The 57,671-nt window shown below is 68.4% G+C and carries 43 protein-coding genes (1 of these 43 running past the window's edge); 26 read left to right on the top strand and 17 right to left on the bottom strand.

Annotation, left to right across the window (positions count from 1 at the left end):
• The coding region (locus BKH28_RS07940) for an LppM family (lipo)protein (RefSeq protein ID WP_075418297.1) at positions 1–869 on the bottom strand (869 nt) is incomplete at its 3' end.
• Between the two features lie 128 nt (positions 870–997).
• Here BKH28_RS07940 and BKH28_RS07945 point away from each other — a divergent pair.
• Complete coding sequence (locus BKH28_RS07945; protein WP_075418298.1) at positions 998–2,284, top strand: adenylosuccinate synthase; 1,287 nt, start codon at positions 998–1,000, stop codon at positions 2,282–2,284.
• Between the two features lie 143 nt (positions 2,285–2,427).
• Here BKH28_RS07945 and BKH28_RS07950 read toward each other — a convergent pair whose 3' ends face one another.
• The 4 genes from BKH28_RS07950 to BKH28_RS07965 all read right to left on the bottom strand — a co-directional run bounded on the left by BKH28_RS07950 (position 2,428) and on the right by BKH28_RS07965 (position 6,561).
• Positions 2,428–3,309: a hypothetical protein gene (locus tag BKH28_RS07950; RefSeq protein ID WP_081380097.1), complete on the bottom strand. Its 882-nt coding sequence runs from the start codon at positions 3,307–3,309 to the stop codon at positions 2,428–2,430.
• A 400-nt stretch (positions 3,310–3,709) separates the two neighbouring features.
• Positions 3,710–4,567: a hypothetical protein gene (locus BKH28_RS07955; protein ID WP_075418377.1), complete on the bottom strand. Its 858-nt coding sequence runs from the start codon at positions 4,565–4,567 to the stop codon at positions 3,710–3,712.
• A 76-nt stretch (positions 4,568–4,643) separates the two neighbouring features.
• Positions 4,644–5,678, bottom strand: a complete 1,035-nt coding sequence (locus BKH28_RS07960; RefSeq protein WP_075418300.1) for an LppM family (lipo)protein — start codon at positions 5,676–5,678, stop codon at positions 4,644–4,646.
• Between the two features lie 37 nt (positions 5,679–5,715).
• Positions 5,716–6,561, bottom strand: coding sequence for an LppM family (lipo)protein (locus tag BKH28_RS07965; RefSeq protein WP_081380091.1), 846 nt, complete (start codon positions 6,559–6,561; stop codon positions 5,716–5,718).
• Positions 6,562–6,804: 243 nt separating this feature from the next.
• Here BKH28_RS07965 and BKH28_RS07970 point away from each other — a divergent pair, with 243 nt between their 5' ends.
• The 3 genes from BKH28_RS07970 (at position 6,805) to BKH28_RS07980 (ending at position 11,422) form a co-directional block, all read left to right on the top strand.
• Positions 6,805–8,652 carry a phosphoenolpyruvate carboxykinase (GTP) gene (locus BKH28_RS07970; RefSeq protein ID WP_075418301.1) on the top strand — a complete coding sequence of 616 codons (1,848 nt, stop codon included), beginning with the start codon at positions 6,805–6,807 and terminating at the stop codon, positions 8,650–8,652.
• A gap of 416 nt (positions 8,653–9,068) precedes the next feature.
• Positions 9,069–10,133: a hypothetical protein gene (locus BKH28_RS07975; protein ID WP_256695544.1), complete on the top strand. Its 1,065-nt coding sequence runs from the start codon at positions 9,069–9,071 to the stop codon at positions 10,131–10,133.
• Between the two features lie 167 nt (positions 10,134–10,300).
• Complete coding sequence (locus BKH28_RS07980) at positions 10,301–11,422, top strand: hypothetical protein (RefSeq protein WP_256695545.1); 1,122 nt, start codon at positions 10,301–10,303, stop codon at positions 11,420–11,422.
• Here BKH28_RS07980 and BKH28_RS07985 read toward each other — a convergent pair.
• Complete coding sequence (locus tag BKH28_RS07985; RefSeq protein WP_256695546.1) at positions 11,410–11,901, bottom strand: hypothetical protein; 492 nt, start codon at positions 11,899–11,901, stop codon at positions 11,410–11,412. The genes BKH28_RS07980 and BKH28_RS07985 overlap by 13 nt on opposite strands.
• A 319-nt stretch (positions 11,902–12,220) precedes the next feature.
• Here BKH28_RS07985 and BKH28_RS07990 point away from each other — a divergent pair, with 319 nt between their 5' ends.
• Positions 12,221–13,048 (top strand): helix-turn-helix domain-containing protein, encoded by an 828-nt coding sequence (locus tag BKH28_RS07990; protein WP_075418305.1) that lies wholly within the window; start codon positions 12,221–12,223, stop codon positions 13,046–13,048.
• A 126-nt stretch (positions 13,049–13,174) separates the two neighbouring features.
• The gene (locus BKH28_RS07995; protein ID WP_075418306.1) at positions 13,175–13,954 is read left to right on the top strand and encodes a VOC family protein; all 780 of its coding nucleotides are present in this window, start codon (positions 13,175–13,177) and stop codon (positions 13,952–13,954) included.
• 123 nt (positions 13,955–14,077) lie between these two features.
• On the opposite strand, the gene BKH28_RS08000 is transcribed toward BKH28_RS07995, so the two are convergent.
• Both BKH28_RS08000 and BKH28_RS08005 read right to left on the bottom strand, forming a co-directional pair.
• The gene (locus BKH28_RS08000; RefSeq protein ID WP_075418307.1) at positions 14,078–16,381 is read right to left on the bottom strand and encodes a TerD family protein; all 2,304 of its coding nucleotides are present in this window, start codon (positions 16,379–16,381) and stop codon (positions 14,078–14,080) included.
• 90 nt (positions 16,382–16,471) lie between these two features.
• A complete protein-coding gene (locus BKH28_RS08005) occupies positions 16,472–17,797 on the bottom strand; it encodes a hypothetical protein (protein ID WP_256695547.1) in 1,326 nt (441 codons plus the stop codon).
• Between the two features lie 279 nt (positions 17,798–18,076).
• Between BKH28_RS08005 and purD the strand changes: the two genes are divergently transcribed.
• The 6 genes from purD (at position 18,077) to purQ (ending at position 24,162) form a co-directional block, all read left to right on the top strand.
• Positions 18,077–19,366, top strand: coding sequence for a phosphoribosylamine--glycine ligase (gene purD / locus BKH28_RS08010; protein WP_075418308.1), 1,290 nt, complete (start codon positions 18,077–18,079; stop codon positions 19,364–19,366).
• A 430-nt stretch (positions 19,367–19,796) separates the two neighbouring features.
• On the top strand, positions 19,797–20,747 hold the full coding sequence (locus BKH28_RS08015) for a phosphoribosylaminoimidazolesuccinocarboxamide synthase (protein WP_075418309.1): 951 nt from the start codon (positions 19,797–19,799) through the stop codon (positions 20,745–20,747).
• Positions 20,744–21,433 (top strand): hypothetical protein, encoded by a 690-nt coding sequence (locus BKH28_RS08020; protein ID WP_075418310.1) that lies wholly within the window; start codon positions 20,744–20,746, stop codon positions 21,431–21,433. The genes BKH28_RS08015 and BKH28_RS08020 overlap by 4 nt, the downstream gene beginning before the upstream one ends.
• Positions 21,430–23,091: a hypothetical protein gene (locus tag BKH28_RS13555; RefSeq protein WP_075418311.1), complete on the top strand. Its 1,662-nt coding sequence runs from the start codon at positions 21,430–21,432 to the stop codon at positions 23,089–23,091. Before BKH28_RS08020 ends, BKH28_RS13555 begins: the two co-directional genes overlap by 4 nt.
• A gap of 90 nt (positions 23,092–23,181) precedes the next feature.
• Positions 23,182–23,436, top strand: a complete 255-nt coding sequence (gene purS, locus BKH28_RS08030) for a phosphoribosylformylglycinamidine synthase subunit PurS (RefSeq protein ID WP_003787688.1) — start codon at positions 23,182–23,184, stop codon at positions 23,434–23,436.
• A gap of 3 nt (positions 23,437–23,439) precedes the next feature.
• Complete coding sequence (purQ, locus tag BKH28_RS08035) at positions 23,440–24,162, top strand: phosphoribosylformylglycinamidine synthase subunit PurQ (protein ID WP_075418312.1); 723 nt, start codon at positions 23,440–23,442, stop codon at positions 24,160–24,162.
• Between the two features lie 506 nt (positions 24,163–24,668).
• On the opposite strand, the gene BKH28_RS08040 is transcribed toward purQ, so the two are convergent.
• The 5 genes from BKH28_RS08040 to BKH28_RS08060 form a co-directional block, all read right to left on the bottom strand.
• Complete coding sequence (locus BKH28_RS08040) at positions 24,669–25,328, bottom strand: DUF2461 domain-containing protein (protein ID WP_075418313.1); 660 nt, start codon at positions 25,326–25,328, stop codon at positions 24,669–24,671.
• Positions 25,325–25,696 (bottom strand): TfoX/Sxy family protein, encoded by a 372-nt coding sequence (locus BKH28_RS08045; protein ID WP_075418314.1) that lies wholly within the window; start codon positions 25,694–25,696, stop codon positions 25,325–25,327. Before BKH28_RS08045 ends, BKH28_RS08040 begins: the two co-directional genes overlap by 4 nt.
• 26 nt (positions 25,697–25,722) lie before the next feature.
• Positions 25,723–26,157 (bottom strand): SRPBCC family protein, encoded by a 435-nt coding sequence (locus BKH28_RS08050; protein ID WP_075418315.1) that lies wholly within the window; start codon positions 26,155–26,157, stop codon positions 25,723–25,725.
• Complete coding sequence (locus BKH28_RS08055) at positions 26,150–26,485, bottom strand: ArsR/SmtB family transcription factor (protein WP_075418316.1); 336 nt, start codon at positions 26,483–26,485, stop codon at positions 26,150–26,152. Before BKH28_RS08055 ends, BKH28_RS08050 begins: the two co-directional genes overlap by 8 nt.
• 783 nt (positions 26,486–27,268) lie before the next feature.
• The gene (locus BKH28_RS08060; RefSeq protein ID WP_075418317.1) at positions 27,269–28,681 is read right to left on the bottom strand and encodes a glycosyltransferase; all 1,413 of its coding nucleotides are present in this window, start codon (positions 28,679–28,681) and stop codon (positions 27,269–27,271) included.
• A 210-nt stretch (positions 28,682–28,891) separates the two neighbouring features.
• On the opposite strand from BKH28_RS08060, the gene purL reads away from it, so the two are divergent.
• Positions 28,892–31,252 (top strand): phosphoribosylformylglycinamidine synthase subunit PurL, encoded by a 2,361-nt coding sequence (purL, locus tag BKH28_RS08065; RefSeq protein WP_075418318.1) that lies wholly within the window; start codon positions 28,892–28,894, stop codon positions 31,250–31,252.
• A gap of 168 nt (positions 31,253–31,420) precedes the next feature.
• On the opposite strand, the gene BKH28_RS08070 is transcribed toward purL, so the two are convergent.
• Positions 31,421–31,945: a hypothetical protein gene (locus BKH28_RS08070; RefSeq protein WP_143224103.1), complete on the bottom strand. Its 525-nt coding sequence runs from the start codon at positions 31,943–31,945 to the stop codon at positions 31,421–31,423.
• A gap of 55 nt (positions 31,946–32,000) precedes the next feature.
• On the opposite strand from BKH28_RS08070, the gene BKH28_RS08075 reads away from it, so the two are divergent.
• Positions 32,001–32,393: a VOC family protein gene (locus BKH28_RS08075; RefSeq protein ID WP_075418319.1), complete on the top strand. Its 393-nt coding sequence runs from the start codon at positions 32,001–32,003 to the stop codon at positions 32,391–32,393.
• A gap of 260 nt (positions 32,394–32,653) precedes the next feature.
• Here the strand turns inward: BKH28_RS08075 and BKH28_RS08080 are convergent, their stop codons facing one another.
• The gene (locus BKH28_RS08080) at positions 32,654–32,848 is read right to left on the bottom strand and encodes a hypothetical protein (protein WP_075418320.1); all 195 of its coding nucleotides are present in this window, start codon (positions 32,846–32,848) and stop codon (positions 32,654–32,656) included.
• A 642-nt stretch (positions 32,849–33,490) separates the two neighbouring features.
• On the opposite strand from BKH28_RS08080, the gene BKH28_RS08085 reads away from it, so the two are divergent.
• Together BKH28_RS08085 and BKH28_RS08090 are read left to right on the top strand one after the other, a co-directional pair.
• Positions 33,491–37,381 (top strand): WD40 repeat domain-containing protein, encoded by a 3,891-nt coding sequence (locus tag BKH28_RS08085; RefSeq protein WP_075418321.1) that lies wholly within the window; start codon positions 33,491–33,493, stop codon positions 37,379–37,381.
• Positions 37,382–37,577: 196 nt separating this feature from the next.
• The gene (locus tag BKH28_RS08090) at positions 37,578–38,315 is read left to right on the top strand and encodes a CDP-alcohol phosphatidyltransferase family protein (RefSeq protein WP_075418322.1); all 738 of its coding nucleotides are present in this window, start codon (positions 37,578–37,580) and stop codon (positions 38,313–38,315) included.
• On the opposite strand, the gene BKH28_RS08095 is transcribed toward BKH28_RS08090, so the two are convergent.
• Positions 38,312–39,313, bottom strand: a complete 1,002-nt coding sequence (locus tag BKH28_RS08095; RefSeq protein WP_075418323.1) for a hypothetical protein — start codon at positions 39,311–39,313, stop codon at positions 38,312–38,314. The two genes, BKH28_RS08090 and BKH28_RS08095, sit on opposite strands and share 4 nt — an antisense overlap.
• 152 nt (positions 39,314–39,465) lie before the next feature.
• Here BKH28_RS08095 and BKH28_RS08100 point away from each other — a divergent pair, with 152 nt between their 5' ends.
• Complete coding sequence (locus BKH28_RS08100; protein WP_075418324.1) at positions 39,466–40,479, top strand: TIGR01777 family oxidoreductase; 1,014 nt, start codon at positions 39,466–39,468, stop codon at positions 40,477–40,479.
• Positions 40,480–40,518: 39 nt separating this feature from the next.
• On the opposite strand, the gene BKH28_RS08105 is transcribed toward BKH28_RS08100, so the two are convergent.
• Positions 40,519–41,352 (bottom strand): class I SAM-dependent methyltransferase, encoded by an 834-nt coding sequence (locus BKH28_RS08105; protein WP_075418325.1) that lies wholly within the window; start codon positions 41,350–41,352, stop codon positions 40,519–40,521.
• A 185-nt stretch (positions 41,353–41,537) separates the two neighbouring features.
• On the opposite strand from BKH28_RS08105, the gene gdhA reads away from it, so the two are divergent.
• From gdhA to BKH28_RS08150, 9 genes are all read left to right on the top strand, one after another.
• A complete protein-coding gene (gene gdhA / locus BKH28_RS08110; protein ID WP_075418326.1) occupies positions 41,538–42,875 on the top strand; it encodes an NADP-specific glutamate dehydrogenase in 1,338 nt (445 codons plus the stop codon).
• A 428-nt stretch (positions 42,876–43,303) separates the two neighbouring features.
• The gene (locus BKH28_RS08115) at positions 43,304–45,739 is read left to right on the top strand and encodes a bifunctional metallophosphatase/5'-nucleotidase (protein WP_256695548.1); all 2,436 of its coding nucleotides are present in this window, start codon (positions 43,304–43,306) and stop codon (positions 45,737–45,739) included.
• A 501-nt stretch (positions 45,740–46,240) separates the two neighbouring features.
• Positions 46,241–48,400: a 5'-nucleotidase C-terminal domain-containing protein gene (locus BKH28_RS08120; RefSeq protein ID WP_256695549.1), complete on the top strand. Its 2,160-nt coding sequence runs from the start codon at positions 46,241–46,243 to the stop codon at positions 48,398–48,400.
• Positions 48,401–48,618: 218 nt separating this feature from the next.
• Positions 48,619–51,027 carry a bifunctional metallophosphatase/5'-nucleotidase gene (locus BKH28_RS08125; RefSeq protein ID WP_075418329.1) on the top strand — a complete coding sequence of 803 codons (2,409 nt, stop codon included), beginning with the start codon at positions 48,619–48,621 and terminating at the stop codon, positions 51,025–51,027.
• Between the two features lie 357 nt (positions 51,028–51,384).
• Positions 51,385–52,149, top strand: coding sequence for a DeoR/GlpR family DNA-binding transcription regulator (locus BKH28_RS08130; RefSeq protein ID WP_075418381.1), 765 nt, complete (start codon positions 51,385–51,387; stop codon positions 52,147–52,149).
• Positions 52,146–53,156, top strand: coding sequence for a 1-phosphofructokinase family hexose kinase (locus BKH28_RS08135; RefSeq protein ID WP_075418330.1), 1,011 nt, complete (start codon positions 52,146–52,148; stop codon positions 53,154–53,156). The genes BKH28_RS08130 and BKH28_RS08135 overlap by 4 nt, the downstream gene beginning before the upstream one ends.
• 235 nt (positions 53,157–53,391) lie before the next feature.
• Entirely contained in the window at positions 53,392–55,554 is a 2,163-nt protein-coding gene (locus tag BKH28_RS08140) for a PTS fructose transporter subunit IIABC (RefSeq protein ID WP_075418331.1), read from the top strand.
• A gap of 674 nt (positions 55,555–56,228) precedes the next feature.
• Positions 56,229–56,672: a sterol carrier family protein gene (locus BKH28_RS08145; protein WP_075418332.1), complete on the top strand. Its 444-nt coding sequence runs from the start codon at positions 56,229–56,231 to the stop codon at positions 56,670–56,672.
• Between the two features lie 467 nt (positions 56,673–57,139).
• On the top strand, positions 57,140–57,671 hold the 5' end (the start) of the coding sequence (locus tag BKH28_RS08150) for an RNB domain-containing ribonuclease (protein ID WP_075418333.1). The gene runs 1,157 nt beyond the window's last position; only the first 532 of its 1,689 coding nucleotides appear in the window; the start codon lies at positions 57,140–57,142; the stop codon falls past the right edge of the window.

Here is a 57,671-nt window from a genome sequence, read left to right on the forward strand (position 1 = left end):
TGGCCCGGTTGGTTGTTGTACGGCTGCTGGTAGGGCTGGGTGGCGGGTTCTGTGTAGGCCGGCTGGTAGGGCTGGTGCATCGGTTGACCCGGTTGACCGAAAAGGGCCTGGTTGGGGTCGTAGCCCTGAGCGGGAGCTGCGTAAGGAACGAACTGGCCCTGGTTCTTCTTCCTCTGATTCATGACAACCGCGGCCACGATACCGCCCACGATGACCACGGCGAGCACGCCGACAAGTACCCAGACCCACATGGGAATGGAGCCGCTCTCCCCTTCGGAGTCCTGCGTGCTGCCGGCCGATGCGCTGGAGGCCTTCCCCTTGACCTCATGGGGATCCATGTTGTCGAAAGTGACCTTGTTGCCGTTAACCTCACCGCCGTCGGCCTCGGTGACCTTGCCAGGGAAAGTGACGGACTGGGAAAGCTTCACCTGATCGGACTGTGGTGAGGAGGATGGCTCGGTCGAGTCGCCGACCTTGACGATGTACTCATCACCCGTGTGCGTGATCTGGCCATTGCTGTTCTTGATATTGTCGCTGCCCTCGATGGTGCAGGTTCGGGAGTCTCCGTTGTTCCTGAATGTGGCTGTCGCTTTGCTGCCGAGCTTGTTGCCGTTGAATGAGTCCCCGTCGCAGTCGCTCTCGGTCAGGAATCCGACGCTGGTGTTGTCGGTCACGACCACCTTCACCGTGTAGGTGTCGTCCTCTTCGACGATGATCTTGGCAGCGACCTCAAACAGGGCTGACGAGTCCGTGCCTGTCGGAAGGCCGTACGCAGGCGCGCCGCCCAGGGCGGCGGATACGGTCAGGACGAAGAAGGCCACTAGCGCAGAGCGCAGTGCGGAGAAACGGCGGACGGCGACATCAGGCATGTACCCCACCGTATCGTCTCTTCGTCCGGTTGGTAGGGGAACGATGGCGGGGACCTCTCCACCCGGCTCCGGTACGCTAGAGGACGGCGTGTCCACCGGCACGCCGTCACTGAAGCCAGGGAGCAGCCATGCCAGCCGTTGTCGTCGTCGGGACCCAGTGGGGGGACGAGGGAAAGGGCAAGGCGACTGACCAGCTCGGTCAGGACGTCGACTACGTCGTTAAGTTCAACGGCGGCAACAACGCCGGACACACCGTCGTCATCGACGGCGAGAAGTTCGCCTTCCACCTCCTGCCGGCCGGCGTGCTCACTCCCGGGGTCACCCCCATCATCGGTAATGGCGTTGTCGTCGACCTGGAGGTCCTCTTCAACGAGATCGCTGAGATCACCTCCCGTGGCAAGGACGCCTCCAGCCTCCTCATCAGCGCCAACGCCCACATCATCCCCTCCTACAACCGGGTTCTGGACCGCACCACCGAGCGCTTCCTCGGCTCGCGGCAGCTGGGCACCACGGGCCGAGGGATCGGCCCCACCTACGCGGACAAGATGAACCGCGTGGGCATCCGCGTCCAAGACCTCTTCGACGAGTCGATCCTGCGTCAGAAGGTCCACTCCGCCCTGGACCAGAAGAACAGCCTCTTCCTCAAGGTCTTCAACCGGGCCGCCATCGATGCCGACGCAGTCGCCGACGAGCTGCTCTCCTACGCCGATCGGGTCCGCCCCATGGTCGTCGACTGTTCGCTGCTGCTCAACAACGCCCTCGATGAGGGCAAGACCGTCCTGTTCGAGGCCGGCCAGGCCACGATGCTCGACATCGACCACGGCACCTACCCCTTCGTCACCTCCTCGAATCCCACTGCCGGCGGCGCCTGCACCGGTACCGGCGTGGGCCCCACCCGGATCGACTCGGTCGTCGGCGTCGTCAAGGCCTACACGACTCGTGTGGGGGAGGGGCCCTTCCCCACCGAGCTGCTTGATGACATGGGTGAGCGCCTTCGCACCGAGGGCGGCGAGTTCGGGGTCACCACCGGCAGGCCGCGCCGCTGCGGCTGGCACGACGCCGTCGTCACCCGGTACGCGGCACGTGTCAACGGGCTCACCGACCTGGTGATGACCAAGCTCGACGTCCTCACCGGGCACGAGACCATTCCGGTGTGCATCGCCTATGACATCGACGGCGCCATCACCCAGGAGATGCCGCTGACCCAGTCCGACTTCCACCACGCAGTCCCCGTCTACGAGGAGCTGCCCGGATGGAGCGAGGACATCAGTGAGATCCGCAACTTCGCCGACCTGCCTCAGGCGGCCCAGGACTACGTGCTGCGCATCGAGGAGCTGGCCCGCTGCCGCATCTCCGCGATCGGTGTCGGGCCGGGGCGTGAAGCCACGATCTCACGTCACCCGCTCATCGGCTGATGGCTTCGAGGTGACCGCACGGCCGGCCGCGTGACCGGCCGTGCGCAGCCCGTGGCCGGTGAGGCCGTGTCCTGCATCCCGGATCTCTGCGACAGGCCCGAGGGGCCTTGTCATCGGCGTGGCCTGAGTATGTGTCGCTGAGCTCAGTAGCTGCTGTAACCATTCTGGTTCGGCGGCGGGTACAGCCCGCCGGTTCCCGACGGTACGGGATTGGGGCTCTGCTGGTACGGCTGGGGAGTGGGCGAATAACTGGGCTGCGCCTGGAAGGGCTGCGCTGGAGCCGGGCCTCCCTGCGTCGGCGCGGGATACGTGAGTGGTTGGGAGACGGAGCCGAGCGCACCTGCTTGGAGAGGCTGCTGCTCCAGCGCAGCCAGGTACTTCTGCTCTCGTTTCTTCTTGTTCTCGTTGCCGACGAAAGCGATGACTCCACCGACGACCGCGATGAACGCGAGCATCACGATGATGATCGTCAGTCCAGCTTTTGAGCTGGATGTGGATGTTGCCTGAGAGGAGGCCTTGGCGTTGTCCTGACCTCGGGTCTTGTGATCGTAGAAGTTGTCGAATGAGACCTTGTTCTGTCCGTCTCCCTCGACCTTTCCTCCATCGGCATCCGTCACCTTTCCTGGGAAGATGACTGTGAGGGCCACCGTCTTCTCCTTGTCCGCCTCGGATACGGAGTCCAGGTGGGTGTCGACGACGTACTCATTCCCGTTATGACTCACGTAGTCGTTTTTGGATATAGGTGTGTTGAACATGGCCCTACAGGTCGGTGTTCCGTTCTCGTTGGAGAAGGTCATCTCGGGTTTGGAAGAAGCTTGTGAGAAGTTCTCCTCGACGCAGGACTTTTTCAGGATCTCCTCCCCGGAGGCCGGTGCAGTGGTCACGAAGGTGGTCCTCACCTCGTCATCGGACTTGATGACGATCTCAACGCCGGCCGTGCTCTTGCCCGAGTCCTCTGCAGGGGTTGCGGCACTCGCAGGGACTGTCACCACCGCCAGGAGGAGCGAGGCGGTGAGACAGAGCATGCCGACGAGACTCGTGGCTGGAGTGTGCCTCAGGAGGGGGTAGCGCATGGATGGCCTTCACGTTGCGAGGATGGGGCGAGGGGGCGCGGCGTAGGGGCCGCTGCCGCTGGGTGTGAAGTTCCTGGTTGTCGTAGGGCTTCAGCGTCAGATGGAGAAGTGGGACCTGACTGGTGGCCGGGAGGGGGTGGTACGGCCCCGGAGGCATCATGCAGCGCGGTCCAAGGTGTTCGTATCCACCAGTGCGTCAGAGATGCGGTGCCGGGGGCAGTCACCGTCATAGTCCTCACCCTCGATGGTCGGCGCTGATGGGGCCCCGCATGGGGGAAGACGATGCGAAGAACGGTGTTGTGGCCCCGGATCATCAGATCATGGGGCCACAACACCGGGAGGAGGGAATGAATCAGTAGGTGCCTTGGCCGGGCTGACCGTTGCCGTACGGAGGCTGGCCGGGCTGGGCCTGCGGGGCGCCGTAGCCGGTCTGCTGGCCGGGCTGGGCCGGGAACGCCTGGTTCGGGTCATATCCCTGGCCGGGCTGGGCCGGGAGCGCCTGGTTCGGGTCGTATCCCTGGCCGGGAGCCCCGTAGGGTGCCTGGGCCTTGTTCTTCTTGCCGCGGAGGATGAAGAAGGCGGCCAGTCCGCCGACCAGCGCGAGGGCACCGACCCCGACGAGGATCCAGACCCACATGGGGATGGCGCCGTCCTTGCCCTTCACCGTGTGAGCTGAGCCGTCGGTGAAGGTGACCTTGTTGCCTTTGACCTCACCGCCGTCGGCCTCGGTGACCTTGCCGGGGAAGGTCACCGACTGAGAGAAGGAGATGTTCTCGTTGTCACTGGAGCCAATGCCGAAGTCGGGGGTCTCGACGATGTACTCGCCGTTCTTGTGGGTCACCTCTCCCTTGCTTTCGGAGACCTTCGCGGATCCCTCCGCGGTGCAGGTGGCGGTGTCTCCCTCTTCCTTGAAGTTGACCTTCAGATCCTTAACGCTCTTGGCGCCCGGGGTCTTGAAGGCCTCTTCAGTGCACGAGTCCTCCAGCGGAATCTCTGAGCTGGTGGTCATCTCGACCTTGAGGCTGTACGTGTCATCGGAGCGGACCACGATGTCCATGGAGCCTTTGAAGCTGACGGAGCTCTCGTCGGCAGCAGGAGCAGCGTGCCCCGGGGCACCGACCAGTGCGAGGGGCGTGGACAGGGCCAGGGCGGCAAGAGCCGTCAACACGGAGAAGGGTCTAGGGATGCGGCGAGTGATGGCAGATGTCATGCCCACACAGTAGCGGTTCAGATGCCAGGTTGTAACCGGATCCTCATGGGGACCGTTCCCCGACCCGGGTGGAACGTCACCGGGGCTGCTGAGGCGGGGGCCGGAAGTCCGCGGGACTGTGCCCTTCCTGATAGGGCATCTGCGTGTACCCCGGTCCGGGCGAGTGATGTCCGCCCTCTTCCTGGGCCCCGTAGGTGCTGAAGACGCCCGCGCCTCCGGGTACCTGGGGCGGCGGGAAGGCGCCGGCACCCAGACCCGGATCAGCATAGGGGGCATAGCCGTCGCGAAGGTTGGTGACGGGATAGGGATGGGTTGACCCCTGCATCGGCTGCAGTGGGCCGGGGGGAGACTGATACGGCCCACCGATATAGACCTCCGGAGGCATGGCGTCGGTGGCCACGGCCCCCTGAAGGGCCTCGTTGTATGAGGGCGTCGGAGTCAGTCGCTGGGCTCGGCGGGCCCTCAGGAGGTACACCACGACACCGACAACGATGAGGAGAACGACGGTGCTGGCCGCCGCAATCATCCACCATTGCAGGTGGAACTTCCCGTCCCCGCCCTCGGCGTGGAGAGCCTCAGGGTTCTCCAACACGTTGTCCCAGGTGACCTTGTTACCGTCATTCCTTCCGTTGGACTTGGTCACCTCTTCGGGAAAGGTCACGGTAATCGAGACCTTCGTCCCCCCTGTGACGCTCCGGGAAGAGGGGAGGGAACTGTCGTCACCGAGCTTGCTCAATGCGTCGGGGGACAGGTCGAAGACGTACTGCCCTCCTTTGTGCTTGATCGTCCAGACGTCGGTCTGCAGCTTGTTGAGCGCAACCGACTTGGCCGTGACCTGACACGCCGGATGCCCGTTGTGGGACGTGTAGGTGTAGACCGCCTTGACGCCCTTGGGCAGAGGAGTGGACTTCTCGAGATTCTTCTCGGTACAGCTCTCCCTGCTGATGAGCGACAGCTCCGACGAGTCCCACATGGTGTAGGTCAGGTCGGCTGTCTCGTTGTCTCGGATGACGAAGTCGTAGCGAGCCCCGCAGCCGGCCAGGAGCAGTGCGAGGCCGGACAGTATCGCCACGACCACGGGTCGCCTGACAGTGCGGGAGGAATGAGTCATGCGTCGAGTCTAGAACGGTGCTGTGACGGCTCGGTGGCTACTCGGCGTCGCCCTTGCGCTGCTTCCGTGGTGCGTGACGGGTGCCGTGTCGCCGCAGGACGGCCACAGTCAGACCGCCGCCGAGCAGGATCAGCCCCGCGATCAGCCAAACACGGGAGCGGCTCCACCACGACACGCCTCGGGAGTCCTGGGCGTAGCCCGAGGCGCTCACGCCTTTGGCCACCGTGTCCGGATCGTCCCAGGTGACTGTGGTGCCCGAGACCTTGCCCCCACCGGACTGTGTCACTGCGCCAGGAAAAGTGACTGAGACCTTGGTGTCGACGACGCCCCTGAAGGAGGTGCTGCTCGGCTGGGGCCCGCCCGGGCCGCCCGACGGCGCGGCTGAGGCCTCCGGTGCGCCTCCTGCTGCGCCTCCGGTCCCGTTGGTGTCCTGAGAAGGATCGGACGGGAAGGGCTGGATCGTCACCTTGTAGATGTCGCCGTCGCGCACGACGATCGTGTTCGGCTCGGCCTGCGATGCCTGGGGGACCTTGACCCCGCTGATGGTGACCTGGCAGCCGAGTCCGTCGTCGCCGGTGAGCGGGGTTGCCTTGACCGTGGTGCCCTCAGGCACGCCCAGAGCGGTGGGGTCGGAGTAGGCCGAGCAGTCGGGGGCCTTGCCCTGGGGGAAGACGGTTCCGGTCGTATCGCGCATCTCCAGGGCGACGTCGTAGCTGCCCCGCGAGTTGATGGTCATGTCCATGTGGGCGGTGCAGGCGGACAGCGCCAGACAGGAGGCGGTCGCCACCACGGCCGGTCGGACAGCCCGGTGTGCCGGCGGACGGGGCCGAGTGCGCGGCGAGGAGTGCGTGGAACTGGACGCGGAGGACGGCGCGACGGACATGCGGGCACGCTACACGCTCGCACTGGACCTTCACTGAGGGCAGAACAACGCTGTTTCAAAGGCGGCAAAAGCCGCCATCCTCCCAAATGTGGCCGATCACATGCCGGTATGGCCGAGGAGAGAGCCCGAGTTGGGACCTTCGGCGATGTGACCTGGGGCGCCAGGTGGGGGAGTATTGCCCTCGACCGAGCAAACCGGCAACGGCGCGCTCACCGGATCAACATACCCAAGGAAGGGACTCGCATGACTGTGTCTGAGAAGGACGTCCGAGCTGCCGCGCCGGCTAACGCCCCAGAGGATGTCATCGAATTCGTCACGCGTATCGCCGAGCTGGCCAAGCCCGAGAACGTCTACTTCGCGGACGGTTCTCAGGAGGAGTGGGACCGCCTGACCACCGAGATGGTGGAGTCGGGCATGTTCACCCGCCTCAACCCCGACAAGCGCCCCAACTCCTTCCTCGCGCGCTCCCTGCCCAGCGACGTCGCCCGCGTGGAGTCCAGGACCTACATCTGCTCCGAGAAGGAGGAGGACGCCGGTCCGACCAACAACTGGTACGACCCGGCCGAGATGAAGAAGATCCTCAACGAGAAGTTCGACGGCGCCATGCGCGGCCGGACCCTCTACGTGATCCCCTTCTCCATGGGGCCCCTGGGCGGTCCCATCTCTCAGCTCGGCATCGAGCTGACCGACTCCCCCTACGTGGTGGTCAACATGCGGATCATGACCCGCATGGGTCAGGCCGCCATGGACCTCATCGCTGAGGGCCGCCCCTGGGTCCCGGCCGTCCACTCCGTCGGCGCCCCCCTGGCCGAGCACGAGAAGGACACCGCCTGGCCCTGCAACGACGAGAAGTACATCACCCACTTCCCGGAGACCAACGAAATCTGGTCCTTCGGCTCCGGCTACGGCGGCAACGCCCTGCTGGGTAAGAAGTGCTACGCGCTGCGCATCGCCTCGACCATGGCCCGCCGCGACGGCTGGATGGCCGAGCACATGCTCATCCTGCGTCTGACCGATGAGAAGAGCGGCAAGCAGTACCACGTCACCGCCGCCTTCCCGAGCGCCTGCGGCAAGACCAACCTCGCCATGCTTCAGCCCACCATCCCGGGCTACAAGGTTGAGACCGTCGGTGACGACATCGCCTGGATGCGTCCCGGCCCGGACGGCCGCCTGCGCGCCATCAACCCCGAGGCCGGCTTCTTCGGCGTCGCCCCCGGCACCTCCTACGACACCAACCCCATGGCCATGGACACCATGAAGGCCAACACCATCTTCACCAACGTCGCCCTGACCGACGACGGTGACGTGTGGTGGGAGGGCATCGACGCCCCGATGCCGGAGCACCTCATCGACTGGCAGGGCAACGACTTCACCCCGGCTGACGCCGCCGAGGGCAAGAAGGCCGCCCACCCCAACAGCCGCTTCACCACCCCGGCCTCGCAGTGCCCGATCATCTGCCCCGACTGGGAGGCCCCTGAGGGCGTGGCCATCGACGCCATCCTCTTCGGCGGTCGCCGCGCCACCAACGTGCCGCTGGTCGCCGAGCAGTACGAGAACGCCCACGGCGTGTTCATCGGCTCCGCCGTGGCCTCCGAGGTCACCGCCGCCGCCCTGGACGCCAAGGTTGGCTCCCTGCGTCACGACCCCATGGCCATGCTGCCCTTCTGCGGCTACCACATGGCCGACTACTGGTCGCACTGGCTGGAGATGCAGGAGAAGCTGGGCGACAACTTCCCCAAGGTCTACCAGGTCAACTGGTTCCGCAAGGACGAGAACGGCAAGTTCATCTGGCCCGGCTACGGCGACAACTCCCGTGTGCTCGACTGGATCGTGCGCCGCGCCTCCGGCGAGGTCGAGGCCGTCGACGGTGTTACCGGCCGCTACCCCAAGTTCGAGGACTTCAACCTCGAGGGTCTCGACCTGGGCGAGGAGGAGTGGGCCAAGATGTATGACATCGACCCCGAGGCCTGGGCCGCTGAGATGGACGACACCGAGGAGTACTACAAGCAGTTCGGTGACAAGCTGCCCGAGGCCATCAAGGAGCAGCTCGCCAAGTTCCGTGAGCGCATCGCCAAGGCCAAGAATGCCTGATCGCGACTAAGAGCCTTCCCTGAGAAGGACTCTGACGGGGGCTCCCACCGGTTCGCTGGTGGGAGCCCCCGTCTCTCTGTCGCACCGAGGTGGTGAGTGGTGCCCATCGTGACGGGCAGATTTGTGTGACGTAAGGGAATATAGTGGAAATAATACGGCGGGCAGGTGGGCCATCTATGGTGCTGCATCGAACCGCGGTGCGCCATGCGGAGGTGTTGAGAGTGGAACGTCGAGAAAACTTCTACGTAAGTAATGTCCGCGGCATTCTAGGCGAAGATGGTGTTGGTCGCTATACCCCAGACGGTTCCTTTGTGCGCCTCAAGAATCCCTTTAGGGGGTGGGCTACTCTCAAGTGTATTCATGAGGACGACTGCAGATTGATTCTGCGTAGGTCGAAATTCGTGAGACTGGCTGCAGTGGCAGTGACATTCATCTCAATTGCGTGGTTGATCCTTCTTAATGTGCGCCTGATCGATTCTCTTTCGCCGGGAGATGCTCACTTCCTTCTCTGTCTCACTGTAGGAGCGCTCGCGTGGGCGGTTAACACATTGCGGCGCCGAACTGTTTTCAGTGAATCGGGTATTGAGATGCAGGGACTGTTCTTCGCGGAGTTGCGCCCCTGGCCCGTAACTCGATCGAAAATAACCTTCTCCACTATCGAAATTGGTACGCACTCTCCGTATGGCCCGTTCATCTACCGAAATCGATTGATGTTGGTCAATGGGGCCCTGAACGACCTTATCAGGCTGCCGGGAAGCGTATCCTGCATGGAAGGCGAATACATGATTGAGCGGATTTGGTCATTCGCCGAGGAGAAAGGTTGGGTGGTCTCCGGTCTCGATAATCTTCAGGCAGATCCTGAAATGGTCCGGGCTCGCGGAGAGGTAGATAGGGAGGCGATCGCGAATCGAAAGGAGTTGACCTATCGTGCTCCCGCTGTGCGGAAGCTGAAGGAAATGATGTGCAACTGGAGTGTGATCATGTTCTTCATGGCTGCACTCCCCCTCGCGGGAGCGCAGGACGTACTCAGGGATGACGCTCGCGATATTTGGTGTGTAATGCTCGGAGTGGCTCTACTCATTCTTGGCGCCATTCCCGCGGTGATTCTATTGGTGGGAATAGTGTCCTGCTTTCGGAGGACGTTGGTCTGCCGAGCCGGGATTCAAGTTAAGGGACGGGTTATTCCATGGCCGGAGTCCCGCTCTGACTTGTATGTCGCAGGCGATCGAGTCTTCTTAGCGGGGCGCGATGCTTCCCCCGTCCCCCTGCCTGCGACGGGTCTGAGGGCCGGTGGCTTTAAAAAACGGCAGGAGAGGGCGATAGCTCAGTGTGAATCCATATGGCTCTGGGGGGGGGTGACTCATGGTGTCGCGGAAGAGCATGACCGATATATCCGTCTTCGGGACGAAGATATGCAACGAGACCGAGAAGTGTTTGAGGTGCGTGCAGGATTGAGGTCATCGGCCACATTCGATGATTGATTGCATTTCCTGGGGAAGGGTGACGTGTGATGATGTCTTTTACGAGCCGTTCTGGTGGCTCCGGGAACGCCTCTGGAGGTTCCAGGAGCAGGCGTCTAGTTAGGAGCAATTCACTGCGAGGATGGACGACTGAGACCTCGGATGGACGCCTGATCCTGAGGCGGTCGGTGCCCGTTCGGTACGCCGCGATGGCGGCGGCTGTTGTGGGAGTCTCCTGGATGGCGTTAACGGGGGCGCAGGTGCTGGGATCGCTGGTGAACGGCTTCGATCGCTCCGATGACATGATTATTCTTGTGATGCTCGGTATTCCGACGTTCTGGGGGGTGAATGTTACGCGACGTAGAACTGTTCTGAGTGAGTCCGGTGTTGAGATGCGGCGTCTTCTGTTCACTGAGCGACGTCCTTGGACGTCAGTGCTCTCAAGGTTCACACTTTCGACGCTTGATATGACTGCGCCTGGATACGAAGGAGGAATTGATCGAACTCGGATCGTACTCGTGAATGGTGATCGTGATGATCTCATCAGGCTTCCAGGTTGTGTTCTTGGCATGACGCTGGATGATTCCAGCAACAGGGGCTCTGCTGCTCTCCAGGCCATGTTGAATTATGTCCGCCGACACGGTTGGATCGTCTCTGACGCTGAGTCGGTTCACGAGGATCCTCGGCTGGTGGAGGCTCGTCAGAACCATGGGGCCGACAAGATGACGCGAAAGAGTCGTCTTATGTTCTGCACCCCGGTCTGGCGCAGAATCAAGGAACACCTGTGCAACGGCGGGCTCTTTCTCATCGGCATGGGGGTGCTGTTCATGGTGATGGGCGGTCAGCAGCTGTTCTTCGAGACAAAGCCGCTCAGCGGGTCTGATGTCGCCTTCGCGGTGCTCTTCCTTCTGCTCGGACCGGTCACCGTGGCGTATCCGCTCTACAAGATCTACGAGTGCTTCCAGCGAGTCGTCGTGGACGAACAGGGGATTCGCGTCGGGAGACGCTCGTGCGTCTGGCCGGAGTCCCGCTCCGGACTGTTCGTCGCCGGGGACCGGATCTTCGTCGTCTACGCCAACGGGAGGCACCTGGCCCTGGATGGTGCCGGTGTCACATGGGGGAGCTTTCAACGCAGGCAGGAGCAGCTGGTCGCCAGGTGCGAGGCGATATGGCTCTGGGGGATCGCCCATGGTGCGACCCGGGAGACCGGTCGTTATGTTCCCCTTGGGGATGCGGGCATGCAGGAGGAGCGCGAGATCCTCGAACGCGGGATCGGCTTAGTGGCTCCTCATCGAGGTCATGCCGCTTGATTCTGCGCGGCCAGGGCCCGGTGGCGCCGGATGAGAAGGATGGCCGCAATGATCCAGCAGATCGCCCCGGTGGCCAGGCCGGCGACGACGGGCACCGTGAACTTGCTGAACGTGAGGGTGGGGCCCACGAGGATCGCGTCGGTGTCATCCAGGCCCTCGCACGAGACCCGGTAATCTCCCGCCTTGTCAGCCGTGAATGTGAGAACCGAGCTGAAATCGCCGTCGTTGTTGGAGATGTTCATCCCGCCGCTGTAAGAGGTGGGGACCTCCTTGCCGTCAGGTGCAGTGACGGCGCAGCTGTTGACGATGGCGTCCTTCGGCACGTACAGGGCGCGTTCGTCATTGCTGCTCAGGGTGACCTGCTCTCCGTTGGTGACGACGTCTCCACTGGTGGCGATGCTGGCGGCGACGATGGCGGAACCGATGCCCCCGATGAACAGTCCCATCAGTGGGCCGAGGATGAACAGGATGATCGCCACGACCAGCTTTCCGACGTGAGTCGGGCGGGGGCGCTGCTGTCCGTAAGGAGGTACGGCCTGATACGGGGGCTGGTACGGCGGCTGGAACGGGGGTTGGTTCTGAGGAGTCGACATCGGTTCGTTTTCTGGGTGTGCTTCAACTGCCGTTGTAGCGTAGCAAGACAGGTCGTCTGCGAAGCGGCCTGTCACAGGGCATCAGCTGGCGGTTCCTTCAGCAAAGGAGACTCCACCTTCTTCGCCATGGGCGGGCCGTGCACACGGTCCGCTTCCCAGGAGGCGAGTCGGCGTTTCGGAGGTCACCGCTGTGTAACGTGTTGCCATGTGCCAGTACCCGCCTGACGGACTCATGTCGCCGGGATCGGCCCGCCCGGTCCCAGTCGTCGACGGTGCGCAGACGGGTCGGCTGCTCGACGAGAACGCCGCCGACCTGGCGCTGCGAGCCACTCACTACCTGCGCACCCGTTTCCGTGATCGTGTCACCATGGGGGATCTCTCTGCGCATCTCGCCTACAGCCCCTCCCACCTCACTCGGGTCTTCACATCCGTCGTCGGTACCTCGCCCATGGACTACCTGGCCGCATGGAGACTGCACGAGGCCAAGCACCTCCTCATCACCCACCGGCTGGGTGTGGCGGAGACCTGCCACGAGGTCGGCTACACCTCGGTGGGCACTTTCAGCCGCCGCTTCCTGCGCGACGTCGGGACCGCGCCCGGCGCTCTGCGCCGCATCGCCGACCGGGTCGCCGAGCGAACCCTGCCGGCCGTGAGCCTCCTGGTGCCGGCAGCGGCCAGGATCCGCATCCGCCTCGACATCTCTGAGGAGATGCGCCGCGCGCTTGGGCCGGCCCCCTATCAGTGGGTAGGTACCTTTCCCCGCCCCATCCCCAGCGGGCTGCCGACCAGTGGCACGCTGCGCCGACACATTGACGAGGTCGAGCTGCCAGTGGTCCCAGGCTCGCCCTGGATCCTTGTCACCATCTTTCCCGACGGCGCCAGCGTCCACGAGCAGCTGGCCCCCACAACCCCTCTTGTCGCGCGCCTGCGTGTCCCTGAGAGTCCCGTTGCCGGCCCCGTCACACTGCCGGTGCGCGCCGCCCTCCCCTGGGATCCAGCGGTTCTCGTGGCCCTGGCGGCGATGGTGGTCTGATGACCGCCCGAGGCCCTGTGTGGCAGGACAGCAGGATCGGAGTCGTTCGCGGCGCGCTGGCCGGGCTACCGTCGTGGAGCGTCAGGACGTCCCTCGACATGCAGCCGGACACGTAAGGAGCCACCGATGACCGACACCACCGCCAACGCCCAGCCCGCCGAACGCCTTGCCGGCTTCCCCTGCTGGATCGAGCTGTACACACCAGACATCGATGCCTCGGCCGCGTTCTACCGGGACCTTCTCGGCTGGGAGATCACCCGTGCCGAACCGGGTGAGCCACTGACTACCGAGGTGCATCACGACGGCCGGCTCATCGGCTCCTTCGAGCCCGCCGAGGACGCGCCCGGGGACTCCGGCTGGCGGGTGAGCTTCATGGTCGACGACGTCCGCGCCGCAGCCGGAGCCGCTGAGAGGGCCGGTGGGGGTGTCGTTGTGGAACCCACTGACGTCACGGAGACCATGGCCTACGCCCTCGCCTCCGACCCTGACGGCAACGTCGTCGGACTCCTGGAGGACGAGGACTGCGAGGGGCCCTACCCCTACCAGGCCGGGATGCCGGTGTGGTTCGACGTCCTGGCCAGTGACCTGGAGCCGGCCGAGCGCTTCTACCGGGAGGTCGCCGGGTGGTCCACCCGCCGGCTGACCATCGCCGACCAGGAGCAGGACTTCTACACGAGCGTCGTCGGGGGCAGATCCGTGAGCGGCGTCGGTAGGGCCGGCTACTTCGGTGAGGAGGTCCCCTCGCGCTGGCGCATCTACTTCGGGGTTGAGGACGCCGACGCCGCAGCCCGGCGCGTGCGTGAGCTCGGAGGAACTGTCATCGTCGAGCCCATCGACTTCACGTTCGGGCGCATGGTGGAGGTCGCGGACCCGCACGGTGCGCGCTTCCTGCTCACCACCTTCTGATCCTCGTGCAATAGCCGGGCGGGGCCACTGGTGGCCCCGCCCGACTGCGTCCGGAGAGCGAGGGCGCTGGGGATGCTGTGAAAGAGCAGAAGGAAGCACCCTCATGGCCGGACACGGCCCAGGTTACCCCGCCTCTCGTCCCTCGACGCTCCCGCCCGCGTTGAAGAATTCCTCCGCCGCGGCCTCCTCGGGGCCCAGCAGCGCCAGGATCCGTTCGGTCTGCCACGGCAGGATCCCACCCTCGCCGAAAACCAGCTGGGCTGCATCGGCGTCCGCGACGACGACGTCGGCCAGCAGGGCGAGCAAATGCGCCAGCGGCATACGCCGGCCCTCCAACAGGTCGAGCAGGTGTGCCAGGACTCGGTTGCTGCTGTGATCCAGGTTCGCCACCTGGTGCTCGCCCACCCCCACGGGCAGGTCCCACCAGATGAGCCGACGCTCAGCGAGATCGATGACGAACGGGGTCGCGTTGAATCCGGGTGAGGTCAGGTCGAGGCGCTGCATGACGGTGGATGCCTCGAAGACCTCACCGCGCTGCGGGTCCGCGCCGCGGGCCATCGCCCCCGCCCAGCACTCGGGCACTTCGCTCAGAGGGTGGTGGGAGAAGGAGTGGACCGTCATGACGACGTAGCGCCAGCCCTGCCTCAGTGCCTCGGCGAGGGTGACGTCGATGAACTCGGCTGCTCCATTGGGTGCGGAGGTGAGGTCGCCGGAGTGCACGGCCACCGTCGAGCGCAGGTTGTAGTAGGCGATCTGCTCGGTGCGCGTGAAGTCCTCGGAGACGAAGAAGGCCGACAGGTCCAGGTCCACGCGCGTCCCCCGGCTGTTCACGGTGACAGGAGGATCAGAGGGCTCCGTGACCTCCGGCAGGTCGCGCCAGTGCAGGAAGAAGCGGATCGTCTCACCCGCAGGCAGGGGCAGCCGGGTGCCGCGCCCCGCCGTGCGCAGGCCCGGCGAGGCCGAGCGCTGCCCCAACGGCACCGTGTAGCCCTCGTAAAGCCCATGGTCGACGGCGATACGTCCCAGGTGCCCCCGCTGGCGCAGGGCCTCCTCAACGGCGCGAACCACCGCCGCGTCGGCGGGGCCGGGGCGACGGGTGGACGGGATGAGCGTCGTCTTGGCGCCCGTGGCCGCCTTGATGGCGACGACCCGCCAGGGCAGGACCTCCGGCCCGGGGGAGGAGAAGTACTCCCACAGGCGCACCAGGACGGGCAGGGAGACCTCGGGCGCGACCCGGGCGAACCCGGCGACCACGCGCTCGCGGGCGGCGTCATCCCCGCACAGCCGCAGCAGGTGGTTGAGTCGACGCGCGAAGACCCCGGGGCGGGTGGTCAGCAGGCGGAGGGCTCCCTCGACGTCGCGACGCGCAAGCGCCTCCTCCAGGTGGGAGGTGAAACCCGCTTCGGTGTCCCCGGAGGCGACCTGGCGCAGGAGCGCGGTGGCGCGTGGGAAGCGACGCGCGTAGTCGCCGGCCCGCAGGTGACGGACCAACCGCTTCCACCGCTCTGAGCGTCGAGCCATCTCCTCGGCGGAGTCCCGGCCGTCCTGGGTCTGCCCGACGGCGTCGAGCAGACCCAGCAGCCGGCGCCGCTGCGCACGGGAGAAGGAGGGGAACCGGCACGGCTCGGCCAGGGAGATGTCGCCGCCCGCCAGAGCGACCGCCAGGCGCAGCACATCGGTGACGGCGCGGTAGGAGCCGGAGAAGTCCAGTCCGGGGAAGGCGACGGTGAGGACCGCAAGGTTCTCCTTGACCGCCACCTGCGGCGCCACCTCGGGACCGAAGCTGCGCAGGGCCATCAGGTCCGCGCGGTCCTGGGCGCTGAAGGGGATCGCCTGGGCTAGGAGGTCGGCCACGATCCGCTCCAGATCCTGCTTCGTGGCCAGGTCCAGCCCGGTGAGAGCGCCGTCGTCTCCCGGCAGGGGCTCACGGGGGCTGGGCCGGTAGTCCGGCAGGATCCGGACCCCGACGACGTCGCCCAGGTAGTGCAGCGCGGCATTGACCAGCAGCGTGGCCTCGGAGGCGGTGCGGACCTGGACGGGGAAGTCGGGGTAGAAGGGGCGGTACTCGGCGGTCGGAGAGCCGGAGGTGAGGCGGGCGGCGGCATTGACCAGTGCCCAGGCCTGTTCGGGGCGGGTGAGAGCATCCCGTGCCGAATCGGAGAGCCGGTAGCCCAGGGCGCGCAGCGTAGTCAGAGCCGTGTCGACACCTGCGTTGCTGCCCCGCTGCGGCGCGGGAGCCTCACCCTGCGGCGGCGCGGAGCGTGATGGCGTTGGTAAGTCGGGACCCGGCGGGAAATAGACGGCCCCGAGCCGGCGGATCGTCACCGCGTTGAGCTCCGCGGTGGCATCGGTACCAAGGACACCGCCGACCGCTGCCCCGGCTTTTGTGTCGACCGCCGTCGTCGCAGAGGACTGATTGACTCCCACGGGGCCTCCTGACGCCTCGCCGTCCAGGGACTCCGCGCCCCGGAACCGGCTTGAGCCTAGCGGAGGTGGGGAAGGGGGGGCTGAGCTGCCTCAGAAACGTCCGTAGGAGTTCTCCAGGAGCGTCTTGAGGGAGTCGATCTCCACCTCCACCGAGCTGAAGCCGCTTGACACCATGACGCCCTGGTCCCCGACCTGGAACAGGCGCATGAGGAACCCGTTGTTCGTGGTGCGTATTCCATAGGGGAAGCCGTAGCGCTGCTCCAGTGCCTGGGCGATGCGCCAGGCGTAGTCGGCGACGTGGCGCTTGTCGAAACAGAATCGATCCTCCGCTTCCCGCTCGGAGTGAGTGACCACCTCGATGCCCCAGGTGCCGCAGAGGTGCGACTGCCCTGCGAGCCAGCCGTCTCCGCGCAGAACGGGGCGGCCCCGCCGGGTGTCAGGGCGTCCGCCGAGCGGTCTAAGCACACTTTCGACGGCTGCTCCGCTGAGGATCTGCTCGACGACGGAGAGGATCTGGGGGACGGACAGCCCGATCCGCATCGGTATGACCTGCCAGTTCACCGGTGGCCGGTTGGGGCCGGTGGGTGCGGGTGAGGAGGCGGCCAGTCTGCGAAGGTCGTCCATCGTCATCGCGGGTCCGGGCGAGTCCTTCCCCCGATCCTCCAGAAGGAACTCGATATCGTCCTTCGCCCTCTCATCCTCGTCCCCGCTGGGGCTGGCGGCGAAGACGCCGTAGTCGCCGAAGCCCTCGGAGCCGGCGAAGCGAATGTCCATGAGAGGGCGCCCACCGGCCAGGCCGGCGACGACGTCGCGCATACTGATCTGGCCGCCCTCGCTCCCGAGGAGATCGCGGGGGATGAGGACCTCCTCCCCGGTGGACTCGACGGTGACCGTGAGACCCTCGGCTGTGCCGGTGAAGGAGACGAGCCCCAGACCCAGTTCGGATTCCCCCATGTCCCATTGGAAGGTGAAGGGACGGCGCCACTGCGGCGGCATGAGGGACACGTCGTCGGGGAGACCGCCGAGAGTCTTCGCCGTGGTCTCCTCGAACATCTCCCAGTTGACGATGTAGGCCTCGCCGGGTCCCCAGTCATCCAACGGGGACCTCCCCAGCTCCACCTTCCACAAGTACGGATAGTCCTCGGCCTCGCCCCACTTGAAATCCCGATACTCCTCGGAATCAATGGGGATTGTGGGATCGTAGGAGTCCACGCGCAAGGAGTACTTGTCATCCCAACGGTGATAGCGCGGCTCGATCTCGATGACCCGTTCCCCGAGCCTCCAGCGGAAGAAGACATTGGGCCCATACATGGACAGGGACTCGGTTCCCAGGAGATCGGCGGCCTCGAGCAGGAACCGGTGCACGTCGGCCTCGGTCAAGGTGGTTCCCATGAGTGCAGCCACGCGATTGGACATCTCCACCTCAGGGTTCACCGCACCGTTCACAGTGCTGATCGCCACGCTGCTCACACGATCTCTCCGTTCAATGTCGTCAGCCACTGTGTGCTGAATGCCTACTCCTCAGCATATTTTGTTGCGCTGACGATTTCTTGGGTTTGCTCTTCGCGGTGGGAGGCGTCATCCCGGAGAGACCGGACCGTGACTCGTCCGCCGATCGGAGATATCCTCCGGGCGTGGACGCGCGGTGCCCGCGATTCCAGGCGTGATGCGGTTTCTATCATCTAGGCTGACGCCGTGAAGATCCTGCTCCTCGGCTCCGGCGCGCGCGAGCACGCCCTGGCCCGCGCCCTCGCCCGTGACCCGCAGACCACTGAGCTCGTCGTCGCCCCCGGGAACCCCGGCACCTCGGTCATTGCCACGAACCTCAACATCGACCCCAGTGTCCCTGAGGAGGTCGTGGCCCTGGCCACGCAGATGGAGGCCGACCTCGTCGTCGTCGGTCCCGAGGCGCCCCTGGTCGCCGGCGTCGCCGACGCCGTGCGCGACGCCGGGATCCCCTGCTTCGGCCCCAGCGCCGAGGCCGCCCGCCTGGAGGGCTCGAAGGCCTTCGCCAAGGAGATCATGACCGCCGCGGACGTACCCACCGCCGAGGCCGCCGTGTGCACCACCGAGGCCGAGCTGACCGCCGCCCTGGACCGCTTCGGGGCCCCCTACGTCGTCAAGGAGGACGGCCTGGCCGCAGGCAAGGGCGTCGTCGTCACCGACGAGCTCCCCGTCGCCCTGGCCCACGGTCGCGCCTGCCTGACCCGCGGCAGCGGTCGCGTCGTCGTTGAGGACTATCTCGACGGCCCTGAGACCTCCGTGTTCTGCGTGTGCGACGGCGCCACCGTCCGCCCCCTGGCCCCCGCCCAGGACTTCAAGCGCCTCCTCAACGACGACGCCGGCCCCAACACCGGCGGCATGGGCGCCTACTCGCCCCTGTCCTGGGCTCCGGCCGACCTGGTCGAGCAGGTGGTGCGTGAGGTCGCCCAACCCGTCGTCGACGAGATGGCCCGCCGCGGCACCAGCTTCATCGGTCTGCTCTACTGCGGCCTGGCCCTGACCAGCCGCGGACTGCGCGTCGTCGAGTTCAACGTCCGCTTCGGCGACCCCGAGACCCAGGCCGTCCTGGCCCGCCTGACCTCCTCCCTGCCCGAGCTCCTCCACGCCGCCGCCACCGGCCGCCTCGCCGAGACCCCTGAGCCCACCTGGTCCGAGCAGTGCGCCGTCGACGTCGTCATCGCCGCCCCCGGCTACCCCGGAACCGTCACCACCGGCGGCACCATCACCGGGATCGAGGCCGCCGAGGAGCTCGACGACGTCCACGTGCTGCACGCCGGCACCGGCACCACCGAGCGCGGGGAGCTGGTCGCCGTCGGCGGGCGGGTCCTGTCCGTCGTCGCCCTGGGGCCAACCGTCGAGGCGGCGCGGGAACGCGCCTACGAGGCCGTCGAGCGCATCGACCTCGACGGCGCCCAGTACCGCACCGATATCGCCCAGGCGGCCAGTGTCGGCACTGCAAGCAGTGCCGACGGGGCCGAGTAGGGCCTCCTCGACGTCGCGATCACGGCTCACGGTTCGCCGTCTGCCGAACCCCGGAGGCCGCGCCGTCAGACACGGCCGAGAGGGGCGGGGCGTTTGACGCACGCACTTCTTCCGAGACCAAACGCACACCGGTGGTTTCTTTCCTGAGAGGGACCCGCGGTCCCTCGGAGGGTGGGCGGGGTGCGCGCCGCCCCCGGTGTTGACCCACGTCAGCGTTCTGTCCGGTCGGCCGGGAGGAGTCAGAGGTGAGAGTCGTTGCCTTCCCGTCGGTGGGATTTGCTCCGGTCGCAGTCCGGCCCCTCCGATGATCCGACCCGGATGAATGGGCGCGATGGTGCGGTAATCGGGCGGGCGCCCAGTGGTGACTCCCGCAGGCGACGCCGCAGCTCGGAATCGGACACAGGGTGCCCGCCGATGGCAGGATGGGGGCATGACTCAGTCCGCGAGCTCCGTCTCAGTCGGCCCCGGAGCCTCCTCCGCCGGCTCCCGGCCCCCCGCCGTCCCAGGGTGGGAGCACCGCTCCAGCGGTAAGGTTCGGGACGTCTACGCCCCCGCCTCCGACGGCCCGTGGGGCGGGCAGGACGTGCTCCTCGTGGTCGCCTCGGACCGCATCAGCGCATACGACCACATCCTGGCCACCCCGATCCCGGACAAGGGCAAGGTCCTGACCGCCCTGAGCGCCTGGTGGTTCGAGCGGCTCGCCGACGTCGTCCCGGGGCATCTCGTCTCCCTCGACGTTCCCTCCCAGGTCGCCGGACGCGCCATGATCTGCCGGCGACTGGAGATGTACCCGGTGGAGTGCGTGGCCCGCGGCTACCTCACCGGTTCCGGCCTGGCCGAGTATCGGGAGAACCGCGCCGTGTGCGGAGTGGCCCTGCCCGAGGGCCTGACCGAGGCATCCTGCCTGCCCGAGCCGATCTTCACCCCGGCCGCCAAGGCCGAGCTCGGCGAGCACGACGAGAACGTCACCTTCGAGCGCGTCATCCAGATGGTGGGGGACAGGGCCGCCACCGCCCTGCGCGACACCACGCTGGCCCTCTACTCCCGGGCCGCCGAGATCGCCGGGGACCGCGGCATCATCCTGGCCGACACCAAGTTCGAGCTCGGCACCGATGCCGGCGGCAACCTGGTCCTGGGCGATGAGGTCCTCACCCCCGACTCCTCCCGCTTCTGGCCCGCCGACGCCTGGGAGCCCGGCCGGGTCACCCCCTCATTCGACAAGCAGTACGTGCGCGACTGGCTCACCTCCCCGGCCTCCGGCTGGGACCGGGCCAGCGACCAGGAGCCCCCGTCCCTGCCCGACGACGTCGTCGAACGGACCCGAGCCCGTTACCTCGAGGCCTACGAGCGGCTGACCGGCCACCCCCTGGAGCTGTCATGACCACGACCTCACCCACGTCGGACGTTCCCGATACCGGGAGCGCCGCCCGCGCCTTCAAACCGGGGCCGGGCTTCTACGTCCTGGTCGGCCTCATCGTCCTGACGATCGTGCTGGCGCTGTCGGCCGCCGTCACCTCCGCCCTCGGGGCGGCCGGGACCTCCCGTGTCCTGGGCGGCATCGCCCTCGTCCTCGTCGGGCTGGGCATGCTCGCCTCCTTGAGGCTCTCCGCCCGCTCCCTGGTGGTCAATGCTCCCCGCCTGCGCCTGGAGCGCAACCGGGTCCGGGCGGCCCGGGCCCGGCAGGTCAGCGAGTCCTCCAAGAAGGGGGGAAGCGGTAAGGGCTCCCAGAGCAAGGGGGCCAAGGGCTCCCAGTCCTCGCAGCGGGGCTCGGGGGCCGACGGCGCACCCCTGCCCGGTACCGATCTGGCGACGCTCACCGTGCCGGGAACCAAGGTGCTCGTCCCCGAGTCGACCGGTCGGCGTGAGCTGACCACTCTCGACGTGGTTTCCGGCCCCGTCACCACCGCACTGGCCGCGACGTCATTCGGGCGTGCGGCCGACGAGCGCCTGGCCGGTACCTCCACCGGCGAGACCCTCATCCGCGTCGGCCAGCTCCTGCTCGGCGCCACCGGCTTCGTGCTCGTGGCCCTGGGGCTCGCCTCCATCCTGGGACAGGTGATCTCATGACCCCTCCTGACCGACGTCCCGACAACGAGCAGGGGCCCGTCAACTGGGGCATCATGCCCAAGAGGACCCCGCGTCCGAAGAGCGTCTCCGCCCGGCCCGGCGGCAGCGGGCTGCTTGAGGTCGTCCGCTCCGGCAACAACCCGGCCTCCACCGCCTCGGCCGCCTCCGGAGTCTCCGCGGCCTCTGCTGCCGGCTCCGCCGATGGCGCCACCGGTGCCCGTGATACGGGCGACGCAGCAGGCATGACGGAGGAAGACCTGCGCTCAGCCGCGGCCCAGGCCATCGCCTCAGGAACCGCTGACGCCGTCGACGCCGCCATCGCCATCGACCTGGCCGACGTGTCCGGCGACGACGTCAGCTGGGCCGACTCCGCCCTGTCCGCCGGGTCGCCCGCCTCCCCGGCCGCCCTGCGCGCCGTCGACGGGCCCGCCGACACCCCCGGGGGCCACGGTGAGCCCGACCCGATGGATGACCCGGTCTCCCACACCGGCAGCGCCGCCAGCGCCCCAGACATCCAGCAGCAGCGGGCCGCGGCCGCCGCCGGTGCCGACAGCCGCTCGCCACGGCCCGTCGTACGCCCCACCGCCGTCGACGGACCGGGTAGCGCGCCCCAGGCGGGAGCCACCACCACCCGCGTCTTCACCATCTCCCAGGGCAAGCCCGAGGCAGTGCCCAGCGGTGCCTCCGCGGCCTCCGCGTCGCCGCCGGCGACCGCAGCATCGGCCGCAGCAGCGGCACCTGCCGCCTCGACCCCCGGTGCCGGAGCGCCCTCCGCCCGCGCCCGCGGCTACCAGGCGCGCCCCAGCGCCGCCCCCACCGCGCCTACGGACGCGGCGGCCCAGCCCGACTCCGAGGAGGACGCCGGCATCCTGGCCGAGTCCAGTGCCTGGGAGGCCGCCACCAATGCCCTGGACGTCGAGGAGATCAAGGCCCAGGGGGGCACTGACTGGGGTGTGGGGCGCGGCCCCGCCAAGGGACGCGGCCCCCGCCGCCCCTCCTCGGGCACCGACTGGGGTGTGGGGCGCGGAAGCGCCAAGAGCTCCAGTGCCAGGACCCGTTCCCCGTGGCCCGCAGCCGTGCGTCGTCAGCGCCTGGTCGGCGTGGCCTTCGCCCTGCTGGGGCTGGTCCTGGCCACTGCCTCGGCCATGAACCTGGCCCGCAACGCCGAGGCCGGTCACCCGTGGATCCCGCCGTGGCTCGTCGCGGTCCTCGGCGGGGCCGGGCTGGTGGCCGCCGCCGGCTACCTGGCCTGGGCCGGAGGCACCCCCGTGCGCCGGGAGGCCGAGCGCTGGAAGCCCGGCGTGCTCGACGCCGCCGCCGGCCTGACCACCGGGTCCGTCAAGGTCCACGACCCCGCCCGGCTGGTGGCCCGCGCTCGCGGACCGCTTCTCCTGGGCACCGCCGAGCGCGGCGACGAGACGGCCCCCACCGTGGACTCCGGCCCCACACCGGTGATGGGTACCTCCACCGTCGACCAGTCCATCCACGCCCCCGCAGGTGTTGCCGGCGCCGTGGGCGGGTTCATGCTCGCCAGCGCCGTGGTCTGCGCCGTCGTCGCCCTCGTCCTGGGCTCCAGCTGGCTCATCGCCACTGCCGCCCTGACTCTGGGCGGAGTCGTCGCGATCCGGCTGGCCGGCGAGTGGCTCGGCCAGGTCTGAGCCGGCTCGAGCCTGTCAGGTCAATGCCCTGGGCCGCATGCGGGTAGTCTTGGGCTGCGCACTCAATCCCGCCTTATCCGAGGAGCACCCATGGGACGCATCGTCGTCGAGGTCATGCCCAAGCCCGAGATCCTTGACCCCCAGGGCAAGGCGGTCGTCGGAAGCCTTCCCCGCCTCGGGTTCGAGCAGTTCACCGGTGTGCGACAGGGCCGCCGCTTCGAGCTGACCGTGGATGGTCCCGTCACCGAGGAGCATCTGGCCGCCGCCCGCGAGGCCGCCGACACCCTCCTGTCCAACCCGATCATCGAGGACGTCGTCTCCGTCGCCGCCGACGAGGAGGCCTGAGCCGTGAGTGAGTCTCCCAGCAGCTCCCACGCTGCCCGCATCGGCGTCATCACCTTCCCCGGGACCCTCGACGACGTCGATGCCGCCCGCGCCGTGCGCCTGGCCGGGGCCGAGCCGGTGAGCCTGTGGCACAAGGACGCCGACTTACGCGGCGTCGATGCGGTCGTCGTGCCCGGCGGCTTCTCCTACGGCGACTACCTGCGCTGCGGCGCCATCGCCCGCTTCGCCCCCGTCATGGAGGAGGTTGTGGCCGCTGCCGAGCGCGGCATGCCGGTGCTCGGCATCTGCAACGGCTTCCAGATTCTGGCTGAGGCCCACCTCCTGCCCGGTGCCCTCCTGCGCAACGCGAACCAGCGCTTCATCTGCGTTGAGCAGCGCCTGCGCGTTGAGAACACGCAGACCGCCTGGACCAACCGGTTCACGGACGGGGAGGAGATCGTCGTCCCCATGAAGAACGGCGAAGGCAACTTCATCGCCTCGCCCGAGGAGCTCGACCGCCTCGAGGGGGAGGGACTCGTCGTCTTCCGCTACGTGGGCAACCCCAACGGCTCGGCCCGCGACATCGCCGGCGTGCGCAATGAGCGTGGCAACGTCGTTGGACTCATGCCCCATCCTGAGCACGCCGTGGAGCCTGGTTTTGGTCCCGGCTCGCAGGCGGGCCCGCGCACCGGTACCGACGGCCTGGGAGTCTTCCGCTCCGCCATCGACTCACTGCTGTCCGTCTGAGAGCACCACGGGCGGCACCACCATCTGACGGTCGTCAGGGGTAAGAGCCGAATCGTCCCTGCCACGTTATCCACAGATTCGTCTCGGGCCTGTGCAGAACTGTGGAGAGGAAGGGGCGATTCCTCGCTCGGACAACCTGGCAGTGACCGCGTTCAAGTTGCATGACGATGAAGAATGTGCTGCCCAGTCGTCAGGGGCTCTGCCTCGGGAGTCCCGAGGGGCGGGCACGACTGACCGGATGATTTTCCCGGCTTTTCAGCCAAAACTCTGTCTATAGCGATGATGCCCCAAGGTGCGCGGGAGTGTTTGTGGGAAGCCTCCAGCGTGATCGCTCACTCGGGTTGAAGGTCTCGAACGGGTCTTGTGCACAGGGGGAGCGGCGACATTCCACGAACCCACACACCCCTGCACAAGCCTGTGGACACGGCCTGTGGATAACTTCGCTCATGCTGTATGAAGCCTCCCTGGGCCGGTTCTCCGGCACTTGATCGTCGGCCGCTCACTGGTCAGTGGTTGTGCTGCGAGACGTGCTCGTCGAGCCATGCCCTGAGAGGCTCGACGGCGGCCCAGGTGTCTCGAATCCTCTCGTGCACCTGGGGAGTGTGCATCCAGGTGTCGGTGGGCCAGTCCTGAACGACTGCGGCCCCTTTCCATCTGAGGAAGTTGATGCGGGGGTGGTCGGTCGACCAGCCTCGCGGTGCGTTTTTCAATGGCTGGTCGGCGCCGGGTGAGACGGGCAGCCCCTGTGCGGCGAGCTCTTGGGTGAGCTCCTCGAAGCGGATTCCGCTGATGTCGGCATCGATGGCGCCCCGGAAGTGGCGGAGTTGGTCGGCGGTCATCCGCATGGCTCCGTAGCCGGTGGTGATACCGGTGGTCGACACACTGAGGTAGTAGCCGATTCCGCCAGTGGCCTGAGGGGTGCTGGTAGCGCCTGTCCAGAGCTTGTAAGGGGTCTTGTCGCGGGCGAAACGCAGGTCGCGGTTGGGGCGGAACATGCGCAAAGGGCCGAACTCGCCGGAGAGCTCGTCAATCAGTGCGCTCATAGGGGCTTTCACGTCCCGCTGCCAACGCTGCTTGTTGGCGCTCCAGAAGTCCTTCGAGTTGTCCTGCGCCAGGTCGGCGAAGAACTCGAAAAGGGCTGTCGGTAGTCCTTGGAAGGTGCTCATGATTCGTCGCTTCCCGATTGCCCGCCAGTGACCGCACGGTTGTGGTGCATCGCGACGTCAACCCAGAAGGTGAGGCGGCCGTCGTCGGCGATGGCCTCGGGTGCGACGGTGATCCATCCGGCTCCCATCTCTCGCCCGGCGCCCATTTGGGCCTGCTCGGCGCCCGGTTCGTCCAGGAGCGTTTCGTGGCGGTCCGCGGCGACGCGCACCAGGAGGTCCCCGGTCTTCCCGGCGCTGACGATCATCTTGTCGTTGACCATGATCGCGCGCCCTCCGAACATGGAGACCTCGCGCACATCCGGTTCGTCATCGACCAGCGCGCGGACGCGTTGAACGAGGTGGTGCTGCTCGGGTGTCATGGATGTCATCACTTCGTCTCCCGTCGGCGGTCAGGTCAGTCGGTCAGGGGCTGCCAGTGGTCCGGGCCGGCGTCCCCTCCCGCACCGGCGACCTTGAGGCGGGGCATGAAGTGGGCCCAGCCGTGTGCGTGCCCGCGGACCTCGGACTCCGGCAGGTCGAGGTGGCGCAGGTCCACACGTGTGCCGCCAGTGATCGGCGTCAGGATGAACTCGACCTTGGATGTGCCGGCGGGCAGCTCGTCATTGCCGGCGAACCCCCACGAGACCACCACGCGCTGGAAGGGCTCGACCACGAGGTACTCACCCCGTACGGGGTAGCCGGCAATGTCGACCGCGAACCGGCCGCCCGGTGTCGGGTCGAGATCGGCGTACTGCCCCATCCACGCCGTCATGCCCTCGTTGGTGGTGAGGTACTCGAACACCGCCTGCGGGGGTGCCTCGATCTCGATGAAGTCCCGGAACTCAGCCATGCTGCTTCTCCTCTCGCTGCTCGACGGCGGACTTGAGGGCCGCCAGCCTCTCTGGCCAGAAGTCGTCGAGGTAGGAGCGCACCGCCGCGAGTCCGTCCGTGTTGAGTGCGTACAGGCGGCGTGTGTGATCGGTGGTGACGGTTGCCAGTCCCGCCTTCTGAAGAGTCCGGAGATGATGCGAGGCGGTCTGCTGCGACAAGCCGATGGCTTGTGCGACGGCGCCGACGGGCTGCGGCCCTGAGCGGATGACGCGCAGGATCGCCCGACGGTTCCCGTCGGCCAGTGCCCGTAGCGTCATATCGACGTCAATCATCTCTGGTGCTCCCACGCGCTCCTCCTCGGGTCGACAGCCTCACCTTAACACAAATGAGTATTTGTACTCATGAGTGCTTGTATGTTGGAGGTAGCGTCGAGGCATGACCTCCGGGGCCCTGTGCGGGAGCCGGAAGGGTTCAGGCAGGGGAGGTCGCTGCCAGTGTCGGGTGAGGGCGCCTGACTGCCTCGCCGGCGCCCTGCGGAGTCGCTCAGGCCCGCGGCTCGGTGTCCACAGCGCTGACATTAACGAGTTCGCCGTCAAAGCGACCAGCGAAGATCGTTGGAATTCTGCGGTTGTTCCGTGGTGTGTGGTGCCTGTGCGGGGTTGATTTCAGCGCCATGGACACCAGGGCACGCACATGATCGATTCCGGGGTCCCCTTGTGGTGGAAGTCGGGTACCGCTGAAACCGACTGACCCGTGTCTGCTCTTGTCTGCTCTTGCCTGGCCCCTTCAAGTTCCTTTGCAGGGGGTTAGAGGTCATGGTTCAACGCCGGCTCCGGCCCAAGCCTTCTCCGGGGTGGCCTACTCCACGAGGGTGGGGGTGTACTGATCGAGGGTCGTGCGTACTGCGCGAAAGTCCGACCTAGGTGGAGTGCGCCCAACCCTCTTGCAGTAGAACCCCACCCTCGTGCGGCAGCCGGCCTACTTGGGGCTCAGGTGGCGACTGGCGTGCCGAGCGGGTGTCGGTGTGTGACGAAACGGCTCCTGGTCGGTTCTTCTAAAGCGCCTCAGACGACGGCGGTCGGCCGCTCCGAGGAACGACCGACCGCCGAGTGCTTCGTTGTGGTGGTTCGTCAGCCCACCAGGTCGGCCACGATCTGCAGGAGGTCCTGGAGGTGGCGGTTGGACAGGAACTCCCGGCGCACGGCCTCGTGGGCGGCCAGTCCCATCTCCTGAGCCCGCTCGGGGAAGAGCAGTAGGTCGCGCACGGCCTCGGCCCAGGCGACGCCATCGGTCGGGTCGACCAGCACGCCGTCGATGCCGTCGTCGATCTGATCGCGGATGCCGCCCACCGCGGAGGCGACCACCGGAGCCTTCTTCCACATCGCCTCGGCAACCGTCAGGCCGAAGGCCTCGATGAGGGAGCGCTGGGTGACCACCGAGCTGACCCGCTGGACGGCGTTGACGACGGTGGCGTTGACCTCCCGGTCCTCCATGCTCACCGCTGCCACGTGGATCCGTGAGGCGACAGAGTCCGGCAGCACCGAGCAGCGCTCCACGATCTGCGTCAGGGTCGCCTGCGACTCGGACCCGTCCGGGGTCGGGCCGACCAGCAGCAGGTGGGCGTCCTCGGGCAGCAGGGCGATGTTCTCGGCGAAGGCCTCCACCAGCTCCAGGCCGCCCTTAAGGCGGTCCCAGCGGTTGACCTGGGTAATGACTCGGGCGCCCAGTGGTACCGGTCCGCCGGCCAGGACCGGGTCGTCGGTCAGACCGCGGAAGGCGTCGGCGCGCCCGTCGTGACGCAGGAAGGGCACGGCCTCGAAGGGCGGTTCGCCGGCGAAGATGCCGGACAGTCGCGCCACCGACCAGGCCTCGTCCAGATCCAGGACCCGGTTCTTGGGGGAGTCGGCGTCGATGGAGGGGGCCAGGACCGCGCAGCGCTCGGCCTCGATGTAGGGCGGCCGGTACTCGGGGCGGGAGACGATGACGAGGTCCACGTCCTCCAGGTAGCGGTCCAGGAAGGCCCAGGCGTAGTCGGCGGCCTCGCCCGCGCCCTCGGCCCCGGCGTGGCAGCGCCAGATAACGGTGGCGCCCACGGCTTTGAGGGCCTTGGCCAGGCCTGCCGTGGGCGGGTCATGAAGGATGATGATGTCGTCGGGGCGGACCTCCTCGACGATGTTCTCCGCGTTGGAGGCCAGGACGTGCTCGTAGATGTCGCGCTGCTTGTCCCCGAGCTTGCCGCCGTCGCCGTGGTCCCCGTGGATGCCGGCATGCAGGCGGGTCGCGATCTGGGTGAACTCCTCGGGGGCGTCCAAGGACAACCAGCGCACATTGAGGCCGGCGCCCAGGGAGTAGCCCACGAGGGGCGCGACCGTTTCTGCCGGCCCTGAGCCGGCGGCCGCCGACGGCGTGACCGTCCACACGGTGCGTCCCTCCAGCAGGGCCTCGGCCCCCGTCAGGCTCGTGTGCAGTCGTTTGATGGCCACCTCGTCCAAGTGGCTCTCCAGGTGCGACAGGGGCAGCGGGGCGACGTCGATGTCTCTCATGCCATGATCTTCCCCCGAAATCGTGTGAGGCGCAGCACTTTGGGTATGGGCGTGGCGTCTTGTTGCCGTTTCGGCATTCTTCTGGCCGGATTCCGCGGCGCTCCGATCGGGTGCACGTGGAGTGCGACCCTGCGAGGGTCGTGGTGTGAGGTGCCGCTGGGGGTGGGTAGGCTTGGCTCGGCCGCACTCCCTCTTCGACCAGGAGCACCCATGGCGCCCGAGTCCGCGATCCCAGCCCATCACCCCGACACCGTTGCCGACGCCGCCGCGACGCCCGAGAGGGAGATGCCCTGGAAGGAGCTGGGCCTCAAGGCCGACGAGTACGAGTCCATTCGCGAGCTGCTGGGGCGCCGTCCCACCAACGCCGAGCTGGCCATGTACTCGGTCATGTGGTCCGAGCACTGCTCCTACAAGTCCTCCAAGATCCACCTGCGCCAGTTCGGCGCCAAGACCACCCCCGAGATGCGCGAGCACCTCCTGGTCGGGATGGGGGAGAACGCCGGTGTCGTCGACATCGGTGACGGCTGGGCGGTGACCTACAAGGTCGAGTCGCACAACCACCCCAGCTACGTCGAGCCCTACCAGGGGGCCGCCACCGGCGTGGGCGGCATCGTGCGCGACATCATCTCCATGGGGGCGCGGCCCGTGGCCGTCATGGACCAGCTGCGCTTCGGCGCCGTCGACCACCCCGACACCGCGCGCGTCGTCCACGGCGTGGTGGCCGGCGTGGGCACCTACGGCAACTCCCTGGGCCTGCCCAATATCGGCGGTGAGACCGAGTTCGACTCCTCCTACCAGGAGAACCCGCTGGTCAACGCCCTGTGTGTGGGCGTGCTGCGCCACGAGGACATCCACCTGGCCAACGCCACCGGTGCCGGCAACAAGGTGGTGCTCTTCGGGGCCCGCACCGGCGGGGACGGCATCGGCGGGGCCTCCATCCTGGCGTCGGAGTCCTTCGAGGACGGCATGCCGGCCAAGCGCCCCAGCGTCCAGGTGGGCGACCCCTTCATGGAGAAGGTCCTCATCGAGTGCTGCCTCGACCTGTTCGGCGCCGGACTCGTGCTCGGCATCCAGGACCTGGGTGCCGCCGGCATCTCCTGCGCCACCTCCGAGCTGGCCTCCAACGGAGATGGCGGCATGCACGTCGACCTGGAGAAGGTGCTCCTGCGCGACCCCACCCTGACCGCCGGCGAGATCCTCATGAGCGAGTCCCAGGAGCGCATGATGGCCGTCGTCGCCCCCGACAAGCTCGAGGAGTTCATGGCCGTCATCGACAAGTGGGACGTCGAGGCCGCCGTCATCGGGGAGGTCAACGGCTCGGGCCGTCTGACCATCGATCACTTCGGGGAGCGCATCGTCGACGTCGACCCGCACACCGTGGCCCACGAGGGCCCCACCTACGAGCGCCCCTACGCCCGCCCCGCCTGGCAGGACGCGCTCAACGCCAACACCACTGAGCGCCTGACCCGCTCCGAGTCCGCCACCGAGCTCGCCGAGCAGGTGCGCGCCGTCGTCACCAGCCCCAACCATGCCTCCGTCGCCTGGGTGACCGACCAGTACGACCGCTTCGTGCGTGGCGACACCGCCCTGTGCCAGCCCGATGACGCCGGCGTCATCCGCGTCGACGAGGCCACCGGCCGCGGCGTGGCCATCTCCACCGACGCCAACGGCCGCTTCACCAAGCTCGACCCCGCCACCGGCGCCGCCCAGGCCCTGGCCGAGTCCTACCGCAACGTGTGCACCGTGGGCGCCCGGCCCCTGGCCGTCACCGACTGCCTCAACTTCGGCTCGCCGGAGGACCCCGACGCCATGTGGCAGCTCGTCGAGGCCATCACCGGCCTGGCCGACGCCTGCGCCACCATGGGCGTGCCGGTCACCGGCGGCAACGTCTCCCTCTACAACTCCCACGGCAAGGTCAAGGGGCAGATCGACTCCTCGATCAACCCCACGCCCGTCGTCGGCGTCCTGGGCGTCATGGACGACGTGCGCCGGGCCAACCCCTCGGGCTGGCACGAGGAGGGCCTGGCCATCATGGCCCTGGGCGCCACCGCCGACGAGCTCGACGGCTCGGCCTGGTCGCGCGTGGTCCACGACCACCTCGGCGGACTGCCCCCGCGCGTCGACCTCGAGGCGGAGATGGCGCTCGGGCGGGTCCTGCTGGCCCTCAGCGACGCGGAGGGGCCCGGCGGTGAGTCGCTGGTGCGCGCCGCCCATGACTGCTCCGCCGGCGGCCTCATCCAGACCCTCGTGGATTCCTGCCTGCGCTGCGGCGTCGGCGCCAGCGTGGACCTGACCGCCATCCAGGAGGACGGCGTGGACGACTTCACCGCCCTGTTCTCCGAGTCCGGGGCCCGTGCGATCGTCGCCGTGCGTGAGGAGCTCGTGCCCGCCGTGACTGCGGCCGCGGAGGCCGAGGACGTGGCCGTGGCGCGCCTGGGGACCACCGGCGGTGACCTGCTCGTCGTGGCCGGCAGCGACCTGCTCTCCGATGGCGGTGCCGGGCGCCCCCTCGTCCTGGACCTGGCCGAGCTGGGGGGCGACGTCGAGGGCGTCCTGCCGGCGCTGTTCTGAGACGCATTCACCGCCGGGGACATTTCTTCACGACTGGGGGCATTCGACGCCGTCGGGGACAGGAATCCTGTTCCCGAACGCGCAGGATGGCCCCGGTCGGAACGACACGCACCCGGCCGCGTGGAATGTCCCCCTCAGTCCGCCCTGCTGAGTAGGCGTCGCGCCTCCCTACCGCGCCACCTCAAGTGTCGACATGTGACGGTTGAGTGCCACCGCGGAGGCGAGGAGCACCACTGCAGGGGGGACGTTCACCAGGTGGAGCCCGTCGTACCAGATGACGGGGCCGGGTGCCCCCGTCATGGCGAGGTAAGTCAGTGAGACTGACAGGGAGATGCCGGCCAGAACCATGCTGAGGGCGGCCGCGCCCACTGCGCGGTCGGCTACGGCGAGATATATCGCTGTAAGCGTGCCGATGCCGGCCAGGATCAGGATCACGCCATTCATCGTCGCCGGGAGGCCAAGATCGACGGAGCTCGCCAGTCGGTGTTCGTAGTCCTGTGCAGACTCGTTGGAGCCATTGACGAAGCCATAGGACATCGTGGCGCCCACCACCTGAGCTCCCCAGGCAATCAATGGGATCGAGGCCCACACAGTGGTCGAACGGCTGCGTCGCGAGAAGATGGGGTCGGCTGAATCGCCGGAGGGCGAGGAGGCTGCCGAATCCTCGGAGGAGGGGACTGCAGAAGATGTCATGGCTGGATCCTGTCAATGTGCCCACCGTGCATCAACCAGTGGCTAGCCTGGAGGCATGATCGATCATGCCTCTGTGAGTGTCAGTGATCCGGCGGCCTCGAAGGCCTTCTACGAGGCGGCGCTCGCTCCGCTGGGCTACCGCGTGGTCATGGAGTTCGGGCCCGTCACCGGACTGGGTGGGCCAGTTCCCGGCGCGCCGGAGGACGCTCCGGTCCACGCGGACCTGTGGCTGGCCCCGGCGGAGAGCCCGACGCCCTGCCATATCGCTGTGGCGGCGTCGTCGACGGCGCAGGTGGACGCCTTCCATGAGGCGGCCCTGGCAGCGGGCGGCACCGAAAACGGCGGCCCCGGCGAGCGCCCGCACTACCATCCCGGCTACTACGGGGCCTTCGTCCTCGACCCCGACGGCAACAACCTCGAGGCCGTCTTCCACGGCGCCGGCAACTGACCGCCGACTGTGTGACCCTGACTGCGGACTGTGCACCTCAGTTCCGCTGCCTGAGTCCACCTCGTCGGGGACATTTCTGTACCGCCGGGGACGTTCTGCGCGTTCGGGGACGGGATTGCTGTCCCCGACGGCGTCGCATGCCCCCGGCCGGAACGACACGCACCCGGCCGCGTGGAATGCCCCCGGCCGGTACTCGCCGTGGATGTCGCGGCGGGGCTGGGGCCAGGGGCGCCGTGGCGAGGCGAATCGAGCAGACTCGTCTACCGTCCGGCCCCGGTACGGGTGCTCCCGCCGGTGATCAGCGCGGAGACGGTGCGCGTGACGCCGATGAGCACCAGGCAGAGAATGCCGGCGAGGGCGGTGGTCAGGACGTTCTTGAGCCAACGACGTCCGAGACTCTCACCGTCGGAGGCGAGGGCCTGACGCGTGGGGCGGGAGGTCGTGATCGCGGTCATGACTCCAGCCTGCGTGAGCGGTGGCCCAGGGCGCATCGGGCCGACGAATGATTCTGCGCCGTCCTCTATCCCTCTGAAGGAAGGCGGAGCGCGGCACGCTTCCTACCTGAGCTGGAGGATGTGCCCGCTGGTGGCGGTCCCTGCTGGAAACTGCGTCTGTCCTGGTGTCTCGAGCCCGCCGTCGTCGTGGACATTTCCTCGCGTTCGGGGACGTCTGACGCCTGTGGGGACAGGAATCCCGTCCCCGAACGCGCAGAACGTCCCCGTCGGGAGGCGAATGCACCCGGCTGCGCGGAATGTCCCCGTCAGCGTTGGTGGTGGCCCGGAGTGCGGTGGGGGCGGTGGTGGGCTCGGACAGTGTCTGTACCGATATCGACGCCGCCTCTGCGACAGCGGCTGACAATTCTTCGGGCATCTCGGGAAGATATCGAAGTGGTGGGCGAGTCGGTCATCGCCGACGGCGCAACGCCCTCCTGCGCCCTCCCGAACGGACCGTGGTGGCGCGGAAGGAGGCGCCTCAGCGTGTCGTGCACTCGGCGTGGCGCCCTCTCAGCCCTGGATTTGCCAGATATCACTCAGGTAACTGCTCGCAATCGGCTCAAGATGCCGCAGATACCTCGCAGAGATCTCTAGACTTCAACCATGACTGTGCCTTCAGAGACCTCGGGGACGATCGACCCTCGCGAGGTGTCACTGTATGCCGGCCACTTCGACGCGCTGTGGGGTGTGGCCTGGAGCCCGGATGGCACGCGGCTCCTGTCCGGATCGCACGACGGCACGGCTCGCGTCTGGGACGCGAATCGCGGTACCGAGCTGTTCGCACTGGCCGGCCCCAGCCTGTCCATCAGCGCAGTGGCCTGGAGCCCCGATGGCACGCGGCTCCTCACTGCGGCGGAGGATCACAGCGTCCGCGTCTGGGACGCGACCACCGGTGCCGACCTGCTGACCCTGGGGGTCGGCGGCTCCGGTGTCGGTGGGGCGGTGGCCTGGAGCCCCGACTCCACCCGCATCCTCACCAGCTTCGACGATGCCTCGGCCCGCATCTGGGACGCCTCCAGTGGTCAGGTGGTGCGCACGCTGTCGGGGCACACGGAGCACCTCACCGCGGTGTCGTGGAGCCCGGACGGGACTCGCGTGGCCACTGCCTCCGACGACGGCACGGCCCGGGTCTGGGACGTCACCACCGGCACTGAGCTGCTGCGCGTGGGCCCCATGGCCTTCGTGGGGCGCGGCGCCACCATGGGGCCCGACGGCAGGCCGACCCACGTCGGCCCGATCGAGCCGATGACCGGCCTGTCATGGAGCCCGGACTCGCGCCGCATCATCACCGCCTTCGACTCGGCCGAGCCCCGGGTCTGGGACGCCGCCACCGGCGAGGAGGTCCTCAGCCTCCACGGTCGCGAACGCCGCTGGGTCAGCGTCGTCTCGTGGAGCCCTGACGGCAGTCGCATCATCACTGACGACATCTCCGGCACCACCGCCCACATCTGGGACGCCTCCACCGGCGAGGAGGTGCTCAGCCTGCGCGGCCACCACCAGTGGGCCTGCGCCCTGGCCTGGAGCCCGGACTCGAGTCGCGTGGCCACCGGCTCGCACGACGACACCGTGCGCATCTGGGACGCCGCCACCGGCCAGACCCAGTTCGTCCTGGGGGCAGGCAACTCCGTCGAGACCGTCTCCTGGAGCCCCGACGGCACCAAGCTCACTATCGGCGCCAAGATCGGTGGCAACCGCGTCTGGGATGCCACCACCGGCGAGCCGCGGCTCACGGTGGACAACGGCGCCCGGGAGCTGAGCGAGGTCGTCTGGAGCCCGGACGGCACCCGTCTGGCCACCTCCTCCTACCTCTCGCCGCGAGTCCTCATCCTCGACGCCTCCACCGGTGACGTGGTCCAGGCCCTGACCGCCGGCGAGGACGACGTCAACGACATCGCCTGGAGCCCGGACAGCGAGCGCATCCTCACCGGCCTGGGGGACGACCGTGCCGCGATCTGGGACGCCGTCCGCGGCGAGCGCCTCCTCACCCTTGAGGGGCACGGCGACATGATCACCTCGGTCGCCTGGAGCCCCAACGGTCAGCGCGCCCTGACCGGCTCCCAGGACGGGACGGCCCGCATCTGGGACGCCACCACCGGCGAGGTCATCCACACCTACACCGGTAACTGGGTGCGCGACGTCGTGTGGACGCAAGGAGGCCCTCGCGTCGTCACTGGTAGCGCCGACGGCGCCGCCCACGTCTGGGACGTCATTACCTCCGGCGAGCTCGTGACGCTGCGCGACGATGCCGCCATGGTCCGCTCCTACGCCTGGAGCCCCGACGGCGCCAGGGTGCTGGCCGGCTTCGACGACGGCGTCGTGCGCGTGTGGGACGAGGTCTCCGGCAAGATCGTCCTGTCCCTGGCGGGCCACCGCTTCGGCGTCACCGACGCGCAGTGGAGCCCCGACGGCACCCGGATCCTCACCGGTTCCGAGGACGGCACCGTGCGCCTGTGGGACGCCACCACCGGTGAGATGACCGGGCTGTTCCTGTGCTTCCTGCCTGACGGTGGGGTAGCCATCCTCGACGCCCCCTCCTTGAGCCTGCGCTCGGGCCCCGGGGAGGTCTGGGACTACCTCGGCCGTCCCGAGATTCTCGCCGGCCAGCTCACCCGCGTGGGCGTGGAGCGCCGCCAGTACCTCAACTCCGACCCGCTGCCCGAGGCTGTCGCGGAGCCGGCTCCGGCCGAGGCTGCCGGCGAGGAGCCGACGACGCAGGAGCCGGCCGAGGCGCTTCAGGTTCCCGAGTCCTCCGAGGCGCCGGTGGCCGACGCGCTCGGCGATTCCACTGACGCCCCCTCTGTCTCCTCCCAGACCACGGAGCAGCACACTGAGCCGGCCCCGACCGCGCCCGGTGTCGCCACGGAGCAGCCCGTCGGTCCCCAGTCCGCTGAGGACGCCCCGGCTGAGGCGGAGGAGCCGTCGGCCCCTGCCGGCGAGCCTCTCGTCGAGGACGCTTCCGCTGAGACGCAGGCCCCGCAGGTCGAGGATTCCACCTCCGTCGAGACCGAGGGGACCGAGAGTCCCGCGCCGGTCTCCGCCCCTGAGGTGGAGGACCCGGCCACTGATCACCAGGCCCGGCACGCGGCGCAGACCGCCCACACTCCGACCGAGGCCGCTGCGGCCCCCGACGCCGTCGGGCAGCCGGTCACGCAGGCCGAGACCGAGCCGGTCGCCGCGCCGACGGGGGAGACCCTCCTCGTCCATCCCTTCCCCGTGGACCAGGGCCTCGTGGACGGTGAGGTGAGTGCACCGGCCGTGACGCCGCCTCCGTTGGTTGAGATGCCTCAGGCCCCGGTTCTTCCCGAGGGGGACCAGCAGGAGCAGACCGAGGGGCAGCCCGTGCCGATCCCTGCCGAGACCAAGGAGGAGGCCGACGCCGAGACTGGCGCCCACACGCCTGCCGTCCCGGTGTACGAGACGAGTTCGGCCGACAACGCGCGCCGGGCCCGACACGCCGCCACCACTGCACAGACCCCGGCCGACTCGGCCCCGGAGGAGGTCACCGAGGCCGGCGCCGAAGCGGCCGTCCACGGCGAGTCGGAGCTGGCCTCGCCGACCCAGGTGGTGCAGTCCTCCGGGACGGCCGAGTCCGCCTACGAGCCGGTGGCGATCCCCGCCGTCGAGCATGCCGGCGGTGAGCCCGTGGCCGCGCCCACCGGTGAGACCGTCGCCCCCGATCCGGCCGAGCTCGCCCTGACCCCGGCTGACGCCACCGACCGCGAGGGCGATGAGATCACTCTCGACCTCTCCAAGGAGACCGGGGTGCAGACGCAGAAGGAGGCCCCTGAGGTCGAGGCCTCCGTCGAGGCGACGGTGCCGCCCGTCGCGGACACCGCCGATGCAGTGGATGCCGCAGGCCCGGGCGATGCCACCGACGCTGCCGCACCTGAGACGCCGGTGGCCTTCAGTGCTGAGGCCGCCTCCGCTCCGACCGCCTCAACGCCCGAGGGCGATTCCGAGGATCACACGGTGCCGGAGGCTCCGACCGACCAGGCCGACGAGGAGCACCCAGACAGCCAGGAGAACCCGGTGAGGTCTCAGACGCCCGCGGAGGCTGAGGAGGCCGCCGAGGAGGAGGCCCCTGAGTCGGCCGAGTCCACTGAGCAGGCCGAGCCGACCCCGGCACCCTGGGGGAGTAAGGATCTGCGCCAGCGGATCTACACCGAGGTCCAGGAGTTCGTCGCCGCCATCGCACGCCGTGACGTCAACGAGCTGGCGAGCCGCTACGGCATCGCCGGCAACGACCTGGCCGACCTCGATGAGCAGCTGGAGGGCCTGTCGTCTCCCGCTTCGGACCTGACCCTCTACCCCGTGGAGCAGGCCGATGAGTACGTCGACGGCCACCACCGCCTGGACCTCAGCGAGCTGGAGGGTGGTGGCGTCGTCATCAGCAGCGAGCTGTGGGCCCATGAAGCAGCCTCCGGTGCGCGCCTCATCGCCCACTGGAACCCCATGGGGATCTACCCCTTCGACTTCCGCAACGTGAGTATGTGAGTCATCTCCTGCGCGCCTCCCCGGCGCCCGGCATCTCGAGTGCGTCCCCGACCAGCAGGTACGGGGACGCACTCGATTCTCGGGCGGGCCGAGGGGAGACGGGGATCGCTCAGGAGCTGCGCCGGAGGGTATGTGCCGGGGCTGTGAACCGCATAGACTGCCCGCCGTCAGTGTTATCCACCGAGAGGGGACATCTGTGTCGACGGCGCAGTACCCGGCACGGGCCCGTGTCGCCGCCTGGGCAGTGCACATCTTGACCATGTCGGGACTGGTGTGGGCAAGCCTGGCCATGCTCGCTACCATCAACCCCCACCGCGAGTTCACATGGATGTGGGTCTGGCTGCTCGTAGCCCTCGTCGTCGACGGCGTTGACGGCACCCTGGCCCGGCGGGCCAGGGTCTCCGAGATCATCCCCTGGTTCGACGGCGGCATCGTGGACATCGTCGTCGACTACCTCACCTGGACCTTCATCCCCGCGGTCTTCATGTACGTGGCCCTGCCGATGGGGGGCAATCCGGTGGCGGGCCTGCTCATGGCCCTCATCCTGAGCTCGTCGATGTTCTGCTACGCCAACAAGCAGTGGAAGTCCACCGACTACTACTTCGTGGGCTTCCCGGCCGCCTGGAACATCGTGGCCCTCATGTTCTACGTGCTCCAGACCCCGGCGGTCTTCAACATCATCGTCACCCTCGTCTTCGTGGTGCTGACCCTGGTGCCCACGCACTACGCGCACCCGGCCCGCGTCAAGCGCTTCCGCGCCCTCAACATCGGTGCGGTGGCGGTGTGGTTCCTGGCCACCTGCTGGCTGGTCGCGATCTACCCCCACCGTCCCCTCAGCCTGGTCGCCATCGCCATTGTCTCCGGCGGGTGGTTCCTGCTCGCCGGAGTGCTGCGCTCGATCCGCGGGGCGGAATCGGCTGCGCCGACTGCCTAAGCGTCCCCGGGGGCCCGCAGTCCCCGGGCGACGGCCACGTCCCGCAGCCAGCGCCCGCCCTCCAGCAGAACAGTGGTCAGCACCAGGCCGATGACCACCATGATGACCCAGCCGGGGTAGCGGTTGCCGTCGCCGTGGCTGCCCGCCAGGAAGAAGTACACGTAGGGCGCGATGAAGGTGATGAGGGTGACGAGGAACCCGGCGAAGCGGATGCGACGTCGCTTGCCCGCCACCATGGCGATGATGCCCCACGTGTAGGGCACGGCGGTGACGATGTCGATGGTCCACAGCACCCAGGGGTTGCCGCGGAAGCCGGGGGCGTAGATGGCCGGCAGCGCCCGCAGCGAGGAGTAGATGAACACTGTCGCGTAGGCGAGGAAGCGGGGGTTGTGCAGCAGCCGGACGATGCCGGCGCGTGGCACGAGGTCCACCTTCGCCTCCTGCAGGGCGGCCAGGGTGTGCCGGGAGACGCGCAGCGGGTCCGTCCCCTCCAGGACGGTACGCAGGTAGCTGATCTGCTCAGGTGTCCCGGTGGCCCACTCGTCCAGGAGATGGCGCGGACTCACGGCGACGACGACGGTGCCCTCACCCTCATCGGCCCCGTCGGCCCGAGGGGCCTCGATGTCCTCAGTCGCTTCCAGGGAGGCGATATGGACGAGGTGCTCACCCAGGACGGTCCGCAGCAGCCCCAGGCGCTCCCGGGGAACCTCGCTCAGCCACAGGCGCTGCCCATGCTCAACGGCCAGGGACAGCGCATGCCCCAGGGCCCAACCGCGCTCGTCGGGCGTGAGAAGCTCCTCGGGGGTGGAGATCTGGGCCAGCTCGGGCACCTCGGCGACGTTGAATCGCGTCAGATCGCCGACCCGGTCGACGGCCGCCACCGTCCGCAGGACCTCGGGATCCAGGACATGGCGTTGGGTGACGGACAACTCGGTGACGGAGCGCAGAGCCATCACGTCCATCACGGAGGAGCGGGGAGCAGGGGTGTGTTCGGGCATTGGGATGAGCCTAGAGGAGTGGGTGCCGGTTGTGTGCATCCTGTGAGTCGATACGGCTCACTCCTCACCCAGGAGGAGGAGCCTTCAACCTGCCCTGGTGCCAGGGCGCAGTTGGGAGGGTGGGCCCAAGGGCCCAGGCCTAGGGTGGGTTCATGAGCACTCACGGAATCCCCTCAGCACCGCCCGGCCGCCGCAGCGGCCCGGGGCTGCTCGTCGTGGCCGGAGCGGGCCTCATCGGATCCCGCCTGGCGGATATGGCCCAGGACAGTGGCTGGAGGATCCGGATCCTCCATCGCAGTGGAGCGGGCAAGGCGCCGCGGGAGAGCATCGAGGTCGATGCCTCCGGTAGGGAGCACGCCTGGTGGGCCCCCGCCGAGCGTCTCCTGGCGCCCGGTGCCCTGGAGGAGGCCGCAGCTGTGGTGTGCCTGTCGGGCGCCCCGATCGCGCCGCGCCCCTGGACGCCGGCGCGTCGTCGCGCGCTGGTGGCCTCGCGCCTGTCCACCACCGCTCTCATCGCCCGGGTTGCCGCGGGCCTGCCCCCGGCGGGGCGGCCCAGGGTCCTGCTGAGCGGATCGGCCACCGGCTTCTACGGGGATCGGGGCAATGAGATCCTCACCGAGGCATGCGGCCCGGGCGAGGGATTCCTATCCGAGCTGTGCCGGCGTTGGGAGGCCGCTACGGGCCCGGCGACGCGAGCAGGGCTGCGCACGGTCCAGTCCCGCACGGGCCTGGTGGTCAGCTCCTCGGGTGGGCTGGGCAGAATCCTCGGCGCCGCCTACCGGGTGGGGGCGGGGGCCCGGCTCGGCCGCGGTGACCAGTGGCAGCCGTGGATCGGGCTGGAGGATGCCGCGGCCGGTCTCCTGTGGGCGATTGAGCACGACGACGTCCGCGGGCCGATCAACCTGACTGCGCCTGAGCCTCTGCGCAACCGTGACCTCCACCGGCTGCTGTCCCGCGCCTTCGGCCCGCCCTCGATGGCGGTAGTGCCCCAGGTCCTGCTGGACCGGGCGGGGAGGGCCGGGGCGGCCGGCGGTACCGGAAGCATCGGCAGCATGCTTGCCGAGCTGCTCGGTGCCTCTCAGCGTGTGGTCCCCCAGAGGCTGCTCGACTCCGGCTTCCGCTTCACTGCGCCGGGCGCGGCCTCGATCTGGGGACTGGGCGCCTGACGCCCGACGCGGTGCCGGTCGATCCTGTGCACCCCGCCGTCATGCGCGGGCCATGACCTCACCGTGCACGATGACGAACCAGGCGTCCTCGCTGGTGCCCCACTGCCGCCACGCCTCGGCCATCGTCTCCAGGTCGGCTCTGTCCGCCAGCCCCAGCTCGACGGCCCGCGGCCCGAAGGAGGTCAGGCACCTCTGCGCCCAGGTCTCCGACTGCCAGGCCCGGTCGGCGGGCGTGGCGTAGCACCAGGTGGAGGCCGAGGCCGTCACGTCGGTGAAGCCCGCCGCCCGGGCCCAGGACAGCAGCCGGCTCCCGGCGTCGGGCTCGCCGCCGTTGGCCCGGGCGGTGTCCATGTAGACCGAGCGCCACTGCTCCATGCCCGCTGGCTCGGGGAACCAGGTCATGGCGGAGTAGACGGCGTCGCGCACGGCCACGATCCCGCCGGGGCGGGTGAGGCGGCGCATCTCGGCCAGGGCGCCCACCGGGTCCGTGAGGTGCTGGAGCACCTGGTGGGCGTGGACGACGTCGAAGGAACCGTCTTCGAAGGGCAAGGCCATGACGTCCCCGCCGGCCAGCTCCACCTGCTCGGACAGGCCCCGTTCGCTCAGCGTTGCCCGAGCGGCCTCCAGGGCGTCGGCCGCGGCATCCAGGGCGACGACCCGCCCCGGGGCGACGTGCTCGGCGAGGTCCGCGGTGATGGACGCCGGCCCGCAGCCGACATCGAGCAGATTCATTCCCGCACTCAGGTGGGGAAGCAGGTAGGCGGCCGAATCCGTGGCGCCGCGTCGCGAGTGTGCGCTGAGCACCGCCGCGCTGTGCCCATGGGTGTAACGCGCCGTCCCGAATGAACTTTCCGGAAGCTGTTCGCCATTCATGCCCCAGATCATCCGGGGATGTGATCTGTGTTGCGTGAGCGTCCGGAATGTGGCCTTCGCTACGGCATATTTCCTCCGAATCGCGAGATGTTTCGTCTCAGTGAACGTCTCGGTGGAAGTCTTCTCGCGGTGCCGCGGCGACCAGCCAGGTGCTGAGCTTATTCCGCTAGGCGAAGGAGTCCCTCATGCAGGACGTTGTCGAGAAGGTCTATGAGCAGGTTGTGGCTCGTAACCGTGGAGAGGTCGAGTTTCATCAGGCCGTCCACGAGGTGCTCGAGTCCCTCGGTCCCGTCATCGCCAAGCACCCCCACTACGCTGAGGGCGCCCTCCTGGAGCGCATCGTCGAGCCCGAGCGCCAGATCATGTTCCGGGTCCCGTGGGTCGACGACGCCGGCCAGGTCCACGTCAACCGTGGCTTCCGTATCGAGTTCAACTCCGCGCTGGGCCCCTACAAGGGTGGCCTGCGCTTCCACCCCTCAGTCAACGCCGGCATCATCAAGTTCCTCGGTTTTGAGCAGATCTTCAAGAACGCCCTGACCGCCCAGGGCATCGGCGGCGGCAAGGGCGGCTCCGACTTCGACCCGCACGGCCGCTCCGACGCCGAGGTCATGCGCTTCTGCCAGTCCTTCATGACCGAGCTGGCCCGCCACATCGGCCCCTCCACCGACGTGCCCGCCGGCGACATCGGCGTGGGCGGCCGCGAGATCGGCTACATGTTCGGCCAGTACAAGCGCCTGCGGAACTCCTACGACGCCGGCGTCCTCACCGGTAAGGGCCTGGCCTGGGGCGGCTCCCTCGTGCGCACCGAGGCCACTGGTTACGGCACCGTGCTCTTCGCCCAGTCCATGCTCGCCACCAAGGGCGAGTCCCTCGAGGGCAAGAAGGTCCTCGTCTCCGGTGCCGGGAACGTGGCGATCTACGCCATCGAGAAGGCCCAGCAGCTCGGCGCCACCCCCATCACCTTCTCCGACTCCTCCGGCTACGTCGTCGACGAGGCCGGGGTGGACCTCGAGCTGCTCAAACAGGTCAAGGAGATCGAGCGCGGTCGCGTGGCCGACTACGTCGAGCGTCGCCCCGGCGCCCGCCTCGTGACCGGCGGCTCCGTGTGGGACGTCCCCGGTGACGTCGCCCTGCCCTGCGCCACCCAGAACGAGCTCGACGGCGACGCCGCGAACACCCTGCTGAGGGGTGGCTGCGGCGTGGTCTCCGAGGGCGCCAACATGCCCTCCACCCCCGAGGCCGTCGAGGCCTTCCAGAAGGCCGGCATCCTCTTCGGCCCCGGTAAGGCCGCCAACGCCGGTGGTGTGGCGACCTCCGCCCTCGAGATGGAGCAGAACGCCGGCCGCACCCGCTGGGACTTCGCCACAGCCGAGGCCAAGCTGACCGGCATCATGGCCGACATCCACGACTCCTGCGTCGCCGCGGCCGAGGAGTACGGCCGCCCCGGCGACTACGTGCTCGGCGCCAACGCGGCCGGTTTCACCCGCGTTGCCGACGTCATGATCGCCCACGGCATCGTCTGATACCTGGCTGATCCGGGCTCGCGCCCATAGCGACGGCGTCCGTCACCTCTTCTTCGAGGTGACGGACGCCGTCGTTGTGCCGTGGGAAGGGGCGGGGCGTGCGGGATCAATGCCCTTGGCGGCCAACCGCGTGGCTCGCTCCTCGCCGCGCTCCCGCCAGCCCCATCCACGCCTGCGAACGTCAATCCCGTACGTCTCAATGCCGTTCCGTGACGGGCAGTCGCGACCGGGCAATCTACCGACTGGATGAGATCGTAAAAAATACTGCAAAAATCCCGGGAGAGGCGTACCTTGGTGATGTTCCCTTCCTCGCGTGATCCCGATCTCCATCCCTACGTCCCATGAGGATTGACATGAGAATACTTCCAGCTCGCAGAGCACGAGTCTGCGCCGCGTTGAGCGCTCTGGTTGTGGCTGCACTGAGTCCCATGATCTCGGTTCCGACAGCATCCCTCATGCCGCCGGCTGCCGCTGCGGAGAAACCTCCCGACGGCACTGACGGGCTCCAGGGGGCCGACGATCCGGGCAACAAGGTGAGCATCAAGCTGGTGGGCCTGGGCAGCCTTCACGGTCACTACCTGGAGACGAGCGGGTTCAACCCGGATACCGAGGAGTACGACCTCCCCAAGGACCCCGGCCTGGTCGGGATCGAGTGCGCTGTCCGTGGGATTCGAGAGGATTTCCCCAATACGCTCGTCGTCTCCTCCGGCGGCAATGTCGGCGCCTCGCCCCACGCGTCCTCCTTCCTGCAGGACCGGCCCGTCATCAGCGGGCTCAATACGATGGAGCTGGATGCCTCAGCCCTGGGGGTTCACGCGCTCGACGGCGGAGTGAAGGACCTCGAGGACAGAATCCTGCCCGCCTCCGACTTCCCCATCCTGGCGGCGAACGTGTCCGGCTCCGATGCCCTGAGTGCCGAGGGGAGTGGTCGGGGGGTCTTCATCAAGGAGGTCGACGGGGTGCGCGTCGGCTTCATCGGCGTGGTGACCGACGACCTTCCCGCCCGGACGCCCGCGGCGAACCGGGCAGCCCTGACAGTCTCCCCCGCGGTGGCCACGGCCAACGCCCGCGCCGCCGAGCTCAAGGACGGTGACCCCGCCAATGGTGAGGCCGACATCGTCGTCGTGCTCAGCCATGAGGACATGACCTCCACGGCAACCGGCTTCTCCAAGAACGTCGACGCCGTCGTCGCCGGTCGCAGCGGACAGGGCCACGGGCAGGTCGTCACCGGATTCGAGGGCAATGCGATTCCTGTCGTCCAGCCCGGCCGTTACGGGCGGACCTTCGGGGATGTTCTCCTCGAGTACGATCGAACGACCCGGAAGACATTCGCCTACTACGCGCATAGCACACCCATCCAAGGCTTCGAATGCCGAGGATCCTCTCCCGACGTCCTGAATACGATGTGGGAGTACTACAGCTCCGTCACAGACGTTAAGAAGCAACCGCTGGCGCATATCGGGGCGGACTTCCTGCGGGGTTCCGATGGAAGCGTCCCCGACACCAATGCGGCAACGGAGTCCACGGCAGCCGACCTGGTCGCCGAGTCCTACCGCAGCTGGATCACCGACATCAAACCTCCTGGAACCAGCCACTACGTCGGCATCGTCAATTCCGGTGACGTCAAGAAGGACCTCACCTACCTCGCGTCCGGTAACTACAACGACATCCCGCGCCCGGACCAGGACGGCCTTGTCTCCTACGGGGAGGCGCTCGGCGTCCAGCCCGACAATAAAGCGCTCTCCTACACCACTCTGAATGGTGCAGAGCTCAAGGCGCTCATCGCTCAGCAGTGGAGATTCCACGCCGATCCTGCCGTGCTCAACCTGGGACTGTCCTCCAACATGGACGTCATTGTCGATCCCGGGGCGACGGCGCAGAGCGGAGCCGTTCCCGCAGTGCGTGAGATCCGGGTCGATGGGCAGGTCCTGGGGGACACGGACACAGTGGTCGTGGCCTCCACCCACGAGCTGCTCGACGACGGCGTCGACTTCACCATTCCTGACCAGAAGGTCATCGTCGACGTCGGCTCACTCCACCACAGCGTCTTCATCTCCTACCTGCACTCCTTCGGGGACAAGCCCTTGATGCCGTCCTACTCCAAACGTCAGGTGGGTATGAGTGCGACCCCGAAGCCCGGTCAGGCCGGCACGGTGACAGTGACGATGGACTCCTTGGCCTACACCAACGCCTCCGAACAGACCCTCGGTGCGCAGCGAGTCCGTGCCCGCTCCGGGGATAAGGAGTTCTTCAGTCAGAACATCGACCTGACCGTGGACCGCAGTGGCCCCACCACCGGAAAGGCGAGCTTCGACCTCACGGTCCCGGCCGATGCGCCCACCGGCGCCTGCCGCACAGCCTCCGCGGACAGCTGCCGCTGGGTGACTCTGGAGTCCGTGAACGCCGCTGGCCAGGTCCTCAACAGCTTCTATGTCGAGGTGCCGGCCGATGCGGCGCCCACGGCAACGCCGTCGGCCACTGCCAGTGCACAGCCGGTCCCACCCAGTGCGCCGTCGGCTGCGCCCTCGACGCCCAGTGCCGGGCCGTCGGCAGGTGCCACGGCGACGGCGGGCCCCAGCGGCAGTGCCGGTGCGGTCCCGGATGGGAAGGCGACGGCCTCACCCGGAGGCGGGAGCGCTGACGGTGCCACGGTGCCGGTCGGCGGTGCGGGCGGTCTGCCTGCCGCCACGAGCTGGGCGAGTACCACCGCCCCGGAGGTCCGCGGAGCCGGCGCGAAGCCGGCCGGTGGTTCGGGCACCTGGCCGCTGGCCCGCACCGGTACCTCCCTCAGCGCGGGCGTCGTCGCCCTGACCCTCATCGTCGGCGGCTACCTCATCCTGCGCCGCAGACGCCAGGAGGGATGAGGGGGCAGCGATGGTGCGGCCCTTCTCCTTCCACGTTCTCCCTGCACTCTTTTCACGCTGACCTAAGGACATATCATGAGGCTCATATCGCGAAGGCGGGGACGAGTCTGCGTCGCATTCAGCGCGCTGGCCCTCGCTTCACTCAGCCCTCTTTCCACCGCCGCGCCCTCCGGGACGGTTCCACCTCAGGGTGCCGGACTGCCCGACGTTGCTGTGCCATTGGACTCCCCGGATGGGGGAGTCCCCATCGACCTCGTTGGCATCTCCGATCTGCACGGCTACATCGAAACGACGTTCCATAAGAATCCAGAGACTGGCGAGGTCGACCTCAACAATGTGGAGAATCCCGGTGTGACGTCCCTGGCGTGCCATTTGAGCCGGGCTTACAGAGCGAATCCCAATGCGCTATTCGTCTCGTCGGGAGACAATATCGGGTCGTCATACTACCTGTCGTCCTACATGGATGATGAGGGGACACTGGATGTGCTAGAGCGGTTCCGCATGGATGTCTCTGCGCTAGGGGTGCACGAGCTCGACCATGGTCTCGGTGACCTCGAGGGTCGGGTTCTTCCCTATGCGACATTCCCCATCCTGGCGGCGAACGTGTCCGGCTCCGATGCCCTGAGCGCCGAGGGGGACGGTCGCGGTGTCTTCATCAAGGAGGTCGACGGGGTGCGGGTCGGCTTCATCGGTGTGGTGACCGATGAGCTGCCCAAACTGGTCTCCTCCTCCACCCGGGCACAGCTCACGGTCGCCCCGGCGGTGGCCACGGCCAACGCCCGCGCAGCCGAGCTCAAGGACGGTGACCCCGCCAATGGTGAGGCCGACGTCGTCGTCGTGCTCAGTCACGAGGACGCGGCCTCCACGGCGACGGGCTTCTCCAAGAACGTCGACGCCGTCGTCGCCGGACGCAGCCACGTCTCCTACGCGCAGACGGTGACCGGGGTCGAGGGCAATGAGATCGCCGTCGTCCAGCCTGACCACTACGGTCTGAAGCTCGGGATGATTCGGCTCAACTACGACCGGGACACCAAGAAGGTCTCCGTCGTCAACGTGGAGAACCGCGATCTGAGGCAGGAATACTGTCATGAAGACGATTTCGGCGGCGTCAATATCTTCTCATATAAGAGATACAACAAGATGATGGATCTGGGGGCTGCCCGGGCGGTGGCGCAGCTCGGCACCGACTACTTGCGTGGATCGGACGGTGTGACCCCTGGAGCCCACACCGGCACCGAGTCCACGGCGGCCGACCTGGTGGCCGAGTCCTACCGATACTGGCTCGCCGACATGGATCCCATGGAGCAGCCGCCGGCTTCCACACACTATGTGGGAGTAGTCCGGGCCGACGACCTTAAAGCCGATTTCCGCTACAAGAGCACCGGGAACTATCACGGAGAAGTGCCCGCTGACCAGGTCGACGGCCTCTTCACGGTCGACGAGGTCCGTAACGTCTCGCCGGATGACAAGGCCATGGGATACCTCACCATGACCGGTGCCGAGCTCAAGGGGCTCATCGCCCAGCAGTGGCGCCCCGGAGCGGATCCGGCGGCTGTCCAGCTGGGACTGTCCGCCAACGTCGACGTCATCGTGAACTCCGCGGCCCAGACCGAGGACGGCGCCGCTCCCTCGATTCGCGAGGTCCGGGTGGACGGGCAGGTCCTGGGGGACACGGACACGGTGGTCGTGGCCTCCACCCAGGAGCTGCTCACCGGCGGCGCCGGCTTCACACTCCCCCATGGAAGAGGGGTTGTGAACGTCGGTTCGCTCGGACGTGACATCACCACCAACTACCTGGCCTCCTTCAACCAGCAGATACTCAAACCGAGCTACGCCAAGCGTCAGGTGGGTATGAGTGCGACCCCGAAGCCCGGTCAGGCCGGCACGGTGACAGTGACGATGGACTCCCTGGTATACACCCACCCCACGGAGCAGGTTCTCGGGGCTCGCCGTGTGCGCGCCGTGTCCGGGGACAAGGAGTTCTTCAGTCAGAACATCGACCTGACTGTGGACCGCAGTGGCCCCACCACCGGTCAGGCGAGCTTTGACCTCACGGTTCCGGCCGATGCACCCACCGGCGCCTGCCGCAGCGCGGAGGCCACGACCTGCCGCTGGGTCACCTTGGAGTCCGTTGACGGCGTCGGCCGGGTTCTCAACAGCTTCTACGTCGAGGTACCGGCCGATGCGAAGCCCACGGCAACGCCGTCGGCCACTGCCAGTGGCGGGCCATCGGCCGCGTCTAGCACTCCGTCGTCCACTCCCGGCGCGCAGCCGACTCCGTCCTCGACCTCCGGTGCCGGGCCGTCGGCGGGTGCCACGGCGACGACGTCGGCTGCGCCCGGTGCCAAGGCGGCACCGTCGGCCTCGGCGGCTCCCAGTGGCGGTGCGGTCCCGGATGGGAAGGCGACTGCCTCACCCGGAGGCGGGAGCGCTGACGGTGCCACGGTGCCGGTCAACGGTGCAGGCGGTCTGCCTGCCGCCACGAGTGGGGCGGGTGCTGCCGCCCGTGAGGCTCGCGGAGCCGGTGGTGGTCAGCCGATCGGCGGCTTGGGAGCCTGGCCGCTGGCCCGCACCGGTACCTCCCTCAGTGCGGGCGTCGTCGCCCTGACCCTCATCGTCGGCGGCTACCTCATCCTGCGCCGCAGGCGGCAGATCGACTGACGTGGATCGCGGCAGGTCTGACACAGGCTGACGCAGTGATACGCGAATCGACACTCGTGCCCGCCACCCCACCAGGGGAGGCGGGCACGAGTCCTGGGTGATGAATGTCAGTGAGTTCCGTGAAAAAATGCCTCGTGTCGCGCGGTCACATACGGTTAGTCATGTTCCTCTCCTCATCTTTTCCCGGGTCACCATCCCTCCGCCTGACAAGGAACGACATGCGACTGCACCCCACGTGGGCCGTCAAGGTCGGCGCCGTCATGTGCGCGCTCACTCTGACAGCCCTCAGTCCCTCCCCGCTCACCCCGACCGCCGGTGCCGACGAACCGGCCGCGCCGGCTGACGCTCCGGCCAGCGGCACCACCACCATCGACCTGCTGGGCATCACCGACCTGCACGGCCACATCTCCCGTACCACTCAGACGGACCGCAACACCGGGCAGACTTCCGTCGAGGACCCCGGCGCCGTCACTCTGGCCTGCGAGGTCTCCGCCGCCCGCGCCACCAACCCCAACACTCTGTTCGTCTCCGCCGGAGACTCCGTGGGTGGGTCGGCCTACGTCTCCTCCATCCTCCAGGACCGCCCCACCATGGAGACGCTCAACGCGATGTCCCTGGATGCCTCCGCCCTGGGCAACCACGAGCTCGACCAGGGCCTGACCGACCTGGAGACGCGCATCCTGCCCGCCTCGAACTTCCCGATCCTGGCCGCCAACGTCTCCGGCTCGGCTCCCTTGAGCGCCGAGGGTGTCGGCAAGGGGGTCTTCATCAAGGAGGTCGGCGGTGTGCGTGTCGGCTTCGTCGGCGTCGTCACCGATGAGCTTCCCACCCTCGTGTCACCCTCAGCCCTGTCCACCCTCACCCTGAGTCCAGCGGTCGCCTCCGCCAATGCCCGTGCCGCCGAGCTCAAGGACGGCGATCCCGCCAATGGTGAGGCCGACGTCGTCGTCGTGCTCAGTCACGAGGACGCCGCCACCACCGCCACCAGCTTCGGCGGGAGTGTCGATGCCGTCTTCTCCGGACACACCCACGTGCCCTTCGCCCAGACCGTCACCGGTGCTGAGGGCAACCAGATCGCCGTCGTTCAGGCCGACCACTACGGCTGGGCGCTGGGGCGAATCCGTCTCAGCTATGACCCCGCCAGCCGGAAGACCTCGGTGGTCAGTGCTGACAACAAGGACCTGCGCAGCTCGAACTGCACCACCGACGCCTACGGCGTCGCCGGGATCGTGTCCCAGGCGGAGAAGGACTCCGCCACCGAGGGCGGCAAGCCGCTGGCCCGGATCGGATCGGACTTCCTGCGCGGCTCGGACGGCTCCGGACCCGGCGCCAACCGAGGCACCGAGTCCACCGCCTCCAACCTCATCGCCGAGTCCTTCCGCAGCTGGCTCGCCACCGACATCCAGCCGGCCGGCTCCACCCGCTACGTGGGCATCATGAACGCCGGCGGCGTGCGCGCCGACCTGCTCTACGCCGCCTCCGGCTCCGAGGGTGATGGCGTCCTGACCTCGGGGGAGGCCTACACCGTCCAGCCCTTCGGCAACGAGATGGCCTACACGACCCTCACCGGCGCCGAGCTGAAGGCTCTGCTGTCCCAGCAGTGGCAGCCCGGCTCCAGCCGGCCCGTCCTCACCCTGGGGCTGTCCAGCAACGTCGACGTCCTCACCGAGGCCAGCACCGATGCCGCTCACGGGACTGAAGCCGGAGCCGCCCCCGCGATCCGTGAGATCCTCGTCGACGGCAAGCCGCTGGCCGACGGCGACAGTGTCGTCGTCGCCTCCAACTCCTTCCTGCTGACCGGCGGCGACGGCTACACCGTCCTGAAGGGCAAGCCCGTGACCAACACCGGTGTTCTCGACCGCGACGTCACCTCCGCCTACCTGGCCTCCTTCGGCGACCAGCCCGTCAAGGCCGGCTACTCCAAGCGGCAGACCGGGATGACCGTGGGGCCCGTGTACGTCAGCTCAGGCGGTGCGCGCAGCACCGACATGGTCTCAGTGACCCTGGACTCCCTGGCCTACACCAACGCCTCCGAGCAGGCCGCCGGCGCCCGGAGCGTGCGCGTGAGCTCGGGGGGCAAGGAGATCCTGACCAAGGACCTCGACCTCACCGTCGACCCCACCGGCCCGACCACCGGACGGGTCGACTTCAACCTCACCTTCCCGTCCGACGCCCCCACGCGCGCCTGCCGCACGGTCCAGGCCGCCACCTGCCGCTGGGCCTCCGTCGAGACCCTCGACTCCGCCGGCACGGTTCTCAATCGCTTCTCGGTTGAGATCGAGGATGAGGCTGCGGCCGACCCCGGTGCGGAAACGGGTGACAGCACGGCAGACGGTGCTGACGGGACGGCGGCCGAGGCCGGCGGTGAGGCGACGTCCACCCCGCAGGTCGGTCGTGATGCCGATGGGGCGTCCGTGGGCGGCGGCACCGAGCCGTCCGCCGGGAGTAGCGCGCCGCCCGCAGCCGCCGCTCCTGAGGCCCGCAGTGGCAGCGGCGCTCAGCCGGTCGGTGGCTCGGGTGGTTGGTCGCTGGCCCGCACAGGTGCGTCCCTAGGGGCGGGTATCGTCGCCCTGATCCTCATCGTCGGCGGCTACCTCATCCTGCGCCGCAGACGGCAGGTCGACTGACGTGGATTGACGCGTGCTGATGCGGTTTGATGCCGACTGATGCAGCGATGCGCGAATCGACACTCGTGCCCGTCGCCCCACCGGGGGTGGCGGGCACGAGTGCTGGGTGACGAATGCCTGCGTGGGTGGTGGGGCGCCACCGGGGAAGGTGCAGGTGATCGGGGGAGCAGTGGCGGCTGCGGCTCACGTCGAGGACGGACCTTGTTCTCAGAACAGCCTATGAAATGTATTGTGAGTCACTCAGGGGTAGACACGAATGTCTGAACGGACATACCCTTACGTCTGTTCAAACATGAAAAGTTGAAGAGATGTCCGAACGGGCGTCTCTGTCGATGGTACCGACCTCAGGGGGTGAACATGCGCATCGAGGACAGGCACCACCAGATCGTGGAGCAGGTGCGCGGTGCAGGGCGGGTCCTCGTCACCGAGCTCGCCGAGCACTTCGACGTCACCCCTGAGACGATCCGTCGAGACCTGACCGCCCTGGACCGCAGTGGCGCCCTGCGTAAGGTCCACGGCGGCGCCATCCCCGCCCCGGCCCTGCCGGAGACCGGCGTGACCCAGCGCGAGCAGGTCAACCCCGCCGCCAAGCAGGCCATCGCCCGAGCCGCCCTGGCGCGGCTCGCACCGGAACCCGGCACCACCCTCCTCATCGACGCCGGAACCACCACCGGATCGCTCGCCCGCCTCCTGCCCGCCGAGAGCGACCTGACCGTCATCACCAACTCCGTCCTGACCGCCGCCTCCCTGGCCGCCGCCGGACGCACGCGGGTGCGGATCCTGGGCGGCCAGCTGCGCGGACTCACCCAGGCCGCCGTCGGCCCCGAGGCCGTCGAGGCCCTGTCCACCCTCCGAGTCGACGTCGCCGTCCTGGGAGCCAACGGCCTGAGTGCAGCCCACGGGCTGTCCACGCCCGACCCCGACGAGGCCACCGTCAAACGCGCCATGGTGCGCAGCGCCCGCCAGGTGGTGGCCCTGGTCGACTCCACCAAGATCGGCCAGGAGCACCTGGTCTCCTTCGCCTCCCTCGACGACATCGACCTCCTGGTCACCGACGTCGAGATCCCGCCCGCACTCATCGACCAGCTCGCCACCACCGAAACCGAGGTACTCGTCGCATGATCCTGACCCTCACGCCCAACCCGTCCCTCGACCGCACCGTCTCCCTGCCCGGCCCCCTCCAGCGCGGCGCCGTTCAGCGCCTGACCGGCGTCGTCATGGAACCGGGAGGCAAGGGCGTCAACGTCGCCCGCGTCCTGTCCAACTCCGGGCGCGCCGCCACCGCCGTCCTTCCTGCCGCCGAGCACGACCCCATCCTCACCGCCCTGAACGGCCTCGAGCTGCCCGGACTCACCGTTCGATCCGTGCCCGTGGCCGGCCCCGCCCGCATCAACACCGCCGTCACCGAGCCCGACGGCACCACCACCAAGCTCAACGAGCTGGGAGCGGGCCTGAGCGAGGAGGAGGTCGACGCCGTCGAGCACGCCCTCCTGGAGACCCTGACGCTCACGGGAGTGTCGGCCGGAGCCGACCCCCACCACTGGGCGGTCCTGTCCGGCTCCCTGCCGCCGGGTGCACCGGCCAGGTGGTACGCCCGCCTGGTGGGGCTCCTGCGCGAGACGTCCCCGGGGCTGCGCATCGCCGTCGACACCTCCGACGAGCCCCTGGCGGCCCTGGCCGCCGAGCTGCCCGGTTCGGCCCCCGACCTCATCAAACCCAACGGCGAGGAGCTCGGCCAGCTCGCCGGCCTGCCCGCCGAACGCGCCATGGCCCTCGAGGAAGGGGCCGTCCGGGGGAGCTACGGCCCCGTCGTCGACGCCGCCCGCCTCCTGGTGGACCTGGGCATCGGTGCCGTCCTGGTGACCCTCGGCCCCGCCGGCGCCGTCCTGGTGACCGCCGACGGCGCCTGGCACGCCACCGCCCCCGAGGTCCCGGTGGTCTCCACCGTCGGCGCCGGGGACTCCTCGGTGGCCGGCTACATCCTGGCCGACGTCAACGGCGGTGACGAGACCGAGCGCCTGCGCACCGCCATGGCCTACGGCTCGGCCGCCGCCTCCCTGCCCGGAACCACGCTGCCCACGCCCGCCGACCTGCCCGATCAGCCGGCCGTCGTCACCCGGCTCTCCTGAGCCGGGGCGTCCGCAGGCGCCGGGGCCGCAGACCCGCGAGCCCCCGCGTCCCCGCTCATGTCAGCGGCTGCCGGCCGGCCACCGCCCAGCCGGCTCCGCCACCGACCATTCACCACCCGTCCACCGACCCACCACATGACCACCACTGACCGCATGATCGCCGCCCACCACCCTTGACCACCTGTGACACGCCGTAGCCCACCGGGCGACGGCACCTCGGACACCAAGGAAGACCATGACCGAGAACAAACCCCTCATCATCCCCGAGCTGGTCGCGCTCGACGCCGACGCCGGCCCGGGCAAGGAAGACGTCATCGAGTTCCTGGCCACCACCGTGGCCGGCGCAGGCCGGGCCTCCAGTCCCGACGGCCTGGCCGCCGACGCCAAGAAGCGCGAGTCGACCGCCCCCACCGGGATCCCCGGCGGCATCGCCATCCCGCACTGCCGCAGCTCTCACGTCCTGGCCCCCAGCCTCGGCTTCGCCCGTCTGGCCGAGCCGGTTGACTTCGGGGCCGCCGACGGACAGGCCGCCGACCTCATCTTCATGATCGCCGCCCCCGACGGCGCTGACGACTTCCACCTCCAGCTCCTGGCCAAGCTCGCCCGCGGTCTCATGCAGTCCGAGTTCACTGACGCCCTGCGCCAGGCCGCCGACGCCGAGGAAGTCGCCCGCATCGTCACCGGTCAGGTCCAGCCCGAGCTGCTGGACGACGGGGCGCCGGTCGAGGACGGCGCGGCCAGTGAGACCGCAAGCGCCGCGGAAACGGCCGAAGGGGGCGGTGCCGCGGAGCCCAAGGCCGCTGCAGCGTCGTCGGCCCCGGGGGAGGGCGAGACCGTCATCGTGGGCGTCTCCTCGTGCCCCACCGGCATCGCCCACACCTTCATGGCCGCTGAGGCCCTGGAGCAGGCCGGCAAGGACCGCGGCATCACCGTGGCCATCGAGGGGCAGGGCTCAGGCAAGATCGATGCCCTTGACCCCGACCTCATCAAGCGGGCCAGCGCCGTCATCTTCGCCCACGACCTGCCCGTCAAGGGCCGCGAGCGCTTCGCCGGCAAACCCGTCATCGACGTCGGTGTCAAGGCCGCCGTCAACGATGCCGGTTCCCTCGTGGACAAGGCCCTGGCCGCGGTCGACGACCCGAGCGCCACCCGCGTGCCGGCCGGCGGCGAGTCCAGCGAGGAGAGCGAGGAGGGCTCCGAGCACTGGGCCCGGCGCCTCCAGCGCTCGGTCATGACCGGGGTGTCCTACATGATCCCCTTCGTGGCCGCCGGCGGTCTGCTCATCGCCCTGGGCTTCCTCCTGGCCGGGTACGACGTGGCCAACCTCTACGAGAAGATCTCCATCAGCGACTACTCCCTGTGGAACCTGCCCGGCAACGAGTTCGTTCACGAGATCAAGAACTCGGCCGGAGACGTCGTCGGCACCGAGACGATCACCGTCTCCCAGTCCGGGCTGCTGCTGTACATCGGGTGGACGCTGTTCCTGCTGGGACAGGCGGCCATGAGCTTCCTCGTCCCGGCGCTGGCCGGCTACATCTCCTTCGGGCTGGCCGGCAGGCCCGGTATCGCGCCCGGATTCGTCATGGGGGTCGTCGCGGTCGAGGTCGGTGCCGGGTTCATCGGCGGCCTGGTCGGCGGCATCCTCGCGGGCTACTTCGCGGCCTGGCTCGCCGGGCTCGGCGTACCGTCCTGGCTGCGAGGGCTCATGCCCGTGGTCATCATCCCGCTGGGCACCACGCTGGTGGTCGGTGCCGTCATGTACCTGCTCCTCGGGCTGCCGCTGGCCTCCCTCATGACCGCGCTGCAGGACGGGCTGACCTCCATGTCCGGGGGTGGGTCGGCCGTGCTGCTCGGCATCATCCTCGGGCTCATGATGTGCTTCGACCTGGGCGGACCGGTCAACAAGGCCGCCTACCTGTTCGGCACCGCGGGCCTGTCCGCGGCCAGCGCCAGCAACACCGCCCCCTACGAGATCATGGCCACTGTCATGGCCGCCGGCATGGTGCCGCCGCTGGCGATGTCCGCCGCGACCTTCCTGCGCTCGCGGCTGTTCACCAAGGCCGAGGTGGAGAACGGGCGCAGCGCCTGGCTGCTGGGTCTGTCCTTCATCTCCGAGGGGGCCATCCCCTTCGCCGCCGCCGACCCGCTGCGCGTCATCCCGGCCACCATGGCCGGTGGTGCGGTCACGGGCGCGATGACCATGGCCATGCACGTCGGCTCCCGCGCGCCCCACGGAGGCGTGTTCGTCGCCTTCGCCATCACCAACTTCGGTGGCTTCCTCCTGGCGATCCTGGCCGGGACGGTGGTGACCACCGCGCTGGTCATCGTTCTCAAGGGGCTGGGGCGCAACGCGGACGGCAAGAAGAGCACTGAGGCGCAGGCCGCAGCTGCCGCCTGATCCGGCGATCCTCATCACCGTGTCGTGCGGGGTCCCACCAGGTGCGGGGCTCCGCACGACGTGTCTGAGGAACGCGGAGGCCGAGTCCGAGAGATTGGGTGTCCTTCGTTGGGGACGCTTCACGCGGCCGGGGACATTTTCTCGCCCACGGGTGCAATCCGCGCGTGCGGGGACACTCCCTTCCGACCGGGGACATCCCGCGCGCACGGGGACAGGAGTCCTGTCCCCGACGGCGTTGAATGTCCCCGCCTGGGGCATGACGCACCCCGCCGTGCAGGATGCCACCGGCTGCGAGGAGTGTCCCCGCTTGGGGTGACACGCACCCGGCCGTACGGAACTGTCCCCGACGGCGCGGAACGTCCCTGTGGACTGAGCCGCCCCAGATCGAGGACGTACTTTTCGATCGAGGACTGCGTTCTCCCACAGAAGGTGACGGCCCGGGCGCAGTCGTTTGGGGGAGAGGTACGTCCTGGGCGGAGAACGCAGTCCTCGATGTTCCAGGACGGCTGCGCGGCTCTGTCGTCGAGACCGATCAGAGCCGACCGGCATGACCTTGTGGAGGTCTTCGCCGCGGGTACGGGGGCTCGCCTCCTGACGGGCCGGGCCTGCTGTGCGGCGCTGTCGGGCTGTGCTCGCCTGCCAGTTCCAGGGCGCTCCGGCATAGGCTTTGCGCCATGGCTGCAAGACGACGCATCGACCCCGACGCCGGCGCTCAGGCCCTGCGCCAGTGGGCCCAGGAGCAGGACACGTCCGACGACGAACCGGCCGGAGGTGGGAGCGGTGCCGGCCCCGACCCCGCCAGTCCCGCCGACCGGGCCTCCCGACGCCGGATGACCGCCACCGCCGTGCGCTACACCCTCGAGGAGCTCGCCGCCTGCGCCCCCGGGCGCTCGGTCGAGGTGCGGGTCCCGCCCTTCGGCGTCACCCAGGCCGTTGCTGGCACCGTCCACCGCCGGGGCACCCCGCCCAGCGTCGTCGAGACCGACGCCGCCACCTGGCTGGCCCTGGCCACCGGCCGACTCACCTGGCAGGACGCCCTGGCCGGCGGCGCCCTGCACGCCTCCGGCGAGCGCTGCGACCTGTCCGCCTACCTGCCCCTGGTCCGGCTCCCCGGGTAGACATCAACATTTTCTTCAAAATCGACCCGGAGCCGCGTCGATTCTGAAGTTTTGGTCGATGTGTGGGGTGCGCTGCGGGTGTGCGTGCCCGTTGGGCGCTGCACTGAGGGCCGGCGCCGGTATGGCTGTCGCCGTGCCGCCGTAGCGCCGCCGCCCCGATTCTGACTGTTGCTCTGCGAACCGGGGCTGCTCCGCGGACTCGTTGTGGCACCCCCATGTCCTGAGGCGTCGCGGACTGTTGTGCCAACCGCGCAGAGGACGAAAGTGTCACAAATGGCGACTTTTCAACGCGCGCTGTCGGGGCGGGCGTCAGGGCGCAAGGTCCTGACCAGCGTCAACGCGTTCTGACTGGTCGTCTGCGGGGCGCACTCGGTGCTAAAAGTCGCCGCCCGTGACAGATCGGGCCGATTCCGGCCCATCCGTCTGTTGGTTGCTGCGCCAAGGGCCCGCGCCGGTAGGTTCATCCCATGAGTCGCACGCGCCTGAGCACCTATACCGCCCCGCCTGCCGAGGTCGCCCGCACCTTGGACGCGCTGCGCGCGCACTACGAGGTTCCCACCGACTTCCCGCCTGAGGCCCTCGCCGAGGCGGAGTCCGCCGCCAGCGCCTGGGCCCAGGACGGCCCCGCCCGTCTCCTGGCCGACGGCGCCCGCGACGCCCGCGACCTGGAGCTGGTCACCATCGACCCGCCCGGCTCCATGGACCTCGACCAGGCGGTGCTCCTGGAGCGCCTGCCCACCCATGCCGACCATGCTGACCAGGCCGGCGCGGCCGCGGGGGAGGTCGGGAACGCCCCCGAGCCCGCGGCCACCTACCGAGTCCACTACGCCATCGCCTCCCTGGCCACCTTCGTCACCCCCGGCGGCGCCCTGGACGCCGAGCTGCGCCGCCGCGGCGAGACCATCTACGCCCCCGACGCCGCCACGCCCCTGCACCCCGAGGTCCTCTCCCACGGCGCCGCCTCCCTGCTGGAGGACGCCGAGCGCCCGGCCTGCCTGT

The organism is Actinomyces oris, from assembly GCF_001937665.1.
GTDB classification, from domain to species: Bacteria; Actinomycetota; Actinomycetes; order Actinomycetales; family Actinomycetaceae; genus Actinomyces; species Actinomyces stomatis.

What these genes read in the sequence shown, in the direction of transcription:
- BKH28_RS07945 (WP_075418298.1), top strand. Translation starts at nt 998, where the DNA reads ATGCCAGCCGTTGTCGTCGTCGGGACCCAGTGGGGGGACGAGGGAAAG.
- BKH28_RS07950 (WP_081380097.1), bottom strand. Translation starts at nt 3,309, where the DNA reads ATGCTCTGTCTCACCGCCTCGCTCCTCCTGGCGGTGGTGACAGTCCCT.
- BKH28_RS07955 (WP_075418377.1), bottom strand. Translation starts at nt 4,567, where the DNA reads ATGACATCTGCCATCACTCGCCGCATCCCTAGACCCTTCTCCGTGTTG.
- BKH28_RS07960 (WP_075418300.1), bottom strand. Translation starts at nt 5,678, where the DNA reads ATGACTCATTCCTCCCGCACTGTCAGGCGACCCGTGGTCGTGGCGATA.
- BKH28_RS07965 (WP_081380091.1), bottom strand. Translation starts at nt 6,561, where the DNA reads ATGTCCGTCGCGCCGTCCTCCGCGTCCAGTTCCACGCACTCCTCGCCG.
- BKH28_RS07970 (WP_075418301.1), top strand. Translation starts at nt 6,805, where the DNA reads ATGACTGTGTCTGAGAAGGACGTCCGAGCTGCCGCGCCGGCTAACGCC.
- BKH28_RS07990 (WP_075418305.1), top strand. Translation starts at nt 12,221, where the DNA reads ATGTGCCAGTACCCGCCTGACGGACTCATGTCGCCGGGATCGGCCCGC.
- BKH28_RS07995 (WP_075418306.1), top strand. Translation starts at nt 13,175, where the DNA reads ATGACCGACACCACCGCCAACGCCCAGCCCGCCGAACGCCTTGCCGGC.
- BKH28_RS08005 (WP_256695547.1), bottom strand. Translation starts at nt 17,797, where the DNA reads ATGTCCAATCGCGTGGCTGCACTCATGGGAACCACCTTGACCGAGGCC.
- BKH28_RS08015 (WP_075418309.1), top strand. Translation starts at nt 19,797, where the DNA reads ATGACTCAGTCCGCGAGCTCCGTCTCAGTCGGCCCCGGAGCCTCCTCC.
- BKH28_RS08020 (WP_075418310.1), top strand. Translation starts at nt 20,744, where the DNA reads ATGACCACGACCTCACCCACGTCGGACGTTCCCGATACCGGGAGCGCC.
- BKH28_RS13555 (WP_075418311.1), top strand. Translation starts at nt 21,430, where the DNA reads ATGACCCCTCCTGACCGACGTCCCGACAACGAGCAGGGGCCCGTCAAC.
- purS (WP_003787688.1), top strand. Translation starts at nt 23,182, where the DNA reads ATGGGACGCATCGTCGTCGAGGTCATGCCCAAGCCCGAGATCCTTGAC.
- BKH28_RS08040 (WP_075418313.1), bottom strand. Translation starts at nt 25,328, where the DNA reads ATGAGCACCTTCCAAGGACTACCGACAGCCCTTTTCGAGTTCTTCGCC.
- BKH28_RS08045 (WP_075418314.1), bottom strand. Translation starts at nt 25,696, where the DNA reads ATGACATCCATGACACCCGAGCAGCACCACCTCGTTCAACGCGTCCGC.
- BKH28_RS08050 (WP_075418315.1), bottom strand. Translation starts at nt 26,157, where the DNA reads ATGGCTGAGTTCCGGGACTTCATCGAGATCGAGGCACCCCCGCAGGCG.
- BKH28_RS08060 (WP_075418317.1), bottom strand. Translation starts at nt 28,681, where the DNA reads ATGAGAGACATCGACGTCGCCCCGCTGCCCCTGTCGCACCTGGAGAGC.
- purL (WP_075418318.1), top strand. Translation starts at nt 28,892, where the DNA reads ATGGCGCCCGAGTCCGCGATCCCAGCCCATCACCCCGACACCGTTGCC.
- BKH28_RS08070 (WP_143224103.1), bottom strand. Translation starts at nt 31,945, where the DNA reads ATGACATCTTCTGCAGTCCCCTCCTCCGAGGATTCGGCAGCCTCCTCG.
- BKH28_RS08075 (WP_075418319.1), top strand. Translation starts at nt 32,001, where the DNA reads ATGATCGATCATGCCTCTGTGAGTGTCAGTGATCCGGCGGCCTCGAAG.
- BKH28_RS08080 (WP_075418320.1), bottom strand. Translation starts at nt 32,848, where the DNA reads ATGACCGCGATCACGACCTCCCGCCCCACGCGTCAGGCCCTCGCCTCC.
- BKH28_RS08085 (WP_075418321.1), top strand. Translation starts at nt 33,491, where the DNA reads ATGACTGTGCCTTCAGAGACCTCGGGGACGATCGACCCTCGCGAGGTG.
- BKH28_RS08095 (WP_075418323.1), bottom strand. Translation starts at nt 39,313, where the DNA reads ATGCCCGAACACACCCCTGCTCCCCGCTCCTCCGTGATGGACGTGATG.
- BKH28_RS08100 (WP_075418324.1), top strand. Translation starts at nt 39,466, where the DNA reads ATGAGCACTCACGGAATCCCCTCAGCACCGCCCGGCCGCCGCAGCGGC.
- BKH28_RS08105 (WP_075418325.1), bottom strand. Translation starts at nt 41,352, where the DNA reads ATGAATGGCGAACAGCTTCCGGAAAGTTCATTCGGGACGGCGCGTTAC.
- gdhA (WP_075418326.1), top strand. Translation starts at nt 41,538, where the DNA reads ATGCAGGACGTTGTCGAGAAGGTCTATGAGCAGGTTGTGGCTCGTAAC.
- BKH28_RS08115 (WP_256695548.1), top strand. Translation starts at nt 43,304, where the DNA reads ATGATCTCGGTTCCGACAGCATCCCTCATGCCGCCGGCTGCCGCTGCG.
- BKH28_RS08120 (WP_256695549.1), top strand. Translation starts at nt 46,241, where the DNA reads ATGGATGTCTCTGCGCTAGGGGTGCACGAGCTCGACCATGGTCTCGGT.
- BKH28_RS08125 (WP_075418329.1), top strand. Translation starts at nt 48,619, where the DNA reads ATGCGACTGCACCCCACGTGGGCCGTCAAGGTCGGCGCCGTCATGTGC.
- BKH28_RS08130 (WP_075418381.1), top strand. Translation starts at nt 51,385, where the DNA reads ATGCGCATCGAGGACAGGCACCACCAGATCGTGGAGCAGGTGCGCGGT.
- BKH28_RS08135 (WP_075418330.1), top strand. Translation starts at nt 52,146, where the DNA reads ATGATCCTGACCCTCACGCCCAACCCGTCCCTCGACCGCACCGTCTCC.
- BKH28_RS08140 (WP_075418331.1), top strand. Translation starts at nt 53,392, where the DNA reads ATGACCGAGAACAAACCCCTCATCATCCCCGAGCTGGTCGCGCTCGAC.
- BKH28_RS08145 (WP_075418332.1), top strand. Translation starts at nt 56,229, where the DNA reads ATGGCTGCAAGACGACGCATCGACCCCGACGCCGGCGCTCAGGCCCTG.